48 protein-coding genes and 1 tRNA gene are annotated in these 57,604 nt (G+C 64.5%); 21 read left to right on the top strand and 28 right to left on the bottom strand.

The features are described 5' to 3' along the window. The 3 genes from ABWY06_RS03600 to ABWY06_RS03590 all read right to left on the bottom strand — a co-directional run. On the bottom strand, positions 1 to 5,026 hold a 5,026-nt coding region (locus ABWY06_RS03600), incomplete at its 3' end, for a non-ribosomal peptide synthetase (protein ID WP_353924198.1). Positions 5,027 to 5,107: 81 nt separating this feature from the next. Further along, positions 5,108 to 6,484, bottom strand: a complete 1,377-nt coding sequence (locus tag ABWY06_RS03595) for an MFS transporter (protein ID WP_353924197.1) — start codon at positions 6,482 to 6,484, stop codon at positions 5,108 to 5,110. A 978-nt stretch (positions 6,485 to 7,462) separates the two neighbouring features. Further along, positions 7,463 to 8,353 (bottom strand): LysR substrate-binding domain-containing protein, encoded by an 891-nt coding sequence (locus ABWY06_RS03590; protein ID WP_353924196.1) that lies wholly within the window; start codon positions 8,351 to 8,353, stop codon positions 7,463 to 7,465. Between the two features lie 329 nt (positions 8,354 to 8,682). Between ABWY06_RS03590 and ABWY06_RS03585 the strand changes: the two genes are divergently transcribed. From ABWY06_RS03585 to ABWY06_RS03570, 4 genes are all read left to right on the top strand, one after another. Next, positions 8,683 to 9,552 carry a pirin family protein gene (locus ABWY06_RS03585; RefSeq protein ID WP_353924195.1) on the top strand — a complete coding sequence of 290 codons (870 nt, stop codon included), beginning with the start codon at positions 8,683 to 8,685 and terminating at the stop codon, positions 9,550 to 9,552. A 368-nt stretch (positions 9,553 to 9,920) separates the two neighbouring features. Beyond that, a complete protein-coding gene (ycaC, locus tag ABWY06_RS03580; protein ID WP_353924194.1) occupies positions 9,921 to 10,547 on the top strand; it encodes an isochorismate family cysteine hydrolase YcaC in 627 nt (208 codons plus the stop codon). 356 nt (positions 10,548 to 10,903) lie between these two features. Then, positions 10,904 to 12,706 (top strand): monovalent cation:proton antiporter-2 (CPA2) family protein, encoded by a 1,803-nt coding sequence (locus ABWY06_RS03575; RefSeq protein WP_353924193.1) that lies wholly within the window; start codon positions 10,904 to 10,906, stop codon positions 12,704 to 12,706. Positions 12,707 to 12,806: 100 nt separating this feature from the next. Continuing rightward, positions 12,807 to 13,682, top strand: a complete 876-nt coding sequence (locus ABWY06_RS03570) for a BrxR family helix-turn-helix transcriptional regulator (RefSeq protein WP_353924192.1) — start codon at positions 12,807 to 12,809, stop codon at positions 13,680 to 13,682. Positions 13,683 to 13,904: 222 nt separating this feature from the next. Here ABWY06_RS03570 and ABWY06_RS03565 read toward each other — a convergent pair whose 3' ends face one another. Further along, a complete protein-coding gene (locus tag ABWY06_RS03565) occupies positions 13,905 to 14,207 on the bottom strand; it encodes a cupin domain-containing protein (protein ID WP_353924191.1) in 303 nt (100 codons plus the stop codon). Positions 14,208 to 14,449: 242 nt separating this feature from the next. Then, positions 14,450 to 15,271, bottom strand: coding sequence for an acyl-CoA thioesterase (locus ABWY06_RS03560; RefSeq protein WP_353924190.1), 822 nt, complete (start codon positions 15,269 to 15,271; stop codon positions 14,450 to 14,452). 362 nt (positions 15,272 to 15,633) lie between these two features. Here ABWY06_RS03560 and ABWY06_RS03555 point away from each other — a divergent pair, with 362 nt between their 5' ends. After that, entirely contained in the window at positions 15,634 to 16,134 is a 501-nt protein-coding gene (locus ABWY06_RS03555; RefSeq protein ID WP_353924189.1) for a hypothetical protein, read from the top strand. Positions 16,135 to 16,197: 63 nt separating this feature from the next. Here ABWY06_RS03555 and ABWY06_RS03550 read toward each other — a convergent pair whose 3' ends face one another. The 3 genes from ABWY06_RS03550 to argC all read right to left on the bottom strand — a co-directional run bounded on the left by ABWY06_RS03550 (position 16,198) and on the right by argC (position 18,663). Next, positions 16,198 to 16,788: a helix-turn-helix domain-containing protein gene (locus ABWY06_RS03550; protein WP_502948143.1), complete on the bottom strand. Its 591-nt coding sequence runs from the start codon at positions 16,786 to 16,788 to the stop codon at positions 16,198 to 16,200. A 53-nt stretch (positions 16,789 to 16,841) separates the two neighbouring features. After that, on the bottom strand, positions 16,842 to 17,003 hold the full coding sequence (locus ABWY06_RS03545; RefSeq protein WP_353924188.1) for a hypothetical protein: 162 nt from the start codon (positions 17,001 to 17,003) through the stop codon (positions 16,842 to 16,844). Positions 17,004 to 17,751: 748 nt separating this feature from the next. Continuing rightward, complete coding sequence (argC, locus tag ABWY06_RS03540; protein ID WP_353924187.1) at positions 17,752 to 18,663, bottom strand: N-acetyl-gamma-glutamyl-phosphate reductase; 912 nt, start codon at positions 18,661 to 18,663, stop codon at positions 17,752 to 17,754. Between the two features lie 101 nt (positions 18,664 to 18,764). On the opposite strand from argC, the gene ABWY06_RS03535 reads away from it, so the two are divergent. From ABWY06_RS03535 to ABWY06_RS03485, 11 genes are all read left to right on the top strand, one after another. Then, positions 18,765 to 19,652 (top strand): LysR family transcriptional regulator, encoded by an 888-nt coding sequence (locus ABWY06_RS03535; protein ID WP_353924186.1) that lies wholly within the window; start codon positions 18,765 to 18,767, stop codon positions 19,650 to 19,652. 333 nt (positions 19,653 to 19,985) lie between these two features. Further along, entirely contained in the window at positions 19,986 to 20,312 is a 327-nt protein-coding gene (locus ABWY06_RS03530; RefSeq protein WP_353924185.1) for a TetR/AcrR family transcriptional regulator, read from the top strand. 98 nt (positions 20,313 to 20,410) lie between these two features. Continuing rightward, positions 20,411 to 21,412 carry an NADP-dependent oxidoreductase gene (locus tag ABWY06_RS03525; RefSeq protein WP_353924184.1) on the top strand — a complete coding sequence of 334 codons (1,002 nt, stop codon included), beginning with the start codon at positions 20,411 to 20,413 and terminating at the stop codon, positions 21,410 to 21,412. Positions 21,413 to 21,680: 268 nt separating this feature from the next. Further along, the gene (locus ABWY06_RS03520) at positions 21,681 to 22,112 is read left to right on the top strand and encodes a GNAT family acetyltransferase (RefSeq protein WP_353924183.1); all 432 of its coding nucleotides are present in this window, start codon (positions 21,681 to 21,683) and stop codon (positions 22,110 to 22,112) included. Positions 22,113 to 22,579: 467 nt separating this feature from the next. Further along, a complete protein-coding gene (locus tag ABWY06_RS03515) occupies positions 22,580 to 23,404 on the top strand; it encodes a DNA/RNA non-specific endonuclease (RefSeq protein ID WP_353924182.1) in 825 nt (274 codons plus the stop codon). Between the two features lie 259 nt (positions 23,405 to 23,663). Continuing rightward, positions 23,664 to 24,197 (top strand): sigma-70 family RNA polymerase sigma factor, encoded by a 534-nt coding sequence (locus ABWY06_RS03510; protein WP_353924181.1) that lies wholly within the window; start codon positions 23,664 to 23,666, stop codon positions 24,195 to 24,197. Next, positions 24,194 to 25,138 carry a FecR domain-containing protein gene (locus ABWY06_RS03505; RefSeq protein ID WP_353924180.1) on the top strand — a complete coding sequence of 315 codons (945 nt, stop codon included), beginning with the start codon at positions 24,194 to 24,196 and terminating at the stop codon, positions 25,136 to 25,138. The genes ABWY06_RS03510 and ABWY06_RS03505 overlap by 4 nt, the downstream gene beginning before the upstream one ends. A gap of 102 nt (positions 25,139 to 25,240) precedes the next feature. After that, positions 25,241 to 27,673: a TonB-dependent siderophore receptor gene (locus ABWY06_RS03500; protein WP_353924179.1), complete on the top strand. Its 2,433-nt coding sequence runs from the start codon at positions 25,241 to 25,243 to the stop codon at positions 27,671 to 27,673. Then, on the top strand, positions 27,667 to 29,223 hold the full coding sequence (gene fes, locus ABWY06_RS03495; protein ID WP_353924178.1) for an enterochelin esterase: 1,557 nt from the start codon (positions 27,667 to 27,669) through the stop codon (positions 29,221 to 29,223). The genes ABWY06_RS03500 and fes overlap by 7 nt, the downstream gene beginning before the upstream one ends. Positions 29,224 to 29,830: 607 nt before the next feature. Continuing rightward, on the top strand, positions 29,831 to 30,289 hold the full coding sequence (locus ABWY06_RS03490) for a hypothetical protein (RefSeq protein WP_353924177.1): 459 nt from the start codon (positions 29,831 to 29,833) through the stop codon (positions 30,287 to 30,289). Positions 30,290 to 30,297: 8 nt separating this feature from the next. Continuing rightward, a complete protein-coding gene (locus tag ABWY06_RS03485) occupies positions 30,298 to 30,675 on the top strand; it encodes an MAPEG family protein (protein WP_353924176.1) in 378 nt (125 codons plus the stop codon). Between the two features lie 128 nt (positions 30,676 to 30,803). Here ABWY06_RS03485 and ABWY06_RS03480 read toward each other — a convergent pair whose 3' ends face one another. Genes ABWY06_RS03480 through ABWY06_RS03455 form a run of 6 tightly spaced genes read right to left on the bottom strand, consistent with a single transcriptional unit; the run spans position 30,804 to position 36,248 of the window. Then, the gene (locus ABWY06_RS03480) at positions 30,804 to 32,759 is read right to left on the bottom strand and encodes a response regulator (RefSeq protein ID WP_353924175.1); all 1,956 of its coding nucleotides are present in this window, start codon (positions 32,757 to 32,759) and stop codon (positions 30,804 to 30,806) included. After that, positions 32,749 to 33,624 carry a sensor histidine kinase gene (locus ABWY06_RS03475; protein ID WP_353924174.1) on the bottom strand — a complete coding sequence of 292 codons (876 nt, stop codon included), beginning with the start codon at positions 33,622 to 33,624 and terminating at the stop codon, positions 32,749 to 32,751. Before ABWY06_RS03475 ends, ABWY06_RS03480 begins: the two co-directional genes overlap by 11 nt. Beyond that, positions 33,617 to 34,639, bottom strand: a complete 1,023-nt coding sequence (locus ABWY06_RS03470; RefSeq protein ID WP_353924173.1) for an ATP-binding protein — start codon at positions 34,637 to 34,639, stop codon at positions 33,617 to 33,619. The genes ABWY06_RS03475 and ABWY06_RS03470 overlap by 8 nt, the downstream gene beginning before the upstream one ends. Then, on the bottom strand, positions 34,630 to 35,034 hold the full coding sequence (locus tag ABWY06_RS03465; RefSeq protein ID WP_353924172.1) for an anti-sigma regulatory factor: 405 nt from the start codon (positions 35,032 to 35,034) through the stop codon (positions 34,630 to 34,632). The genes ABWY06_RS03470 and ABWY06_RS03465 overlap by 10 nt, the downstream gene beginning before the upstream one ends. Continuing rightward, the gene (locus tag ABWY06_RS03460) at positions 35,031 to 35,393 is read right to left on the bottom strand and encodes an STAS domain-containing protein (protein ID WP_353924171.1); all 363 of its coding nucleotides are present in this window, start codon (positions 35,391 to 35,393) and stop codon (positions 35,031 to 35,033) included. Before ABWY06_RS03460 ends, ABWY06_RS03465 begins: the two co-directional genes overlap by 4 nt. A gap of 3 nt (positions 35,394 to 35,396) precedes the next feature. After that, on the bottom strand, positions 35,397 to 36,248 hold the full coding sequence (locus ABWY06_RS03455) for an STAS domain-containing protein (protein ID WP_353924170.1): 852 nt from the start codon (positions 36,246 to 36,248) through the stop codon (positions 35,397 to 35,399). Positions 36,249 to 36,677: 429 nt separating this feature from the next. On the opposite strand from ABWY06_RS03455, the gene ABWY06_RS03450 reads away from it, so the two are divergent. From ABWY06_RS03450 to ABWY06_RS03430, 5 genes are all read left to right on the top strand, one after another. Continuing rightward, entirely contained in the window at positions 36,678 to 36,998 is a 321-nt protein-coding gene (locus tag ABWY06_RS03450; RefSeq protein ID WP_353924169.1) for a cupin domain-containing protein, read from the top strand. 294 nt (positions 36,999 to 37,292) lie between these two features. Further along, complete coding sequence (locus ABWY06_RS03445) at positions 37,293 to 38,162, top strand: c-type cytochrome (protein WP_353924168.1); 870 nt, start codon at positions 37,293 to 37,295, stop codon at positions 38,160 to 38,162. Between the two features lie 45 nt (positions 38,163 to 38,207). Then, positions 38,208 to 39,578 carry a cbb3-type cytochrome c oxidase subunit I gene (locus ABWY06_RS03440; protein WP_353924167.1) on the top strand — a complete coding sequence of 457 codons (1,371 nt, stop codon included), beginning with the start codon at positions 38,208 to 38,210 and terminating at the stop codon, positions 39,576 to 39,578. A gap of 20 nt (positions 39,579 to 39,598) precedes the next feature. Further along, positions 39,599 to 40,402 (top strand): CbbQ/NirQ/NorQ/GpvN family protein, encoded by an 804-nt coding sequence (locus ABWY06_RS03435; protein WP_502948142.1) that lies wholly within the window; start codon positions 39,599 to 39,601, stop codon positions 40,400 to 40,402. Positions 40,403 to 40,435: 33 nt separating this feature from the next. Next, a complete protein-coding gene (locus tag ABWY06_RS03430; protein WP_353924165.1) occupies positions 40,436 to 42,475 on the top strand; it encodes a nitric oxide reductase activation protein NorD in 2,040 nt (679 codons plus the stop codon). A gap of 485 nt (positions 42,476 to 42,960) precedes the next feature. Here the strand turns inward: ABWY06_RS03430 and ABWY06_RS03425 are convergent, their stop codons facing one another. From ABWY06_RS03425 to infC, 14 genes are all read right to left on the bottom strand, one after another. Continuing rightward, entirely contained in the window at positions 42,961 to 44,043 is a 1,083-nt protein-coding gene (locus ABWY06_RS03425; protein ID WP_353924164.1) for an endonuclease NucS domain-containing protein, read from the bottom strand. A 43-nt stretch (positions 44,044 to 44,086) separates the two neighbouring features. Then, on the bottom strand, positions 44,087 to 46,375 hold the full coding sequence (locus ABWY06_RS03420) for a restriction endonuclease subunit S (protein ID WP_353924163.1): 2,289 nt from the start codon (positions 46,373 to 46,375) through the stop codon (positions 44,087 to 44,089). Further along, entirely contained in the window at positions 46,372 to 47,841 is a 1,470-nt protein-coding gene (locus ABWY06_RS03415) for a type I restriction-modification system subunit M (protein ID WP_353924162.1), read from the bottom strand. The genes ABWY06_RS03420 and ABWY06_RS03415 overlap by 4 nt, the downstream gene beginning before the upstream one ends. 11 nt (positions 47,842 to 47,852) lie before the next feature. Continuing rightward, positions 47,853 to 48,578 carry a nucleotidyl transferase AbiEii/AbiGii toxin family protein gene (locus ABWY06_RS03410; RefSeq protein WP_353924161.1) on the bottom strand — a complete coding sequence of 242 codons (726 nt, stop codon included), beginning with the start codon at positions 48,576 to 48,578 and terminating at the stop codon, positions 47,853 to 47,855. Further along, positions 48,568 to 49,128: a MarR family transcriptional regulator gene (locus ABWY06_RS03405; RefSeq protein WP_353924160.1), complete on the bottom strand. Its 561-nt coding sequence runs from the start codon at positions 49,126 to 49,128 to the stop codon at positions 48,568 to 48,570. Before ABWY06_RS03405 ends, ABWY06_RS03410 begins: the two co-directional genes overlap by 11 nt. A gap of 76 nt (positions 49,129 to 49,204) precedes the next feature. Continuing rightward, positions 49,205 to 51,583: an EcoAI/FtnUII family type I restriction enzme subunit R gene (hsdR, locus tag ABWY06_RS03400; protein ID WP_353924159.1), complete on the bottom strand. Its 2,379-nt coding sequence runs from the start codon at positions 51,581 to 51,583 to the stop codon at positions 49,205 to 49,207. Positions 51,584 to 52,455: 872 nt separating this feature from the next. Beyond that, positions 52,456 to 52,532: transfer RNA gene (locus ABWY06_RS03395), tRNA-Pro, on the bottom strand. A 94-nt stretch (positions 52,533 to 52,626) separates the two neighbouring features. Further along, positions 52,627 to 52,983, bottom strand: coding sequence for a MerR family transcriptional regulator (locus ABWY06_RS03390; RefSeq protein WP_353924158.1), 357 nt, complete (start codon positions 52,981 to 52,983; stop codon positions 52,627 to 52,629). After that, positions 52,964 to 53,266 carry an integration host factor subunit alpha gene (gene ihfA, locus ABWY06_RS03385; protein ID WP_003243414.1) on the bottom strand — a complete coding sequence of 101 codons (303 nt, stop codon included), beginning with the start codon at positions 53,264 to 53,266 and terminating at the stop codon, positions 52,964 to 52,966. The genes ABWY06_RS03390 and ihfA overlap by 20 nt, the downstream gene beginning before the upstream one ends. 3 nt (positions 53,267 to 53,269) lie before the next feature. Next, positions 53,270 to 55,648, bottom strand: coding sequence for a phenylalanine--tRNA ligase subunit beta (pheT, locus tag ABWY06_RS03380; RefSeq protein ID WP_353924157.1), 2,379 nt, complete (start codon positions 55,646 to 55,648; stop codon positions 53,270 to 53,272). A 32-nt stretch (positions 55,649 to 55,680) separates the two neighbouring features. Further along, the gene (pheS, locus tag ABWY06_RS03375; protein WP_353924156.1) at positions 55,681 to 56,697 is read right to left on the bottom strand and encodes a phenylalanine--tRNA ligase subunit alpha; all 1,017 of its coding nucleotides are present in this window, start codon (positions 56,695 to 56,697) and stop codon (positions 55,681 to 55,683) included. A gap of 96 nt (positions 56,698 to 56,793) precedes the next feature. Next, positions 56,794 to 57,150: a 50S ribosomal protein L20 gene (rplT, locus tag ABWY06_RS03370; protein WP_353924155.1), complete on the bottom strand. Its 357-nt coding sequence runs from the start codon at positions 57,148 to 57,150 to the stop codon at positions 56,794 to 56,796. A 29-nt stretch (positions 57,151 to 57,179) separates the two neighbouring features. Further along, positions 57,180 to 57,374 carry a 50S ribosomal protein L35 gene (gene rpmI, locus ABWY06_RS03365; protein ID WP_353924154.1) on the bottom strand — a complete coding sequence of 65 codons (195 nt, stop codon included), beginning with the start codon at positions 57,372 to 57,374 and terminating at the stop codon, positions 57,180 to 57,182. Positions 57,375 to 57,434: 60 nt separating this feature from the next. Then, positions 57,435 to 57,604 (bottom strand): translation initiation factor IF-3 (gene infC, locus ABWY06_RS03360; protein ID WP_353924199.1); only part of this gene is annotated, 170 nt, incomplete at its 5' end.

Raw genomic sequence — 57,604 nt, 5'->3', positions numbered from 1 at the left:
TCTGCGGCCGCAGCCGCGACACCAGTGCCTGCTGGGTCAGCAGCACCGGTGCCTGGCTGTCGCCGAGCAGCTGGGCCAGGCGCTCGTCCGGGTAGGCCGGGTCCAGCGGCACATAGGCGCCGCCGGCCTTGAGGGTGGCCAGCAAGGCCACCACCAGCTCCAGGCTGCGGGTCAGGCAAACCGCCACCGGTTGATCGGGACCGACGCCCAGGGCAACCAGCTGGCGCGCCAGCTGGTTGGCGCGGGCATTGAGCTGGGCGTAGCTCAGGCAAGCGCCGTGCAGCTCGACGGCGGTGCGCGCCGGGTGCGCGGCGACCTGGCGTTCGACCGCCTGGTGCACCAGCGGCGGCAGCGAACGGGCCTGTTCACGGGCATTGAAATCGTGCAGCAGCCGTTGACGTTCCCCGGCCGGCAATACGCTCACTTGCTGCAGCGGCGTGTCCGGCGCCTGTTCCAGGGCCTGCACCAGGCCCTCCAGCGCCTGCTGGGTAAAGGCCAGGATACGTGCCGCCGACACCGACTGGTGAATCTCGGCGGTGAGGATGAAATCCGCGCCGAGATCATCGACATACAGGCTGAAGGGGTAATTGGTCAGGTCACGCCCACCCAGGTAATGGATACCCTCGATCAGCTGGCGCTCCTCGCTGGCCGGTGCCTGGCTGTGGCGGTAATTGAGCAAGGCGCTAAACAGCGGCGTGCCGGCCGGCAGCCCGCTGCAGCGCTGGGCCAGGGTCAGTGGCGCCTGTTCATGGCGTAACAGCGCCAGCAGTGCCTGGTGGCAGTGCTGCAGTGCTAGCTGGACATCCAGCTCGCCCAGCCGCACGCGCAGTGGCAGCGTGTTGATAAACATGCCCATGGCCCGATCGATGCCGGCGCCGCCCTGCAGGCGGCCGAACAGCACCGTGCCAAACACCAGGTCGGTATGCCCCGTGCACTGGGCCAGCACCTGGGCCCAGGCCAGGTGGAACAGGCTGGCGGGACTGACGCCACAGCGCCTGGCCTGATCGCGCAGACGCCGCGCCAGTTCGGCCGGCAGGGTCGCGCGGGCTTGGCGCACCTGGGAGCCGTCGCCCTGCACGTCGAGCAGGCCAAAGGGCGCGGTCGGCTCCTGCAGATCGCCGAGCGCGGCGCGGAAGTATGCCTCGTGGGCGGCTTCAGCCAGCCCCTGGCGGGCGCGGGCGACGAAGCTGCGAAAGGCTACCGGCTCGGCCAATTCGGCCTCACGACCTTGCAGCACCAGCAGCACTTCCTGCAGCACCAGTTCGGTGGTGCTGTGGTCCAGCGTCAGGTGGTGGTGCAGGAGGTGCAGCAGCCAGCGCTGACCCGCCTCGTCGAAGGCGGCGAAAGCCTGCAGCATGGGCGCGCGACGAATATCCAGGCGCACCCGGCGCGCATCGGCGTGGCGCTCCAGCTGGGCCTGGACCGGCCCCGCGGCCGGGTCCAGCGCCAGCGTCTGCAGGTCCAGCCGGGCCTGCCGCCAGACCACCTGCACCGGCTCGTCCAGGCCCTCCCAGAGCACGGCGGTGCGCAGGATATCGTGGCGCGCGATGACCCGGTTGAGCGCCTCGACAAAACGTTCGAGCAGCGCTCGGCTGTCGAAGCGCAGGGCCGCCGGCAGCACGTAGGCATCGCCTTCGGTTTGCAGCAGGTAATGGAAAAGGATGCCCTGTTGCAGCGGCGCCAGGGGGTAGATGTCCTGGATCGCGGGCATGCCGCCCGGTACCGCGCCGGCGATCAGCTGCAGCTGCGCAGCCGTCAGCTGAACCAGCGGCAACATCGCCGGCACTATGGCCTGGCAGCCCGGCGGGATGCCGTTGGCCGGCACCTCCGCGGGTTCGCCCGCCTCCGCCTGGGCCAGCGCCATGGCCCGCGCCTGGGCGGCCAGGGTCGGTTCGGCGAACAGGCTGCGGATGTCCGCCTGCAGTCCCTGCTGATGCAGGCGTTCCATCAGTTGCACCGCCAGTATCGAGTGGCCGCCCAGCTCGAAGAAATTATCATCCCGGCCGACCCGTTCGACCCCCAGTTGCTGTGCCCAGAGCCGCGCCAGGGTCTGTTCCAGCGCGCCCTCGGGCGCCTGGTAAAGGCGCTGTACCAGGGCCTGCTGGTCCGGTACCGGCAGGGCCTGGCGGTCGAGTTTGCCGTTGGTCGTCAGCGGCAGGGCCGGCAACACCGCATAGGCGGCGGGCACCATATGTTCCGGCAGCACCGCGGACAGCGCCGCGCGCAGCTCGGCCGGCACAAGTTCGTCGCCCGGCTGCGCCACCAGGTAAGCCACCAGGCGCGGTTGACCGGGATCGTCCTCGCGGGCGATCACCACGGCCTCGCGCACCCCGTCCAGGCGCGCCAGCTGCGCCTCGATCTCGCCCAGCTCGATGCGAAAGCCGCGCAATTTCACCTGGCTGTCGTTGCGCCCCAGGTACTCCAGGTCGCCGTCCTGGCGCCAGCGCGCCAGGTCGCCGCTGCGGTACAGCCGGGCTCCCGGCACGGCACTGAACGGGTCGTCGCGAAAGCGTTCGGCGCTGAGAGCCGGCAGGCCCTGGTAACCGCGCGCCACCCCCGCGCCGCCGACATGCAGCTCGCCGGTCATGCCGATCGGCACCGGCCGGCCCAGTGGGTCCAGCACGTACAGCTGCAGGTCGGGAATACGCACACCGATGGGGCTGGGTCCGACCCGCTCGGCATCGGCCGGCACCAGCGGCCGGTAGGTCACGTGCACCGTGGTCTCGGTGATGCCGTACATGTTCACCAGGCGCGTGGCCTGGTTGTGCGCCTGGGCGTACCAGGGTTTCAGGTGGCCCAGGGTCAATGCCTCGCCCCCGAAGATCACCAGGCGCAGGCGATGGCGGCGCGCGGCGGCCTGGTCGGCGGCGATAAATTGGCGAAAGGCGCTGGGGGTCTGGTTCAGCACCGTCACGCCTTGCTCGCAGACCAGCCGGTGGAAGGCGTGAGGCCCAAGGCGCGTCGCCTGCGGCACTATCACCAGCTTGCCGCCATGGATCAAGGCGCCCCACAGTTCCCAGACCGAAAAATCGAAGGCGAAGGAATGGAACAGGGTCCAGACGTCCTGATGGTCGAACTGGAAGCAGGCCTGGGTGGCGCTGAACAACCGCGCCAGCTGGCGGTGCTCGACCATCACACCCTTGGGCGTGCCGGTGGACCCCGAGGTGTAGATCACGTAGGCCAGGTGCGCCTGGTCCAGCCCGCCGTCATCCAGGTTCGTCGCGAACTCATCGGACCAGGGCGATTGCACCCAGGGCAACGCGTCCAGCACTACCCGCGCGCACGCTGGCGGCGCGGCCAGGTGCGGGTCCAGGGCGAGCTGCGACACCAGCACCCGCGGCCTGCTGTCGTGCAGCAGGTGCTGCAGACGTTCGCGCGGATAGAGCGGGTCCAGCGGTACATAGCCAGCGCCGGCCTTCAGCGTGGCGAGTAGCGCCAGCACCATGGCCGGGCCGCGTTCCAGGCAGATCGCCACGCGATCGTCGGGGCGCACGCCCAGGCCGCGCAAGTGCCGGGCCAACTGGTTGGCCTGCTGATTGAGCATCGCGTAGCTCAGCCGCTGGCCCTGGTATTCCAGGGCAATGGCCAGCGGGCGCAGCGCCACCTGGTCCTCGAACAGCCGATGCACGGGCGGCGTCGCGGCCGCTTCGAGTCGAGGCCGGTTGAAGTCCTGCAGCACCCGCTGGCGCTCCAGCGAGTCCATCAGCGGCAGGTCCTGCACGGGCGTCTGCGGTGCCTCCAGCGCCGCCAGGGTCAGTTGCGCGATGCGCCGCACATGGTCCGCCATCGCCTCCGGGTCGAGGACCTGCGGGTCGTAATTGAATTCGATGCGCACCGGCTGGTGCTGCTCGTGGTCGCGCACGTAGATCGCCAGTGGCTGGCGTTCGTAGCCGTTGTGCAAGGGGAACACCGCGGTACGCACGCCGTCCTCGAACAGCAGGTCGCCGGGGAAGCCCTCGACCGACAGCGACACCTCGAACAGGCCACGCCGGTCGCTGGCTCCGCCCAGCAGGTGGCGATGGATCTCGGCCAGGGGGAAACGCTGGTGGCGATAGCAACGCTTGAGCTCGGCGGCGACCGCCTTGACCGTCAACGCGAACGAACGCCGGGGCTCGATCTGGATGCCCACCGGTACCGCGGCGGAGAACATGCCGACGGTACGCCGCTGCAGCGCGCCGGTGCGGTTATGCACCGGGGTGCCGATCACCAGCTCCTCGCTGCGGTTGAAAAACCGCGAAAAATAGATCGCCAGCACCGCCAGCAGCAAGGACGTGGAGGAGCCGCCCAGCTCCGCGGCCACCTGGTTCAAACGGGTATAATCGCCGCGTTCGAGTTCCCACACCTGCTGGCCGAACCGCCGCTCGCCGCGCCCGCGCTTTTCCGCGCCGTCCTCGAACAGCGGCGCGGGCAGCCCGTGGAAACGCTCGAACCAGAAGTCGCGGTCCTGGCCGTAACGCCAGGAGGCGCTGTACTCGGCGTCCCGCGCCAGGAAGTCGCGGTACTGCGCCGGCTCGGGCGGATCCCCGGCCAGCGACTCGCCGCGCTTCAAGCGGTTGTAGGCCTGCACGATAAGCTGGCCGATCAGCGAGACCGTCATGCCGTCGGCGACCAGGTGGTGAAACACGGCCAGCCAGTAGCCACGCTGCGGGGCGACCTGCAGCCAATGCATGGCCCAGAGGCGCTCGCCCTGCAGGGCAAAGGGGGTGCCGAAGGCCTGGCGCATCTGCGCCCAGGCAGCGGCCTCGGGGTCGGGGTCTGCGGAAAAGTCCAGCTGCTGCAGCACCGCCAGGGCCGACCCGGAGAACGTCTGACCGCAGCCGCTGGGATGGCCGTGCAGCTGGATGCGCAAGGCTTCGTGGCGCTCGACCACCTGGACGATGGCGGCCTCGAGGCAATCGAGGTCCAGGGGTCCGTCCACCTGCACCGCGCTGCCGATGTTGTAACACGGCAGGTCCGGCGCGAGCAGTTGATCCAACCACACCGCCTGCTGGGGGGAACTCAATGGAAAAACGACTTCGCTACTCATGACTGTGAACCGTCCGTGGTGATAAGCGAGAAGAAGGAAGGCGGTCGCCAGGGCCGCCGATTCGGTTGGCTGAGGAGCGGGTCAGGCCTCCGCCCGCTCGGGCACCAGCAGGTCCAACTGGCGCAGACGCGGGCTGGCCAGCGCCGCCAAGGTCAGCAGCAAGCCGACAGCGCCGCTGAGGAAAAACAACAAGCCGATGCCGCGGCCCTTGCCGGTGCCGAACCAGCTGCCAACCGAGGCGCTCAGGGCGCCGCCCTCGAGCAGGGCCGGTTCGAGCACCTGGTCGGCCAGGTAGCCGCCGGCCAGCAGCACCAGGCACATGACCAGCAGGTTCGAGGCACCCAGCAGGGCGAAGACACTGCCCTGGTGCTCCAGCGGTGCCTTGCGCATCCACAGGGCGCAGGAACAGGCGACCGAGGTGCTGCCGCCTAACAGGCAGGCGAAGGCCGCCAGGCACCAGATCAGGGTCGAAGTGGTCAGCCCGGCGACCAGCACGGCCGCGCACTGCAGCACGTCGAACAGCAACACCCAGCGCATCAGCCGACGACGGATCAGGCGCGTCGCCACCAGCATCGAGCCGGCGAGGCCGCCGACGATACCGACCGACATCACCAGGCCGAGCACATCGGTGGAATGGGTCGATAGCACCAGGGGGGTGAGCAAGGTGGTGGCCAGCACCATCAGGCACTGCACCAGCGCGCCATAGAGCAGCAACAGCTGCATCAGTGGCTGCTCGCGCAGGTAGCTCCAGGCACCGGAGAAGCTGCTGCGCGCCCCGTTCCAGAACGAGTCCGCGGGGGTCGCCAGCGCTCCGCCCCGGGCCGTCCCGCCGGCGCGGTTCAGCGCGCTGAACACCAGCAAGGCGCCGGCCGTCAACAGGCACAGCTGCACCGCCAGCACCGACTGCAGGCCAAAATGCCCCATCAGAAAGCCCGATGCCGCGGGCGCGCCAACCTGCACGATGGCGCGCGAGACACCGGTCAGGCCGCCGACCTGGGTGAAACGTTCCTTGGGCACGAAACTGCTGATGGCCACACGAATGGCCGGCCGACGCACGGCCGCCAGCGCCGCCGAAAGCGCCGCATAGAGGTACAGGGCCTCGACGCCCAGGCGCTCGCCGAGCAGACCCAGGACCACGGCGAAGGTGCACAGGATGGCCGCGACGTCGCAGCCCAGCACCACCCAACGGCGGTCATGGCGATCGGCGAAGGCGCCGGCAAAGGGGGTCATCAGCATGCCCGCGGCCGCGGCCGCCAGCACCGAGAAGCTATAGTCCTGGGACGAACCGGTCTGGGCGAAAATCCACACGCCGATGGCGAAACTGGCCAGGGTAGTGCCCAGATCGAAGGCGGTCTCGCTCAGCCAGAGCAACGCGAAGGACAGCCTGGCAACGGCCGGGGAGACGCGGGGGGAAACATTCGACGAGGGGAGCGCAGGCTCCACTGCCACTTCGTGCATAACTCAACCGTCCCTGGTTATATATCCACGCGACCCCTCGTGGATCGCACTGTTTATGCTTATGAGAAACGCCCACCGAACCACCAACAAGACGCAACTTACCCAGCCCGCCCACACCATCAAGTGCGTGCCTCCACCTCTCGGACATTAACGATCAAGCAGCCGTGGGCCGCGCCAAGACGCGCAACTTGACGCTGAGCAAGGTGACAATTAACGATCAATTATCGATTATCCCAGAGGAACGATACGGGCAGTTCAACAACTTTGAACGATTAACTCTGCCGCCAACTTGGACTCAAAGGGTATAGCAGAGCTCGACGCGGTTACAATCAACAATCCACCCAACACTTATAACGTTTACTCATTAGAATGGCACCAAAAAGGTGCAAGCAGTTATGCCTCAGAACTGCCTATCTAGAGCTATCGCCAGCCTACGGACGGCCACAGCGCAGTGAACCTCCTATGCAATTGATTGATTTAACTGGAGCTTCGCCCATGATTGGAAAATCGTTCACTTTTCGGGCAGCGTCAACCGACCGCGCACTGCCGACAGGCATAATGGCCCTGATCGAAAGTTCCTCAGACGCTCATGTTTTTTCATCGAAAATAATCAGGCCCCCGCTACAAAATCAAAAATATCGAATTTAGTATTTCGTCGGACAAAATAGCCAGTGGCTATAATTTCTCCGGATATACCACACAGCAAACCACGAACATGGACTGACGCAACTTCCGCCTGACTTATAAGTTATGACCCTTATCGGATTTCCAGTCATGGCCACCCAAGTGTCCTTGCGGCACTCGCCGGATTACCCGGGAATGACAATGGCAGTGGCACATTTGCCCTGCCCCCAACGTGGAGAGTCAACGCGGCGCTATTGTGGATAGAGTTGCGCCCGTTATGTATGCGCGAGGGCAGGCTGCGCCTCCTACGCCAAGCGCTGCCGCGCAGTGCGTCAGGTGCAAAACCGCCAGGGCCTAGATCCCGATATGCTCGGCGAGGAAATCGATCAGGGCGCGCACCGAGGGCAGCACCCCGCGGCGCGAAGGGAAGACCGCGTGCACGATACCGGTCTGCGGCACCCAGTGCGGCAGGATCTCCAGCAGGCGTCCGTGCTGCAGGTCCTGGTCGACCACCATATGCGGCAACTGCACCACCCCGACCCCTTGCAGGGCCGCCAGGCGTAAACCCGTCATGTCGTCGGTAACCAATCGCGGTCGATGCACCACCTCGGCGGTGGCGCCATCCGGCCCCTGCAACCGCCAGAGGTGATCGCAGTCCGGCCCCCAATCAAGGCTGGGCAAGGCTCCCAGGTCGGCGGGCCGCAGCGGCAGTCCGTGCTGCGCCACCAAGAGCGGGCTGGCGACCAGCCGTTGCGGGCTCTCGACCAGGGTGCGCATCACCAACTCGGAGTTGTCCAATGGTGGAAACCGCACCCGCAGCGCCAGGTCCAGGCCCTCGGCGATCACATCGACGCGGCGGTTGGTGGCCTCCAGTTGGACCTGTACCCGCGGGTTTTCGAGCATAAAACGTCCTAGCAGGTCGCCCACCCGGTAGTGCAGCAACGTGGTCGGGCAACTCATGCGCACCAGGCCCTGGGGCTCCGAGCGGGCGTGCTCGATCACTTCCTGGGCCGACCGGGCTTCCACCAGCATGGCCAGGCAGTGCCGATGGTAGGCCTGGCCGGTGTCGGTGACCGAAAAATGCCGTGTCGAGCGCTGCAGCAAACGCACCCCCAGGCGCTCCTCGAGCAACGCAATACGCCTGCTCAGCTTGGACTTGGGAATGTTCAGCGCCCTGCCCGCCGCGGCAAAACCGCGGTGCTCGACCACTTGGGCAAAGTAATAAAGGTCGTTGAGATCGTCCATCCATGTTCTCCGGGTAGAACGCCAAGCATACTTATCCGCGCCCCGCGAACCCAGTCCAAGATGGCCGATGGAGACCGCAGAGGCACCCGCGGCTGTTGCCAAAGGGATTAAGGCGCCATCAATAGGCCCGATCTAGAGCCAACCAACAAAAACACCGGGCGCAGGCGAAGGCGTGCCGCGGCGGGCTCGGCCAGTGCCGGGCGGTTGCATCCCCAGCGCGAGCTACCGCCTCTATCGTTCCCAAAATAGAACGCTGCAAGCCATTTTTCCTGGCTACCGCCCCGCCGGTCGCGACCCTACCCTGCGTCCATACAGTCAGGAAGCAGGTCATGAAAAACATTCTCGGCATCTACAGCAACCCCAACTCGCACTGGGTCGGCGACGGTTTCCCGGTGCGCTCGCTGTTCTCCTACGACAGTCTGGGCCAGCACATCAGCCCCTTTCTGTTGCTCGACTACGCCGGTCCTCATGCGTTCGCCCCCGCGCCGCGGCCGCGCGGCGTCGGCCAGCACCCGCACCGGGGCTTCGAAACCGTGACCCTGGTCTACCAGGGTGAACTGGAGCACCGGGACTCCACCGGCAGCGGTGGCCGTATCGGCCCAGGCGACGTGCAGTGGATGACCGCCGCCTCGGGCATCCTGCATGAGGAATTCCATTCCGATGAGTTCACCCGCACCGGCGGTACCCTGGAAATGCTGCAGCTGTGGGTCAATTTGCCAGCGAAGGCCAAGCGCGCCGCGCCCGGCTATCAGACCCTGCTCGCCGTTGACATTCCCGTGGTGCCACTCGCCGGCGGCGCGGGCAGCCTGCGGGTGATAGCCGGGAAGTTTGCCGGCCACTACGGCCCGGCGCGGACCTTTACGCCGATGGATGTCTGGGACCTGCGCCTCAGGGCCGGCAAGCACCTGACCCTGGACCTCGAGCCGGGACGCAGCACGGCGCTGGTGGTGCTGCGCGGCAGCGTGCGGGTCAACGGCAAACAGCTGCTCGGCGAGGCGCAACTGGCCCTGTTCGACCGCGCCGGCCGCGAGGTGCTGCTGGAGGCGAGCCACGAGGCACAGCTGGTGCTGCTCAGCGGCGACCCCATCGAGGAGCCGATTGTCGGCTACGGGCCGTTCGTGATGAACAGCCAGGCGGAAATCGAGCAGGCCATAAGCGATTTCCAGGCGGGCACGTTTGGCCAGATGGCCCCTGACTGAGCGCACCTGGGGGCGTCGACACGGGCACCCACTTTTCCCCTGGCCGCCTCCTGCCCAGATACCAGAAATTATAGTTTATTCATAAATAACAAACACTTGCTGTATCTGTGCAGGACCAGACCCAGGCAACAACCTAAACCCGACGCTCGCCGCCCCTGAGCCACCGGCCAGCGCTGAGCAGCTTGGCAAGCGCAACAGCCACGCGATGGCCTGCGGGCCCGACGCTAATGGCCCAACTGGCGCTGGCGCGCAGACAAAATGCTGCCAGGCGCTGTCGGGCCCCGGGCGCAATGCGCGGCAAGCTGCCATTCCCCATCCCCGCCCGACCACCCCCGGGGTGGCGGGCATTTAGCAACCAGGAGTCACCCATGAGTATTCCCTACAAGCGTATCGACCAGTCCCAGGCAGCCGTGCTGCTGGTGGACCACCAAACCGGCCTGCTGTCCCTGGTGCGCGACAGCGACCCGGACAAGTTCAAGAACAATGTGCTGGCGCTGGCCGACCTCGCCAAATACTTCAAGCTGCCCACCATACTGACCACCAGCTTCGAGAACGGCCCCAACGGCCCGCTGATGCCGGAATTGAAGAAAACCTTCCCGGAAGCGCCCTACATCGCCCGCCCGGGCCAGATCAATGCCTGGGACAACGCCGATTTCGTCGAGGCGATCAAGGCCACCGGCCGCAAGCAACTGATCATCGCCGGCATCGTCACCGAAGTCTGCGTGGCCTTCCCGGCACTGTCGGCGATCGAGGCCGGCTTCGATGTCTTTGTCGTCACCGACGCCTCCGGCACCTTCAATGAAGTGACCCGCGACGCCGCCTGGAGCCGCATGGCAGCAGCCGGCGTGCAGATGCTGAGCTGGTTCGGTCTGGCCTGTGAGCTGCACCGCGACTGGCGCAACGATGTCGAAGGCCTGGGCACCCTGTTCGCCAACCATATCCCGGATTACGCCAACCTGATGACCGGCTACGCGGCCCTGACCGCCAACCGCTAAGCACATTCCGCCGCGACCGCGGTCGCGGCGGGATCGAACCGACGCCGGGCGCCCGTACCCCGGCAACAGGGGAGCGCCATCCGACTCGGCTCGAGCCTTCGCCAACGGTCTGCCGCAACCTGCAGCCCATTCGCGCCGGCAGCCCGGCAAGCGCCCTTCCCGGCCCGCTGCCTGGACGCGGCAGCCGACAACCAATCAGCCGCCAATGGCCGACGGAAATCCCATAAAATATGGCAAAACCGCCGACCTGCCAGCGTCGACCGGCACCGTCCACGACTACCCGCCGCGCGTTCCCGGCCGCGGCGGACTAGCGCGTGCCTGCCTCGATCATCCCTTATCGCCACAAGGAAAACCCCATGCCCCATGAAGGCAACCTGCTGCAGGCCACCCTGGTCTTTTTAGTGGCGACGGTGCTGATCGTGCCGTTGGCCAAGCGTCTGCAACTGGGCGCGGTGCTGGGTTACCTGCTGGCCGGGGTGCTGATCGGGCCTTCGGTGCTGGGCCTGATCGACGAACCGCAGAGCGTCAGCCTGCTGTCGGAAATGGGCGTGGTGCTGCTGTTGTTTATCATCGGCCTGGAACTGTCGCCCCGGCGCCTGTGGGTGATGCGCAAAGCGGTATTCGGTGTCGGCCTGGCCCAGGTGCTGGTGACCGCGCTGGTGTTCGGCGCCATCGCCTGGCAGGGCTTTGACCAGCCGCTGAACAGCGCCGTGGTGCTGGGCTTTGGCCTGGCGCTGTCGTCCACCGCCTTGGGGCTGCAGGGCCTGGCCGAACGCAAGGAACTGGGCAGCCCCCACGGGCGCCTGGCCTTCGCCATCCTGCTGTTCCAGGACATCGCCGCCATCCCGCTGATCGCCATGGTGCCGCTGCTCAGCGGGGGCCTGGCGGGGGCGGAGAGCAGCGGCGTGAGCCAGTGGCTGCGGGTGCTGGGCAGCATCGCCCTGGTGGTGATCGGCGGACGCTACCTGCTGCGTCCGGTGTTTCGCATCGTCGCCAAGACTGGCCTGAGCGAAGTCTCCACCGCCACCGCCCTGCTGGTGGTGATCGGTACCGCCTGGCTGATGGAACAGGCCGGGGTATCGATGGCGCTGGGCGCGTTCCTGGCCGGGTTGCTGCTGGCCGACTCCGAATACCGCCACGAGCTGGAAGCGCAGATCGAGCCGTTCAAAGGGCTGCTGCTCGGCCTGTTTTTTATCAGCGTGGGCATGAGCGCCGATATCGGCCTGCTGCTGAGGGAGCCGCTGGCCGTGCTGGCGCTGACCGCGTTGCTGATCCTGCTCAAGCTGCCGCTGCTGTACGGGATCGCCCGCCTGGCCGGCGGCCTGGGTCGGCAAAGCGCGCTGCGCCTGGGCATGGTGCTGGCGGCCGGCGGCGAGTTCGCCTTCGTGCTGTTCGGCATGGCCCGCACCCAGGGGCTGTTCAGCGCCCACCTGCATGCGCAGCTGGTGCTGACCATTACCCTGTCGATGGCGTTGACCCCGTTGCTGGTCCTGCTGCTCTCGCGCCTGCGTAAACCGGCCCCGGTCGCGCCAGTGGTGCCGCCCGAGTACCGCGACATCGACAGCGACGCCCCCCGCGTGGTGCTGGTGGGCATGGGCCGCATGGGCCAGATAGTCGCCCGGGTCCTGCGCGCGCAGCAGGTGCCGTTCGTGGCGCTGGACACGGCGGTGGAGTCCATCGAATTCTCCCGCAGCCTCGGGCATATGCCGAGCTTCTACGGCGACGCCATGCGTCCGGAGATCCTGCGCGCCGCCAAGGCCGAGGCCGCCGAATACTTCATCATTGCCACCGACGATCCCGAGGCCAACCTCAAGACCACCGAGCTGGTGCGGCAGCTGTACCCGCAGATGAAGATCATCGCCCGCGCCCGCAACCGCCAGCACGTGCACCGCCTGCTCGACCTGGAGGCCTTGCCGGTGCGCGAGACCTTCCACTCCAGCCTGGAAATGAGCCGCCTGGTACTGCTCGGCCTGGGCCTCAGCGAAGAACAGGCCAGCGCGCGGATCCGCCGCTTCCAGCGTCATGACGAGGAGGCACTGCAGGCCCAGCACCTGGTCTACGACGATGCCGCCGCCCTGCTGCAAAGCGCCCGGGAAGCCCGCGCCGAGCTGGAGACCCTGTTCGAAGCCGACCGCATCGAAGAGCAGGCGCTGAAATAAGGCCCGTGGGCGCGGCCCCGTTCGCCTTGTTGCTGACCGCCGAGATATGTAGTCTCAATGGACATATCCATCGAGTTTACGTGCACCGGCAGGAGAGGCGATGAAACGCAAACAGGCGATTGAATCCGTACGCTGGGATTTGGCATTGCGCTATCGCCTGATCGAAACGGTGGCCTGGTGGGAGGGCCGCCTGACCACCAATCACTTGACCCAGAGTTTCGGCATCAGTCGCCAGCAGGCGTCCAAGGACATCAACTCCTATATCACCGAGCATGCGCCGAATAACCTGGAGTATGACAAGCACCTCAAGGGCTACGTCCCGAGCAAGGCCTTCACCCCGCTGTTTATCGACGACAGCGCCAGCGCCTACCTGCACCTGCTTAACCAAAGCCACGAACGCGCCCCGCATGTCGAAGGCCTGGCGCTGGCCTACGCCCACACCGAGGTGCTGCAGGTGCCGGACCGCTCGGTGCTTCCCGAGATCCTGCGGCCAATCCTGAAAGCCTGCCGCGAGAACCTGCGCCTGGAGTGTGACTATGTGTCCTTCACCACCCCCGCGCCGGAGGGGCGCCTGATCGCGCCGCACACCCTGGTCTACACCGGCATGCGCTGGCATGTGCGCGCCTACTGCGAAAAAAATCGCGACTATCGGGATTTCGTACTCAGTCGCTTCCGCGGCGATCCCCAATTGCAGGACGGCGACGCCGCCCAGGGCCGTGAGGCAGACCACGGCTGGAACACGGCGGTGCAGGTGATCATCGCCCCCGATCCACGCTTGAGCGCCGAGCAGCGGGCCATTATCGAGACCGATTACGGCATGCGTGACGGCCAATTGCGGGTCGAGAGCCGCGGCGCGCTGGTGCAGTACGTGCTGCAACGCTTCCAGATCGACGCGACCAAGGTGCATGCCAAGGCCAGCGCTCAGCAGATTGTGGTGGCCAACCTGGAGGCGCTGCAGCCCTGGCTGTACCGCTGAGGACATACGGTGCGACGCGTGGCGAGCGAGGATGATCGTTCCCACGCTCCGCGTGGGAATGCCGCCTGGGACGCTCCGCGTCCCGCCAGCGGGCAGGCCACGCGCTGCCCAGGGTCGCCGTAGGATGGGTCGGGCCGCGCAGGTGGAGCGCAGTGATACCCTTCGCCCAGGTTGCCCTATGGATCGCTCCATGGCCTCACGCGGGGATGCGCGCCCCCTGGCTTACTCTTGGCTGTCGAAGATCACCAAGGTCCCCTGGCTACCAGGCAATACCGCGTGGACAACGCCAGCTTCGGCCAGGTACAGCTGTCCTTGCGCCACACGTATGACCTCGTCTCCGACACCCAGCATCAGCTGCCCCGAGATGACCAACAGCCCCTCGTTATAGTCATGCACCTCCGCCGCCGAGGGCATTTCATCCATGCGCAACACTTTGATGTTCGAGTCACCCACCCGCCCGACCACACGAGACATCCACGCATCCGGTAATGCCTGGGACATCGAATCAAGACTCAACAACGCCATGCAACACTCCCTATCTGAGACCGCATCCACCCACCGCCAGGCATTGGCCCAGGGTGGTTGACTCTTTGATTCTTCACTCCTTCGCGCCGCATGCCCGCGCCAAGGCATGGATCGTTCCCACGCTCCGCGTGGGAATGACGCCCGCGACACTCCGCGTTGCGTTTTTGATCGTTCCCACGCTCCGCGTGGGAATGCCACCCGCGACACTCCGCGTTGCGTCTTTCTTATACCCGCGCCCGGCCCTAGCCCTTGAAATACACCAATTGCTGGGTGGTGGCCAACAGCTCGCCGGTGGCGCTCCAGAGCTCGGCGCTTTGATCGAAGTAACCGCGGAAGTACTTGAACCCGCGGGCGACCCCGAGGATCGAATCCTGCCCCACCTTCGCCAGCGCCTGCGCGTCGGCATGAAAGTAGGTGGTCATGGAGACGGTGCCGGCTGGCATCATCTGCTGGCGGCGGATAAACACCCGCGGAAAGAAACAATCGCTGAGGGCCATCAACGACAGGAAATCCAGCGGCCGCTCGGGTTTGTCCCGTACCCACAGCTGCGTGGTCGAGTCCCCTTCCTCCAGGGGCGTGCCACGCGGCGCGAAACCGCCCTGGATCACGCGCAAGTCATACTGCTTGACCCATCCGGGGTAACCCGCGGTGGCCAGGGGCTCGACCGCGCTGGCGGCCGGCACCACGGGCATCTGGATATCGGCACCCGACCAGCTGTCCTGACGCAACGCCAGCATGACGGTCGCCGTGGTGGCGATCTTGCCCTGCTGGGTCAAGGTCAGGGTCCAATGCTGGGTGGAACGGCTGGTACGGGCGACCTGGGCCTGCACCTCGAACACCTGGTCGCCGATCGGCGCCGTGAAGTTCACCGTCATGGCGACCGGATCGCCTTGCCGCTCGGGATGCGACAGCACGGCATTGAGCAGGGTCGCCGCGATCGCCCCGCCAAAGGGCCCCACCATATTGGCGTAAGCGCTGGAAATATGGCCGGTGAAAGCGCCGCCTTCCTGGGGTTGCAGCGCGATGGCCGCGTCGAAGGGGTGCTGGACTGGGGTCGTGGACATGGTTCGGGACTGCCTGTGTCGAGAAATGATGCGCCGGGCATTTGAGCAAACCGACCCGCGAGGCGCAACCGCGGCGCCTGACAACGGCCATTGCGCCGCTTAGAACGTTTATTTCAGCAAGTTATTTGCATAGACCGCAATTACATATCCATAACCGGCCAATCGACAATGCCACGATCAGCCTGTCCGCCCTGACGGACAATCTGTTGTCGCAACGGACAGGCCTGCCGAATCCCTGTCGCTTTCCATGCCAGGGCGTGCAGCGCCGCTGCTGGACCCCCACCTTGCCTGGCCCCGCTCAATCCTTAGAATCCGCCCCAACAGCTTCACACCCAACTCTCGAAACCTCAGGGGATACACCAATGATGAACGCCATGCAGATGCCAATGCCGATGACCACCCATATGCCGATGATGGGCATGTCGATGATGATGGCCACCATGAGCTGCGAAATGCTCGAAGACGGCATGCTGTGCAAAATGATGCCGGCCGCCGGCATGGACATGGGCATGTTCAAGAACAGCGCCGACATGATGCAGATGATGATGAACTGCGGCATGCCGATGATGATGCACTGCGGCAACATGAGCATGCTGTGCATGTCCCAGACGAGCATGGCGATGCCGATGATGAGCAGCATGATGCCCATGCCGATGATGGGCATGCCGATGCCTTCGATGAAGTGCGTCATGGAGTGCACGGTCCAGACCGACGGCATGCTGTGTAAAATCATGCCGATGGCCGGCATGAACATGGACATGATGAAAAGCTGCTGCACGCTGATGATGAAAATGATGAACGACTGCAGCATGCCGATGATGATGAGCTGCAACGGCATGCCGCTGATGTGCTGCACCTGCTGATCGGTTAGCGCCTGACAAAAAGCCCGGCCGGCTTATCCCGCCGGGCTTTTTTGTGCCCGGCGTTCAGTCGAGGCGCTCGGGATAGGTCACCACCAGGTAGGCTACCGCCTCGCTGTCGGAGGGGTTGCGGTAGCGATGGGGTTGATCGGCGTAGAACAGGATGGAGTCGCCGGTTGACAGCAGGTAACGCTCCTCGTTGACGCTGATCTCCAGTACGCCCTGGGCTACCACCAGGTTTTCCTGCACGCCGGGACCGTGGCCCTGGGACTCGTCTTCACCAAGGGGGCTCAGGCGCAGTTCGTAGAATTCCGATTGGCGCGCCACGTCGAAGGGAAACAGCGCGCGACTGACCGAGACGCCATTGGCACTGACCAGGCGCCGGCTCCTGCTGGCGGGCAGCACCGCCACGCCCTCGAAGGCGCGGTGCTCGAGAAACGCCGCAACCGATACCTTGAGGCCCTTGGCGATTTTGCACAGCACCTTGATCGACGGCACGCTGCGGCCAGACTCGATCTGCGCGAGCATCGCCCGACTGACGCCGCACAGGCGGGCCAGGGCGTCGAGAGACAGGTGGCGCTTGCCACGCAGGCGTTGCAGGTTCTGCGCGACATGCTCGCAGATCGGGTCTTCATCCTGGGAATCCAACGGGCCCAGCTCGAGCACCGCCTCATTCGCGGTCTCCAGGAACCGCGAGAACTCCCCCGCGCTCACGCGTGACGGGTCTCGGTCGAGGGGGCCAGCTGCGCCCACTGCGCCGCTTGCAGGCCAAGGTTGCGCGCATACATTTCCCACATGATCCGAGCCAGCTGCTGCGCGTGTTTGCGCTTGCGGAAGGTGGTGAAGTCGATAACGTTGTCGATGGGTTTCATGGACGCTTCACTGTCGTAATCAATGGACGGGATGGGCTAAGCGTACGCCGGTATTTTTATAACAATAAATACCAATAAATAATTTATTAATTCTTTTCGGATATATACAGCATACCGAGGCCGTCGGCCGTCGGCTGTCGGGTTGTCGCAGGGCGGAGCGCCGAGGCCGCCCTACGTCGTTGATCGTTCCCACGCTCTGCGTGGGAATGCCCCCTGGGACGCTCCGCGTCCCGCCATCGGCTGACCCGGACGCTCGTAGGCTGGGTTGAGCGCAGCGATACCCATCGCAGAACGTCAGCGGGCTGTCGCTGAACAACGCGCCTCGGCCGCCCTACGGATCGCTCCGGGACGGATGCTGGGGCGTGGCGCGGCGAGGAGGCAACACCCCGTCAGCAGGCCGAGTACAGGTGTGGCGCAGGGGGACGAGCCGCAAGGAGGCGGCGAGAGGCTTAAAGGGCCAGGGATGGCCCTTGTAAGCCGGCCCCCGGTGACGCACCGGAGCGAAGGACGTCTGGCGCAGCCAGACCCGGATACCGGGCGCGCTTTCTCTTGGGTTACGTTCTCTTTGCGCGAGCAAAGAGAACGTGACTCGCCGTCAGGGCGAAACCAATCGCTTCAGGAAACCCGCGATACGTGGCAGCCTGGCGTTGGGTAGCTCGAAGGATGGGTTGAGCGCAGCGATACCCATCGCAGAAATGCCGGCGAGCTGTCGCGAAACAGCGCGCCGAGGCCGCCCTACGGATCACTTTTAGGCCAGCATCAGGTCCAGGTTCTGCACCGCGGCACCGGCCGCGCCCTTGCCCAGGTTATCGAGCACGGCCGCCAGCAGGACCTGACCGTGGTCGGGGTGGCCATGTACCGACAGACGCAGCCCATCGGTGCCATTGAGCGCCTGCGGGTCCAACTCGGCCATCTGGGGTTGCAACGGTGCGACCTGGACATGGCGGGCGTCCTGGTAGGCTTCGACCAGACAGCCGTGCAAACGGGCCGCGTCGACCCCCTTGGCCAGCCGCCCCAGGTGCAGCGCGACGGTCAGCACTATGCCCTGCCGGTAGGCGCCATAGGCCGGCACGAAGACCGGGCGTTCGAGCAAGCCGGCGTGTTGCTGGATTTCCGGCACATGCTTGTGGGTCAGCGCCAACCCATAGAGGCGCAAGGCCGGTTGGGCGTCGGAGTTTTCGTAGCCCTCTACCACGCTGCGCCCGCCACCCGAATAGCCGGACACCGCATGGATGGCCAAGGGGTAATCCGCCGGAACCAGGCCGGCGGCGATCAGCGGGCGCAGCAAGGCGATGGCCCCGGTCGGGTAGCAACCCGGGTTGCTGACCCGCCGCGCCTGGGCGATCCGCCCGGCCTGGCCGGGGTTCAGTTCGGCGAGGCCATAGACCCAGTCCGGATGGGTGCGGTGGGCGGAGCTGGCGTCGATGACCCGCACAGCCGGGTTGCGGATGCTGGCCACCGCATCCCGTGCGGCGTCGTCCGGCAGGCACAGCAGGGCAATGTCCGCACTGTTGATCGCCTCGGCGCGCAACCGGGCGTCCTTACGCGATTCAGCGGGCAACGCGAACAGCCGCACGTCCCGCCGCCCGCCCAGGCGCGCATGGATCTGCAGGCCGGTGGTGCCCTGGTCGCCGTCGATAAATACAAGGGGTTGGCTCATTTGGCAGATGCTCAAGGGATCGAAGAGGCCCCTAGCATTCCAATTCACTGACTAAAAGAAAATTTGAATAGAATGACGCTCTAGATCAGAAAATCTGAACGATGCGCGAACTCAACCTCGATCGCCTGCGCACCCTGGTCACCATCGCCGACCTCGGTTCCTTTGCGGCCGCCGCCCGGGCGCTGCACCTGTCGCCGCCCACCATCAGCCTGCATGTCGCCGACCTGGAGGCACGGATCGGCGCGCCCTTGCTGACCCGCACCCGCAGCCAGGTGCAGCCGACGCCCATAGGCGCGACCCTGCTGGAGCGCGCCCGGCGCTTGCTGGCCGACGCCGACCTGGCCCTGGAAGAGGTGCAACGCCAGGTGCTGGGCCTGACGGGCCGCGTACGGCTGGGCGCATCGACCGGGGCACTGGCCTTTCTGCTGCCCCAGGTGCTGGATAACCTGCGTAGCGCGCACCCGGGCCTGGACGTGCAGGCGCAGGTGTTGACCTCCGGCGAGTCCATCACGCGTCTGGCCGCCGGCACCCTGGACATCGGCCTGGTCGCGCTGCCCCAGGTCGCCCCGCCCGGCTTGCGGGTCAGCCCCTGGCGCCGCGATCCGATCCTGGCCTTCGTGCCCACGGCCTGGGACGCTCCCGAGCCCCTTGGCTCCGATTGGCTGGCGCAGCGACCCCTGATCCTCAACGAGCCCAGCACCCAGCTGTCGAAGGTGACCGGCGAGTGGTTCGCCGCCGCCGGCCATGCGCCTCGGCCGCGCATCCAGGTCAACTTCAACGACGCGATCAAAAGCCTGGTAGCCGCCGGTTATGGCGCCGCCTTGTTGCCCCATGAAAGCGGCTCGCCGCCGCCCGACCCGCGAATCACCCTGCGCAGCCTGTCGCCGGCGCTGTGGCGGCCCCTGGGCATCGCCCACCGCCAAGGTGCCCTGGAACCGGCCACCGAGCACGTCCTGGCCGCGCTGTTCGCCCTGGCGCTGGAACACTGAGCGTTTCGTCTTATCCCTGTCCGCCCTTTCGACCTCGGCCTCGAACATCGCCCGCAAGGCTGCAAACCCGCGCAAGCGCGTTTCGTAGGGCGGCCTCGGCGCGCCGCTCCGCGTTAGCTCGCCGGGGTTATACGATGGGTATCGCTGCGCTCAACCTGCGCGGCCCGACCCATCCTACGGTGCCAGGTGGCCTGCCCGGTGGCGGGACGCGGAGCGTCCCAGGCGACATTCCCACGCGGAGCGTGGGAACGATCCAACGATCCAAGGCCAGGTGAAGCCGCCGCGCGGCATTCACACGCGGACGGGCGCCGCGATGACCACAGCACCCGCGAAATGCCCCCGTTCAAGCGTGCCCACCACAGGTCGCAACGAGCAAACCACAGATTGCCGAGCGCGCCGAACCCTATATATGATGACTATCATGGAAACAATCAAACACACCCGACCCGGCCTCAAGCAAGCCACGAGCGCATCCTGGACGTTGTCATTGACGCCATCCGCCGCACTGGCTACGGCGGTACCGGTGTCGCCAAGATCCTGCGGGAGACGGGTCTGACCCCTGGCGGCGTCTACGCGCACTTCGCCTGCCGCGAGGCGCTGCTGGCCGAGGCCGCCGTGCTCGACCGCGGCATTCGCCAGAACCTCGGACGCGAAGATTAAGGGTGCGGTCGCCGCGCCAGGCCAATACCCGCTCCAGCACTGCTCGCCCCCAGGCGTTTCCTGAACGCAGCCCATTCAGCATAAACAGGTCCAACACAATGAAAGCTTTTGCGATCCAGGGGTACGGCAAACAGGTGACGCTGCAGGCGGTGGAGATAGCGGAGCCGACGCTGGGCGAACACGAGGTCATGGTCCGCATACAGGCCGCCGGCGTGAACCCCCTGGACGCCAAGATCCGCGACGGAGAATTCAAGCTGCTGCTGCCCTACCCCATGCCGCTGATCCTCGGTCACGACCTGGCCGGCGTGGTGACCCGGGTGGGCGCCCAGGCACGGCGCTTCAAGGTGGGCGACCAGGTCTATGGGCGGGCGGACGACGGCCGTATCGGCACCTTTGCCGAGTTTATCGCGGTCAAGGAGGACTCCCTGGCGCTCAAGCCGGCAACGCTGGGCATGCCAGAGGCGGCATCCATCCCGCTGGTGGGTTTGACCGCCTGGCAGGCGCTGGTGGAAAAGGCCCAGCTGAAAAAAGGCCAGAAAGTCCTGATCCATGCCGGCGCTGGAGGCGTCGGCACCTTTGCCATCCAACTGGCCAAACACCTGGGCGCCACCGTCGCGACCACCACCAGCGCGGCCAATATCGGCCTGATGAAAAGCCTCGGGGCCGACATCGTCATCGACTACCAGAAAGACGCGTTCGAAAAAACCCTGCGCGATTACGACCTGGTGCTCAACAGCCTGGGCGGCGACACCCTGAAAAAATCCCTGGCCGTGCTCAAGCCCGGCGGCCTGCTGATCTCGATATCCGGCCCGCCCGACCTGGAGTTCGCCAAGCGCGCGAAGTTGTCCGGGTTTTTCCAACTGGTCATGCGCTTGTTGAGCTTAGGCATCCGCAGAAAAGCCAAACCCCATGGGGTCAATTACTCATTCCTGTTTATGCGCGCCAGCGGCGACCAATTGCGCCAGATCGCCGCGCTGATCGAGGCCGGGGTGATACGCCCGGTGCTGGACAAGGTCTTCCCCTTCCAGGCGACCCCACAGGCCCTGGCCTATGTGGAAACGGGACGAGCCAAGGGCAAGGTGGTGATCGAGGTCCAGTGACGCGCGGTGGCTGGCATTCATCCTGGGGAACAAGCCCTTTGTCATCCGCCCGCAAACCGCCCGCTGGCATGCACCCTCGCAGGATGGGTTGAGCGCAGCGATACCCATCAGGCGTAACCATCGATGGGTTACGCGGCGGTCGACAGGGTCGGTGCTCGGCGGTTCACCGGTTGCGCCGCTAACCCATCCTACGCCGCGCCTGCCATGCCGGGCTGGACAGCCCTGGCGCCCATCGCTAGCCTCGACCCTCCCATTCCAGAGCCCTGCCATGCACGTGATTGCCACCTATTCCGACGCTCACCATCGCCAAGGCGTGACTGCTCTCTGGGGCAGTGCATTCGGCGAACAAACCGGTCATAACACCCCGAGCCTGTCCATCGACAAAAAGCGCGCCATGGAAGACGGGCTGTTTTTCGTCGCATTGGCGGGCACCGGGGTGATTGGCACCGTGCTCGCCGGTTACGACGGCCATCGCGGCTGGCTGTACTCGGTGGCCGTTCACCCCGCGCACCGCAACCAGGGCGTGGGGGGCGCCTTGATACGGCACGCCGAAGCGGCCTTGAGCACCAAGGGTTGCATGAAAATCAACCTACAAATCCTCGCGACCAATGAAAGCGTCACGGCGTTCTACGCCGCCCTGGGTTATGTGATCGAACCCCGGATCAGCATGGGGAAGAAAATCGAGGCGAATATCGACTAACCCCACTCGGCCCCCGGTGGCCCGGCTCGATGCGCACGTAGGGCGGCCTCGTCGCGTCGTTCAATCGTAGGATGGGTTGAGCGCAGCGATACCCATCAGGTACGTGAATAACATCCACCACCATACCCTCCGGTGGATGGACAAGCCGCCATCCACCCTACCAATACCAACCGTCATGGCACCCTCGTAGGATGGGTCGAGCGCAGCGATACCCATCAATCTTCACCATCGTTGGGTCAGATGGCGGTCGATACTGCCGGCGCTCAGCGGCTCAGCGGCTGCGCCATTAACCCATCCTACTAAGCTAAGGCTCGAAGCGGGCCAGGACGGCCAGGCAACCCTTTTGGGGTGCTTTTGTGGACAGGGATTGTCACCATAAATCGTTGATCGAATCAGCGAAACGTCTCCTATGCAACGGCAAGCGGATCGCCCGGAACCCGGTATTTGGTTCTTCCGAGACCCGGGCCTTGGCCCGCAGCGCGGGCGCGGCACTCGACCGGCCACTCGGTACAGCTCGAGCCGGTAGCGGCATCCTGCTGACGGCCTTGCTCTTCGCCGCCTGCACGCCTTACAGGGCCCCCTCGGTAGCGCTGGGCGGCGCACTCACCGAGATCCGCTACCGCCAGTTCACCCTGTGGTACGACTGCGTACGCGGCGAACCGCAGCGTTTTGAATATCACCTGGACTACGACAAGGGCCACCTGAAACGGCTGGACACCTACCGCCTCGACCCCGCGTTCCCGGCCGGTTGCCGACAGCAGCGCTCGACGCAGCGCTACAACGCCGTGCACCCGGGTTTCGATGTCGGCCATCTGGTCCCGGCCAACCAGATGGACAACGATCCGGTCGCCTTACGGGAAGCCAACCAGATGCCCAACCTGGTGCCGCAATACGCCGGTTACAACCGCCGCACCTGGTACGCCACCGAACTGGTTGCCGAATGCTATCGGGACCTCCGCCCCCTGGAGGTGATCGGCGGGGTTGTCTATGGCAACCACGGGCGGGACCTTGCCAATGATTTTTTCCTCGACTCCCACGGCCTGCGCACCCCCGAGGCGTTCTGGAAAGTGCTGCTGAGCCACGATGCCCTTGGCGGCAAAGCCAGCGTAATCGCCTGGTACATTCCCCACGGCGAAGGGCTGGGGGATCGCCTGGACCCTTATCTGCTTAGCGTGCGGGCCCTGGAAAAACGCCTTGGCCCCGGTACGCCGCGTATCCGGATCCCCGAGGGGCTAAAAGACATCCGCCCCGCCACGGGCTGGCCCCTGCCCCGAGGGTGCGAGCGGCAATGATGCTGTGTTTTGCACAGACCAAAGCCGCGCACAGATCGGCAGTCCGCAATGACCAGGCCGATGGGCCGGAACTCATCCTGGCGCTTAAAAGCGCCCCACGTCGGGTATCGCCCCACCACCAACGCGTATCGAACGCGGTTGACCTAGGCAGCTCGCACAGCAGGCTGCTCACCGCCATTTCCGCACCTGGAATCCATTGCCGTGGTCGTGGCTAAAACGCTACCATTGATAATGATTCTTATATGCATAAGTGAATGCCGTGCCGCCCGCCTCCTCGCTCGATACCCGCAACCACACCGTCGGCTCGCTCTATAACCACCACCACGGCTGGCTGCAGGGCTGGCTGACGTCGCGTCTGGGCAATGCCTGCGAGGCGGCGGACCTGGCGCAGGACACCTTCGTGCGCGTGCTGCTGGCGGTCGGCCGCCGCGAGCAGGCGCTGCGCCTGGAGCTGCTGCAAACGCCGCGGGCCTACCTGACCACGGTCGCCAAGCGCGTGTTGCTCAACCACTACCGCCGCCAATCACTGGAGCGTGCCTGGTTGCAGGCCCTGGCCCTGCTGCCGCAGGCCGAGGCCCCGGGGCCGGAGCAACAGCAGCTGATGCTCGAGGCGCTGGCCGAGATCGACGCCCTGCTCGACGGCCTCAACGCCCGGGTGCGCGAGGCCTTTCTGCTGGCCCAGCTGGAAGGCCTGGGCTACGCCGAGATCGCCCAGCGCCTGGGCGTCTGCGAGCGCAGCATCAAGCGCTATGTGGCCCAGGGCCTGGCCCACTGCATGCTGGCGCTGGCATGAGCACGGGGCTCGATCCCGAGGTGATCCACCAGGCCGCCCAGTGGTTCGTGCAGCTGCAGTCAGCCGATACCAGCGGCCACGAACAGGAGGCCTGCGCCCGCTGGCGGGCCAGCCACGCCGACCACGAGGCGGCCTGGCAGCGGGCCCTGCATATCTGCCAGCGGCTCGGCCAGCTGCCGGCCGGCCCGGGCATGGCCGCCCTCGGGAGGCGCCAGCGGGTCAACCGCCGCGACCTGCTCAAGACCCTGATGCTCGCCGGCGTCGCCCTGCCACTGGGCTGGACCAGCTATCGCGGCGCCAGCGCCCAGGGCTGGTTGGCCGACTACCGCACGGCGCACGGCCAGCGCCGCACCGTCGCGCTGGCCGACGGCTCGCAGCTGCAGCTGAACGGCGCCAGCGCGCTCGACTTGGCCTACTCCAGCGACTGCCGCCAGCTGCACCTGCTGCAGGGCCAGGCCCTGCTGGACCTGGTGGCGCAGGCGCAGCCCTTCCTGGTGCGTACCGAGCACGGCTGCGTGGGCGGCCAGGCGGCACGCTTCGATATCCGCCTGGACGGCGACGCCACCCGCGTGGCGGTACTGCAAGGCCAGCTGCAGCTGCGCCTGCGCGACAGCACCCAGCCGCCGCTGCAGCTGCAGGCCGGCCAGCAGGTGCGCTTCGACGGCGGGGCAAGCGGCCCGGTCCAGGCCCTGCAGGGCCAGCCGGAGGCCTGGACCCGCGGCGTGCTGCAACTGCAAGACGGGCGCCTGGACGAATTCGCCGCGGCGTTGCAGCGCTACCGGCGCGGCTACGTCACCTGCGCCGCCGAAGTGGCGGGCCTGCGCCTGTCCGGCACCTTCCAGCTGGACAACAGCACGCCGGTGCTGGACAGCCTGGCCCAGGTGCTGCCGGTACGGGTGGTCTATCGCACGCGTTACTGGGTGGCGATCCTGCCGGCCTGAGCAAAGGATAAAAAAATAAAAAAACCTACGGCCGGCTGTCCCCTTTGGCCGGCTCGCGTGTCAAGGCAGCAGAACCCCTGCCAACCCATCACGAGTCGAATCATGTTCTCACGTCATTTCCGCCCGGCCGCCCGCCTGCGCCCCAGCGTCCGCACCGTGCGCCACGGTCTGCTAAGCCTGTTGTTGAGCGCCGCCCCCTTCGCGGTCAACGCCGTGCAGGCCGCCGAGCGCGCCAGCGCCAGCCGCAGCTACAGTGTCGCCCCGGGTAGCCTGGGCAGCGCCCTGGCCAGCTTCGCCGAACAGGCCGGCGTCAGCCTCGCCCTGCCCCCCGAGCTGGCCGCCGGCAAGTACAGCGCCGGCCTGCAAGGCCAATGGCCGGTGGCCGAGGGCCTGCAACGCCTGCTCCAGAGCTCGGGCCTGGAAGCGCTACCCAGCGGCGACGCGGTCTATGTGATCCGGCCGCAGCCGGACAGCGGCGCCGCGGTGCAGCTCAACAGTGTCACCGTGGTCGGCCGCGAGCAGAGCGCCACCGGCCCGATCGAGGGCTACCTGGCCGAACGCAGCGTTGCCGGCACCAAGACCGACACGGCGCTGATCAGGACGCCGCAGTCCGTCTCCGTGGTCACCCGCGACCAGATGGACGACCAAGCGGTCACCAACCTGACCCAGGCCCTGCGCTACAGCGGCGGCACCTTCGCCGACTACCGCGGTTCCTCGCACCGGGTCGACGAGGTCTATGTGCGCGGCTTCGGTTACGCACCCACCTTCCTCGACGGCCTGAGCACCGGCGGCGAGTCCTACACCCAGGTCGACCCCTGGTTCCTCGAGCGGATCGAGTTGATCCACGGCCCGGCCTCGGTGCTTTACGGCCAGGCCAACCCGGGCGGCCTGCTGGCCCTGACCAGCAAGCGCCCCTCGGCCGCGGCGCAGAACCGCGTGCAGCTCGGCGTTGGCAGCGACTCCCAGCGCCGCGGCGGCTTCGACCTCAATGGCCAGCTGGACGAACAGGGCACCCTGCTCTATCGCCTCAACGGCCTGCTGTCCCAGGGCCAGGCCGAAGTGGACCATATCGACGAAGAGCGCCAGGCTTTCGCCCCTTCGCTGACCTGGCAGCCCACCGAGGACACCAGCCTGACCCTGCTGGCCTATTACCAGAACGACCCCGAGGCCGGTTACCGCAACTTCTGGCCCACCGACGGCGTGGCCAACGCCGGCCCGCACGGGCGCATCTCGCGGCACCTGGATATCGGCGACCCGGATTTCTACCAGTCCGAGCGCGAGCAGTCGTCCCTCGGCTACCTGTTCGAGCACCGCTTCAACGACCAGCTGACCTTCCGCCAGAACCTGCGTTACCTGAAGGAAGAAGGCCACTACAAGCAGCTGACTTTCCTGTTTATGAGCGACGACCGTACCCTGCAACGCATCCCGGCGGACAGCCGTGAGGAGCTGGAGCAGGTGGTGCTGGATAACCAGCTGCAGTTCGACTTCGCCACCGGCGCGCTGAGCCACAGCCTGCTGAGCGGCCTCGACTACAAGCGCAGCCATCGCGACGCGCGCGACGACCGCGACTTCGGCTATGCCGGCAAGTACCCGCTGGATGCCTACGCCCCCCGTTATGGGGTGACGGTAGGCCCGCTCACGCCGAACTCCGACACCCGTCAGCGAGCCGATCAGCTGGGCCTGTACCTGCAGGACCAGATCGAGTTCGGCAATTGGAACCTGCTACTCGGGGGCCGCCAGGACCGCGCACGCACCCGCACCGACGACCAACTGGCCGACACCCGCACGTCCCTCGGCGACGACCAGTTCACCGGCCGCGCCGGCCTGCTCTACGCCTTCGACAGCGGCTTCTCGCCCTATATCAGCTACAGCACTTCCTTCGAGCCGGTGCTGAGCACGCCCGCACCGGGTGAGCCGGCCTTCGAGCCGACCACCGGCGAGCAGGCGGAGATCGGCCTGAAGTACCAACCGCCGGGCAGCGAGGCGATGTTCAGCCTGGCCCTGTTCGACCTGACCCAGGAAAACGTGGTGACCTACGACAGCGGCTTCTTCGCCAGCCAGACCGGCGCCATCCGCACCCGCGGCGTCGAGCTGGAAGCTCGTGGCAACCTGACCGACAACCTGGAACTGGTGGCCGCCTACACCCACCTGGACCCGGAAGTGACCAAGACCACCCGCCCCGGCGTGGAAGGCAAGGCGCCGCCGCGTACCCCGGAGAACCTGGCCAGCCTGTGGGCCACCTACCAATTCGCCGACGACCTGTTGCCCGGGCTCTCCGCCGGTGCCGGCGTGCGCTATATCGGCTCCAGCTACGGCGACCAGTACAACGGCTACCAGGTCGACTCGGTGGTGCTGCTCGACGCCATGCTCGGCTACGAGCTCGGCCGCCTGGCCACGGACCTGGACGGCGCGTCCGTGCAGCTCAACGCCAGCAACCTGTCGGACAAGGTCTATGCCGCGTCCTGCGCCGCAGCGGACACCTGCTTCTACGGCGCCAGCCGCACCCTCACCGCCAGCGTCAACTACGCATGGTAAGCCGGCTGCCGCTGCTGGCCGGCCTGCTGCTCGGCCTGGGCCTTGGCGCCCAGGCCGGGGACGCAGTACGCGACTACCAAGGCCAACTGGACGGACAAGGCGCCCATGCGCTGCACCTGCGCTTCGCCCAGGGCGACTACCTGAGCGGCGAGCTGCCCGGCGCCGCGGTGCAGCTCGACCTGCAGGACGCCAACGGTCGGCACCTGCGCCGCCTGGTGGCCGGCGAGGCGGGACACCGGGCCTTCCAGTTGGTGCTGCCGCACAGCGCCGACTACCGCCTGCGCCTGCAGGGCGCGGCGGGGGCCGCGTACCGCCTGCAGCTGTCGGCGGTCACCCCGCTGGCCGCGCAACGCTCGCCGACACCGGCGCTGGACAGCCCACGGCTGCGCGCCCTGCAGGCGGAGCTGGCAGCGGGCGGCGACAGCGCGGCCTTCTGGGAGCAGGTGCGCGCCGCCGGCACGCCGCTGATCGAGCCACTGGACGAACGCGACGCCTGGGTGACCTTTCTCTGGCGCGGGGCCGAGCGCAACGTGCGGCTGTTCGGCGGCCCCGGCTACGACCATGCCGAACTCGCCCGCCTGGGGAACTCGGATATCTGGTTCGTGACCTTCCGCCTGCCCCGCGAGACGCGGCTGTCGTACCAGCTGGCGCCAGACGTGCCGGAGCTGAATGCCGACCCCGGCACACGGCGGCGGGCCATTCTCGCCACCGCCCAGGCCGACCCGTTCAACCCCCAGGCCTACCCGGCCAAGGGGCTGGACGGTTTCCAGTACGACTCGCTACTGGAGCTGGATCGGGCGCCGCCGCAGCCATGGAATGACAAGCACGTCGAGGTGCCAAGCGGCAGCGTCGAGCGCCACGTGTTCGACAGCCGCCTGCTCGGCAACCGCCGCACGGTGTACCTCTACCGGCCGCACGGCTATCGCCCCGGCGCGGCGGACAACCACCTGCTCTACCTGTTCGACGCCGAGGCCTACCTGGGCAAGGTGCCGACGCCGACCCTGCTCGACAACCTGATCGCCGCCGGACGCCTGCCGCCCATGGCCGCGGTGCTGATCGACAACCCGAGCATGGCGACCCGGGGCGTCGAGTTGCCACCCAACCCGGCGTTCGCCCGTTTCCTGGCCGAGGAGCTGCAACCCTGGGTGGCCGCCCAGGGGCTGAGCGTGCCGGCGGCACGCACTGTAATCGCCGGCTCCAGCTACGGCGGCCTGGCTGCCAGCTACGCGGCGCTCCAGCACCCGCGGCTGTTCGGCAACGTGCTCAGCCAGTCCGGTTCCTACTGGTGGGCGCCCGCAGGCCAAGAGCCACAATGGCTGACCCGCGCGTTCGTCGGCGCCCCCCGCCTGCCCGTGCGTTTCTACCTGGAGGCCGGGCTGTTCGAGGCGGGCAACGGCCAGTTGGGCATCCTCGAGACCAACCGCCACCTGCGCGACGTACTGCAGGCCAAGGGGTACCAGGTGCACCACCGCGAATGGGCCAGCGGCCACGACTACCTGAACTGGCGCGGCACCCTGGCCGAGGGTTTGCTCGCCCTGTTCGGCCGATAACGCATTGTCCACCGTTTGAACCTGATCGCCAGCAGGTTGTGCAGCGCTTCGGCGCCAGCGCAGGCGCGTTTCTCGTAGGGTGGCGTTCGCCGCGCGCAAAGCTGTTCCGACAAACCCCAGCGTGGCCGTCGCGTGGCGTAACCCACGCGGACGGGCGGGCGGATGCCGGGAAAAGCGCTAGGGTCGGTGGAAACTAGCCACACGCGCCGCCTTGCCGCAAAAAAGGGCTCCAGACCAGGCGCGGGCCACTGTCCGTTGTAGGGCGGCAGCGCCCGCGAATCCTGGCGAAATCGCCCCCCTGCACAGGCTTGACCCAACGCTGTATTCAGCAGGCCCGGCGGGGCTGAAAAGCGGATAAATGCCCGGGATTCTCCCGCCCTACCAAGGCGCCCCTGCTCGTAGGCACGGGCCGAAGCCCAAGGGCCATTGACACTGGCACATGGTGTCTACAGGCCCTAGGCAGCCTGAGCCCGGCACGGAATGCGACTGATCCTGGGCGCGCATGGCAATAGCAGGCCAACGTCGGGCAGTGACTTTTTATTCGCCACCCCGTAGCGTGGAGGCCGCGCGCGGCTGGAGCTGCGTACCCGCCCCCACAGGAAGCCCCATGGACCCCTACCAAACACCCGAAACCGACCTGCAAACGACCACCACCCGGCCCTTCAAGCCCATCAGCGGCCTGCTGCTGGGGCTGTGCATCTACCTGATACTGGGCCAACTGCTCAGCGTGGTGCTGACCTACGGCTATGGCCTGGCGTTGGGCCTGGATATCACCAATGTCACCTTTATGACCGCGCTGGCCGGCCATCCGTTCTACCTGGCCTTGGACCTGGTGCTCAGTTCGGCGCTGCTGTTCTATGCCGGCCGGGTAATCGGCAAGCGCACCCCCGGCCAGGAACTGCGCTACGCCGCCGTGCTCACCGCGATTCTCCTGGTACTCAACCTGCTTATGTTTTACTACACAGACACTTTTAGCGTTTACCCGGTTTGGTACAGCACGCTGATCATACTGATCACCCTGACCATGATCCCCTTGGGCGCCCGTAACAGCGCCCCCCGACCCTGAGTGAACCTATGCCCTACAGCCTCCATACCGCCGCGCTGCTGTCCCTGCTGCTGATCGGCCTGTCGCTCAACGTGTCACGCCTGCGCCTGCGCCACCGGGTCAGCTTCGGCGACGGCGGCAACCCGGCGCTGACCGCCGCGATCCGCGCCCATGGCAATACGCTCGAGCAGTCGCTGCTGTTTATCGTGCTGCTGTACCTGCTGGAGGCCGCCACCCAGGCGGGCGAGCCCTGGCTGATGGGCGTGACGGTCACCTTTGTCGGCGCACGCCTGCTGTATTGCGTCGGCATCCTGGGCCGCCAACGCCTGCTGCGGCAGATCGCCCATGGCCTGACCTTGCTGGTGTTGCTGGCGACGACCCTGGGGTTGTGGCTGGCGGGCCGCTGACCGTTGAGAGCAGACGGGCGGCCGTCGGCGCCCGTCCCTGGACCTGAAGGGCGCGCGTCGGTGCAGGACCAGCCGCGCCCGGGCCAACTGCCGGAGGCTTTATCCCCCCGGCGCACCCTCAGCACAGCTCAATGTGGGCCCGGGGCGCCATCGAGCATCTTTCTGACGCTCGCCAAAAACTCATTGAGGTCGAAGGGCTTGACGATCATGTCCATGCCCTCCGCCAGGAAATGCTGGCGGTTCACGGCGTTCTCGGCATAACCCGTCATAAACAGCACCGGCAGGCTGGGACGCCATACCCGCGCCTGGGTGGCCAGCTCTCGGCCGTTCATATGTGGCATGCCGACATCGGTCAACAGCAGCGCGATGGAGTGATCCTCCTCGAGCAAGCGCAACGCCGCATGTATATCGGCGACCTGGGTACAGCGATACCCGGCGTCGACCAGCACCTCATCCACCAGCAGGCGTACCGAGTCAGTGTCCTCGACCACCAGGATATGCTCGCCCAGGCCCTGCAGCGCCTGCGGCTCCAGGGACGGCGCCAAGACGGCCTGATGATCGCCCGCCGGCAACATCAGGGTCACTTCCGTGCCATGTCCGACCATGCTGCGGATACGCACGTCACCGCCGGACTGTCGGGCAAAACCATAGATGGTCGACAGGCCAAGCCCCGTGCCCTGGCCGATGGCTTTGGTGGTGAAGAAGGGGTCGAAGACCTTGTCGATCACCTCGTGTTCGATACCCACGCCGTCATCGCGCACCATCAGCGCGACGTACGCGCCATCGGCCAGCTTCGGATTGCCGTGGGAATAGGCTTCGAAGGTGGAAATCCAGATATTGCCGCCGTTGGGCAAGGCATCCCGCGCATTGATCACCAGGTTGAGCAAGGCGCTTTCCAGCTGACCGGCGTCAACCAGCGCCACGGCGTTCTTGGAGGTCAAGGCCAGGTTCAGGGCAATGCGCTTGCCGATGGTGCGGCTGAGCAGATCTTCCAGTGAACGAACACGCAGGTTGATGTCGACCGATCGCGCATCCAAGGGCTGTTGCCGGGCGAACGCCAGCAGGCGATGGGTCAGCGCGCCCGCGCTTTTGGCCGAGGACAGCGCCGCCTCCGCGTACCTCAGCACTTTTTCCGGGTGATTGCTTTCGGTTCGTTTCTTGATCAGTTCCAGACCCGTCACTATCCCGGTCAGCAGGTTATTGAAGTCGTGGGCGATACCGCCGGTGAGCTTGCCGATGGCGTCCATCTTCTGCGCCTGCAGCAACTGGGCTTCGGTGCGCGCCCGTTCAGCCACTTCGTGGGCCAGTTGGCTGTTGACACTGTCCAGGCGTTGCAGGTGCGACTGCTCGCGCCGTCGGTGCTCGGTGACATCCTCGACAAACACCAGGCTGAGGCCCGGCGTGCGGTAGGGCGAGATCTGCCACTCGGTTTCACGCACCTCGCCTTTGACCCGCATGCTCAGGGTGCCCTTCCAGCGCTCGCCGGCCGTCAACACCGCGCGCAGGCCGGCTATCACCCCCTCCTGATCCTCGGCAAAGCAACGCCCGAGGTCGCTATGGGCCACATCCTGGACAATCAGCTGGGCAAAGGCCTGATTGCACTCATGCACCTTCAGCTCGCCATCGATGACCGCGATGGGCGCCGAGACATTGACGAAAATTTCCCGAAAGCGGTTTTCGCTGTCGCGCAGGGCGTGCTCGGTGTCCCTTACCCGCAACAACGTTCTGATCGTCGCCAGCAAGACGTCGGGGTCCACCGGGTGCACCAGGTAGGCGTCCGCCCCGGCCTCCAGGCCGGTGATGATGTCGCCGGTCTGGATCGAGGCGGCGGACACATGGACCACCGGCAGCAGCGCCGTGCGCGGGTCGGCGCGCAGCTGACGAACGATGTCGAAGCCGCTCATGTCGGGCAGGTTGACGTCGAGGATCAATGCATCCGGCAGGGCGGCAGCGATCATGTCCAGGCCGTCGTTGCCGGTGCCGGCCTCCTCCACGATATAACCGTGGCGTTCCATGCGCCGACGCAATGCGTAGCGGGTCGCCGCATTGTCATCGACGATCAGCAGCCGGATGTCACGCTTCATCGTCACTCTCCACAGCGACCGCCAACGGGATGATCACGAAAAATGTCGAACCCACGCCAGGCGTGCTGTTCAAGCCGACACTGCCGCCGAGCAGTTGCGCAAAGCGTTTGCACAGCGCCAGGCCCAGGCCGGTTCCGCGCAGGCGCTTCTGCAACGGCGAGTCGATCTGGGAGAAATCCTCGAACAGCGTACCGTGCAAATGTTCGGGGATGCCAATGCCGCTGTCGCTGACGGAAAAGCGGATTTCGTTGGCGTTTTCCAGGGTCGCGCAGACCCGCACCTCACCCTGCTGGGTAAACTTCAACGAGTTGGAAATAAAGTTGCGCAGGATCTGCCCAAGCTTTTTGTCGTCGGTGTACAGCCGGGGCAAGCCCAGCGGCTCCTCGAAAATCAGGTCCACCGTCGACGAGTCGACAATGGGCCTGAACATGCCACGCAGGGCGGAAAACAGGTCGAACATATCGAACCAGGCCGGCGAGATACTGATGCGCCCCGCCTCGATCTTCGCCAAGTCCAGCAGGTCGTCCACCATGTCGCTCAACTCACGGGTGGCCGTGGTGATGAACGCCACCTGCTTGTGCTGTTCGGGGCTCAACGGACCGTCCAGCTCGTCGCGCAGCAGGCTGGCGATGCTCAGGATCGAGCTCAGTGGCGTGCGGAACTCATGGCTCATATAGGACAGAAAGCGGCTTTTCAGATCGGACGCCTCCCGCAACTGATCCGCCTGGGTATCCAGCTCGGCATACAGCGCCAACACACCCTGGTTGGTTTCATCGAGTTCAGCCCGCAGGGCCACAGCCTCGTCCCGCAATCGCTGCAGTTCCGCCGCCGTCGCAGCGGGGTCGAGGTCAAGGTTTTCAGCCATCGAGGGCCTCCAGGGCAATCACCAGAACAGTTACATCGTCACGGCCGCGGCAGAAATCCCGCTGCAACACGGCGGCCACAACCGCAGGGTGACGAAACATCAGACCTGGATAATCACGAAGATTCCAGCGCGATTGCAGTCCGTCGCTGAACAGGATCAGCAACTGTCCCGTGCACTCGGGGTAGTCGAACACCTGGGTGGTCCGGTACTGCAGCCCGACTATGCCGGGGTGTGAGGCCAGGCCGCGGGTTTTTTCATCGCCGATCAGCGTGGCGCCGATGTTGCCGATACCGACGAACCGCAACGCCCCGCTGCCGGCATCGTACTGGGCCAGGGCCAGGGCACCGCCGCGGGTACCCTTCATGGCGTGGTGAATGTCATCCAGGGCTAACAGCGGGCTGGCAAAAGGGTCGCGGTAGAACACCTGGGCACCGGCAAGCGAGGCGCTCTCGGCCTCCACGCCGTGGCCGAGGCCGTCGATGACCAGGGCACTGACCGAACGCTCCCGGATCGCCAGCGCCCACAGGTCGCCGCAGGCGGGGTCATGGTGCAGCGAGTGCTGGCTCACCCCGAAACGCACATCGCGAAAGGCCGAGGCGCGCGGATAGAAGCGCGTCAACAGCACGGTGCCGCGGCTGTCGGTGTAGATGTCGAAGACGTCCGCCTGACGCTGGATCGAACCCAGGCCAATGCCTTTGGTGCCCTGGGTGGAGTAGCCGTCGAGCTGGCAGGCCTGGAGATCGAAGCCTGGCCCGCGATCGATGGCGATCACCTCCACCCCTTGCACCTCATTGCCCGCGGCCGGCAGCGCCCTGAGGTGCAGCTCACCACGGCCCGCGTGCTTGAGCAGGTTGCTGGCCAGCTCGGTGGTGACCAACGCCACCCGGCCGGCTTCGCTGGCATTGAAGCCCTGGGCCTCCGCCAGTTTCTGCGCGGCCCGGCGTGCATGGCCCACCTGGCTGATGTCTTCGATGGGCTCCACACGCGTCAGGCTGCTGCGCAGTATCAGGTCCATTTGGTGATCGTCACTCGAGTGCCCGCGCCCGCGGACGTTTCCAGCTCGAAATCGTCCACCAGCCGTTTGGCCCCCGTAAGCCCCAAGCCCAAGCCCCCGCCCGAGGTCCAGCCATCGGTCATGGCCAGCTTGAGGTCCGGGATGCCCGGACCCTCGTCGCGAAAGGTCAGGCGAAGCCCGGTGCGCGCGGCCTCGTCGACAATGCACCAGTCCATGTCCCCGCCACCGCCGTAGACCATGGTGTTGCGGGCCAGCTCACTGACCGCGGTCACCAGCTTGGTCAGGTCTATCAGCCGCATGCCGCACTCCTGCGCCAGCTTGCGCGCCAGCTGGCGGGCCAGCACCACGTCCTGCTCGATCTGAATCGATTGGGTGCCGCTGCTGCGCACGCTCATTGCGCGGACGCCCGCTCACGCAACAGCCGCATGCCCCGCTCGACGTTCAACGCGGTGCTGACGCCGGGCAGGTTCATGCCCAGCTCGACCAGGGTAATCGCCACCGCGGGCTGCATGCCGACCAGCACGGTTTCCGCGTCCATGATGCGTGACAGCCCGGAGATCATGCCGATCATTCGACCGATAAAGGAGTCGACCATGTCCAGCGCCGAGATGTCGATCAGCACGCCGCGCGCCGAGGTTTTGCTGATGCGTTCGGACAGGTCGTCCTGCAGCGTCAGGGCCAGTTGGTCGTGCATGTCCACCTGGATGGTGACCAGCAGGAAATCGCCCATCTGCAATATGGGAATACGTTCCATGGCCTATACCGCCTTGGTAACGGTCACGCCCAGACGCCGCAACGCCAACGCCAGGGCATCGGCGAGGTTGGCCTTGGTGACCACGCCTTGCAGGTCCAGGCCCAGGTGCACGATGGTCTGGGCAATTTGCGGACGCACGCCGCTGATGATGCAGTCGGCGCCCATCAGGCGAATCGCCGTGACGGTCTTCAACAGGTGCTGTGCCACCAGGGTGTCCACGGTGGGCACCCCGGTGATGTCGATAATGGCGATTTCGGAGCCGGTGTCGACGATGCGTTGCAACAACGACTCCATCACCACCTGGGTGCGCTGGGAGTCGAGGGTGCCGATCATCGGCAGGGCCAGGACCCCGTCCCACAGCTTGACCACCGGCGTCGACAGCTCCAGCAACTCTTCCTGCTGGCGCTTGATGACCGCCTCGCGGGATTTCTGGAAGGTGCGCACGGTGTGCAGGCCCAGGCTGTCCAGCAACTGGGACAACACCCACAGCTGTTCGGCCAACAAGGCCGGCTCTTCCACGTAGAGGCGCTGCAACAGCGCGAACAGCGGGCCCTTCAGGGAGAAAATAAAATTGGCGGTCTGCTGCGAGTCCTGGCCGGCCAGGGCACGACTTTGCGACAGTTTTTCGAGAAAGAATCGGGTTTCATCCCATTCCGCGCCGACGATATTCAGCGCGACGCCCTTCTCCAGCACCGCCGTCAGCATGGAGAGGAAATCGTTGGCCTGCTGCTTCAGGTCATCGGCCTTGAGATTGCGGGTGGCACCGCTCGCCTCCAGATCGCTCAGCCAATGGGTGATCAACGTTTCCCGCGATTGCCCCAAGGCTTGAAGGGTGCGTTGTTGTAGTACTGCCATGTGCATATGCTCCTGAAAAGGGGGTCATTCAAACGGTCGCAACAGGACTCGAAACCTGCACAGACTACAGAGAAAATCGCCACGGGGCACCAAACCCATAGGCCCCGCCGATGCCCCGGTGGCGCGGCGGACAGGTCAATGGCGGGCGAAGCATGGGTGCCGGTAGCGGGCCATCAGCGTTGGAGTGAGTTGGCCGGCCTCGGTTCACTTTGCTTGACGGGGCCAGCAGCGGAGGGCCGGGGCACCGCCAGGTCGGGCGAGGCGACTGTACGGCTCACCGAACAGCTGCCGGCAATTGAAACACGCCGCGGGCTGACCGGCTGGAAGCCGCCCCCCCCGTTCGACGCATCGCCGTTGCTGAGCTACCCTCCTGGTTCGCGCACCGATGGCTGACACCCTATGGCTTTGCACCATGCCCAATCAGGCGAAGTGGTTAGCCTCCTCGCGCATCCGCTGGCCTCGACGCTGCAGTCCCAGGCCATCGTCAGTACCGCCGAACTCGAGGTCATGCGCCTGTGCCTGCCCGCCGGCAAGCATATCCCAGCCCATGCCGTGGCGGGCGCCATCACCCTGATCTGCCTGCAGGGCGAGATCGAAGTCCAGGCGCAAGGTGCCTGGCAGCCCATGGGCCCCAATGACCACCTCTACCTGGCCGGGCATGTCGAGCATGCGCTACGGGCGCTGACCGATGCCGTGGTGCTGGTCACTGTCCAGCGCAAGAGCGCCGCAAAGCGCGGTACCGAACCCTAGCCCTGACAGGCCGGCCAGGCCGCGCGGGCAAGGCCGGGGTCGCACACGACGCTAGCTGTGGCAAGCGAGCACGGCGCGCCTGCTGTTAACGCCGCATCCGCCACGCCGGCCGCTGTTCAACCGCCTGCGCGCAACGCCCCAGGGCGTCAGCCACCCAGAAGGAGCACTGCCTTGGTGACATTCTTCAGAGTTCTCAGTTTTGTGGTACTGGCACTCATGGCCGCCGCCATCCTCTACGCCGGCATCATGGGTACCGTCCATTGGGCCGGTATCGGCGTCTGACCGGAGCCCACGATGAACAAACGACAAACCCGCTCGTTCGCCATTATCGCCACCGGCGTCGCCGCCCTGGTGTTTCTCGGGATGACGATCGACAGCCACCGCCAGTTTCCCACGCTGACCAACGCCGACAAGATCACCCCGGCCGTGACGCGCGGCAAGGATGTCTGGCACGCCAACAACTGCATCAACTGCCATACCCTGTTCGGAGAAGGCGCCTACTACGCGCCCGACTTGACCAAGATCTCCCAGCTGCGCGGCGCGCCCTACCTCAAGGCGTTTCTGAAGGCGCCCGAGCGTTTCTACGACGAACAGCGTCACCGCCGACTGATGCCCAACCCCAACCTCCAGGACCAGGAGATCGACGACCTGATCGCCTTCTTCGACTGGGTGGCCAACGTCGATAACCAGGGCTGGCCGCCGCGGCCGATCCTGGTCACCGGCTCGTCGATTCCCGGCACCAACCTGACCATCGCCCAGCAGAATGTGTCCGGCCCGGACCCGACCACCGAGCAGACGCCGCCCGGGGCACGGCCTGTCACCGCCAGCGCGGACCCCATCGCGCTCGGCGAGGCGCTGTTCCGTTCGGCGGTCCCCGCCTGCAATGCCTGTCACTCCATTGCCCCCGGGGTCAACCTGGCCGGCCCCACCCAGGCCGGCCTGGTCGCCCGGGCGCAGCAGACCCTTGACTCACCGGCCTACCAGGGCAAGGCCGAGACAGTCGAAGCCTTTATCCGCGAGTCGATCGTCTCGCCCAGCGCCTGGTTGCATCCCGGCGAGATGTATTCCGCGGGCGGCGTTTCGTTTATGCCCACCAGTTACGGCGAGTCGCTGACAGACGAGCAGGTCGAGCAACTGGTTCAGTACCTGGCCACCTTCAAATGATCGCGGTGCCCAGGGATCGCAGCACGGACATGCAGGGGTTCACTCATGCGCTATAAATCACAATCGGTCGCCTACTGGTACTTCGCCGTGGCGATGGTGCTGTTCGGGCTGCAGCTGGTGTTCGGCCTGCTCTCGGCCACCAAGTACCTGGGACCGGACCCACTGCTGCACATCCTGCCGTTCGATGTCACCAAGGTGATCCACACCAACCTGCTGATCGTCTGGGTGCTCACCGGCTTTATGGGCGCCACCTACTGGATGGTGCCCGACGAGTCGCGCACCGAGCTGCACAGTACCCGGCTGGCCTATATCCAGCTCGGCTTGTGGACCCTGATGGGGGTCACCGCGGTGATCGGCTACCTGTTTGGCTATGGCACCGGCAACAAGCTGCTGGAGCAGCCCCTGCCGCACAAGATCGCCATCGTGATCTGCATGCTGATCTTTATCTACAACATCGGCATGACCATCAAAAAATCCGGGCGTTTCACCACCACCGAAGGCGTGCTGCTGCTGGGCCTGGTCAGTTCCGCCGTGCTGTTTTTCCCGGCCCTGCTGCACTACGAGAACTACACGGTTTCCATCTTCTACCGCTGGTGGACCATTCACCTGTGGGTCGAAGGGGTGTGGATGATGATCATGGGGGCCTTCCTCGCCTACCTGCTGATCCGCCTCTCCGGCGCCGACCGCGAGGTGATGGAAAAGTGGCTGTATGTGATAGTCGGCCTGGTGTTTATCGCCGGCATCCTCGGCACCGCGCACCACTACTACTGGGTCGGCGTGCCCCATTACTGGCTGCCGATCGGCGGCTTCTTCAGCGCGCTCGAGCCCCTGGCAATCGTCGGCAGGGCGATGTACGCCTACAGCGCCATGCGCCGCTCGGGCATGGCTCACCCCAACGCCCTGGCGCTGCACTGGACGCTGGGCAGCACCATCTTCACCCTGTTCGGTGCCGGCCTGCTGGGGTTGGCCCATACCTGGCCGAGCGTCAACAAGTGGACCCATGGCACCTTGATCACCGCCATGCACGGGCATGCGGCCTTCTATGGCGCTTACGCCATGATCGTGCTCGCGATGATCACCTACGCCCTGCCCTCGCTCACCGACAAGCGCCCCGAGCAGGGCAACAGCCTGGGCTACTGGGCGTTCTGGCTGCAGCTGACCGGCATGTTCGGCATGACCCTGTCCTTCGCCACGGCGGGCATCGGCCAGGTTTACCTGGAACGGATCATGGGCATGGGCTATCTGGATGTGCAGCTGAAGATCCAGGTCCACTTCATCATGCTGATCTCCACCGCCAGTCTGTTTTCCATCGGCGTGGGCTTGTTTATCTACGACTTTTTCCGCTACCGGCCGCGTTTTGAAATCACCGAACACGACCCGCTGCCGAGCGCCGCGCCCGCGGCCAAGGGCGCCTGAGGATGGGCATGGAGCACAGCGTGACCCACCCGACGGCGTGCCCGTCAGGCGACGGGCCCTGGTACCAGCCCGCCGGCAACGAGATCGCCCTGTTCGAGCAGTGCCATCGCCGCGGCCTGGCGGTCATGCTCAAGGGCCCGACCGGCTGCGGCAAGACACGCCTGGTGGAGCATATGGCGTGGCGCCTCGGCCGCCCGCTGATCACCATCGCCTGCCATGACGACCTGGCGGCCAGCGACCTGATCGGCCGCTTCCTGATTCGCCACGACGGCACCGTCTGGCAGGACGGGCCGCTGACCCGTGCGGTGCGCGAAGGCGCCATCTGCTACCTGGACGAAATCGTCGAGGCCCGCCAGGACACGGTGGTGGTGCTGCATGCCTTGACCGATCACCGGCGCATGCTGCCGATCGACAAGACCGGCGAAACGCTGCGCGCCGCCCCGGGCTTTCAGCTGGTGGTGTCCTACAACCCCGGCTACCAGCGCATGCTCAAGGACCTCAAGCCCAGCACCCGCCAGCGCTTTGTGGCCCTGGACCTGGACTTTCCCGCGGCGGAGCACGAGGCGCTGATCGTGCAGCGTGAAAGCGGCGTGGAGCCGGCCATGGCCCGCGGCCTGGTCAGCCTCGCCGGGCGCATCCGCCAGCTGCGCGACCGTGGCCTGGCGGAGGTGCCCAGCACGCGACTATTGATCGCCGCCGCCAGCCTGATGCTCAGCGGCATCCCGGTGCGCCAGGCCTGCCAGGCGGCCATTGTCTCGCCGCTGTCCGACGAACCCACCCTGGTCAGTGCCTTGCGCGACCTGGTGGAAGCGACCTTTGTGTGAGTCGGCCGCGGGCAGGCACTGAGTCGATGGACCATGGCTGAAGCCGAAGAACTGGTCAGCGACGCCGCGCGCCACGCCACTGTCTTCGCGCAGCGGCTGTGGCGCCGCTACCACCCGCTGGCCAAGGGCCCGGTCACCGTGACCCTGGCCGACATGGCCCCGCGCCTGGACCTGCTGATCACCGCCGTGACCGGCAGCAGTTGGCCGATCCGGATCGCCCAGCCACCGGCCCAGCCGACCCTGCTGGCGCGGTGCTTTCGGCGCACCCAGCATCCCTGGCTATGCCAGGCCATTGCGGCCACGGACGGCCAACGCCTGTGGCTGCCGGCGGACTCGGGCATCCAGGACCTCGGCCGCGGCAGCGAGCGCTACCGGGTCATGGCCCTGCAACAGGCCCTGCGCGCGCAGCGCGGCAGCGCCGACGCCCTGGGCGCGCCGCTACCCGCGCTGCTGGCCGATGCCTACCTGCTGCTGGAAGCCTGGGCGGTGGACGCGCTGCTGATCCGGCAACTGCCGGGCCTGAGCGCGGCGCTGGAGCGCTTGCGCCAGGACGCACTGCGGCAGCGGCCGCCGCTCGCGGCGTTTTCGCCCATGCGCCAGCGCCTCGAAGGGCTGCTGCGCTGCTTGCTCGCCAGCCCGGGCACGCACAGGCCCGACGCTTTGCCCCTTAGCGAGTCGCCCGAACACTCCCTGCAGCTGGCCGAATCCGTGCTGGCAAGCCTCGGCCTGTCGGCGCTCGACCGTTCGCTTGGCAACGCGCCCCTGCTGCGGGACGGCTGGACGGGCACCCTCCTTGCGCCAGCGGACAAGCACGCCACCCTGCTGGAAACCGCCGCGTCCCCCCACCAGCCCGACCCGGCCAATGCGCCACGGCCGCGCAGCGCCCGGCTGGCGCGGCGACCCGAGATTCGCCAGGAGACGGAAGATGAAGATAAACACGACGACGGCCTTTTTATGGTGCAGGCCGATGAGCCCCACCCGCACGCCGAAGACCCCTTGGGGCTGACCCGGCCGGTCGACCAGGACGAGCAGACCAGCGCCGACGAATACGCCGACCTGCTCGCCGAGCTGCCCGAGGCACGCCTGGTCGCGACGCCGGGTACGCCCAAGGAAGTGCTGAACTCCGATGACCCGCCCGACGCCAACACCGCCCAGCAGCTCAAGCGCGCCAAGGCCGACGGCCAGGGCTTGCAGTACCCGGAATGGGACTGGCGCGGCGGCCACTACCGGCACCCCGGCGCCACCGTGCGGCTGCTGCCCAACCTGCCCGGCGCCCAGCACTGGGTGGACAAGACCCTCGAAGAGCACCGCCCGCTGCTGGCGCAGATCAAGCAGCGCTTTGAGCTGCTGCGGGCCCGCCGGGTCACGCGCCGCCGGCAGCTGGAGGGCGATGAAGTCGACCTGCAAGCCTATGTCGACAGCTACGCCGACTACCGGGCCGGCGGCTCGCTGGCAGAGGGGCTCTACCAGAGTCGCCGCCGCGCCGAGCGGGACCTGGCCATTACCCTGCTGATCGACGTCAGCGGCTCCACTGACGGCTGGGTCGCGGCTAACCGCAGGGTCATCGATGTGGAGCGCGAGGCGCTGCTGTTGGTGTGCGTTGCCCTCGAAGGGCTGGGCGAGCCCTACGCCGTGCAGGCCTTCTCCGGCGAAGGGCCGGACGCGGTGATAGTGCGTACCCTGAAACGGTTCGACGAGGCCTTCAGCAACGAGGTGGCGCTGCGCATCAGTGCCCTGGAGCCCGAGCACTACACCCGCGCCGGCGCGGCGATCCGCCATGCCAGCAGCGGGCTTTTGCAGCAGGCCGCCCGCCATCGGCTGCTACTGCTGCTGTCGGACGGCAAGCCAAACGACCAGGATGAGTACGAGGGCCGCTACGGCGTGGAAGATATGCGCCAGGCCGTCACCGAGGCCACCCTGCAGGGCATCTCGACCTTCTGCCTGACCATCGACCGCCAGGCCGCCCACTACCTGCCCCAGGTGTTCGGCGCCGGGCACTACGCGCTGCTGAGCAAACCCGAACGGCTGCCGACGGTACTGCTGGAATGGTTGAAACGCCTGGTATCCACTTGAGGATCGCTGAAGCGGTGTACCGGGGTTGAGCATGCTTTTATCCAGGCACGTGAGGGCTATGGCACGCTCAATCCCCGCTGCTCGCCGGTTGCCATTGGCCGCGTGCCTCTGATGGCGGCTGGTTAAGCAAGGGGGCGAATACGCTGCCGTCTCCCCCAGCATCACTCGACCACCAGCAATCGGCTCTTGCACACGCTGATTGATCTGTCTCAGAGCACGAAAGTCGGGACACCAACCGTTAACCATCGGTAAATATATCTATACCAACAGATAACAACATCTATCCGCCAGGTCGTTGCCGGGCAAATATCGAAGCCGAGGCGACTCGGATCGTTCCCATGCTCCGCGTGGGAATGCAGCTGGCGCCACTACGCGTCGCGAGCCCCGCCAGTCGGTACCTTAGGAGCCCGTTACCTGCTGCCGGGTGCCTGAGCCAGGGGTGTGCGCTGAAGCTATTTGCGAAGCGATTGAGTAACCAAGACGGATCAATCAACCCCAAAGCGCTCTTTAAGCCGTTCCACCGTCCAACGCCATTTCGGGGTGGTTGGGCGGCAAATGGTGTTCTGGTTGCCGAACAGACCGACCTCTTTTACGGCCTGCTCTAACGGCAGGCTGTAGAGCCATTCAACCGCCACGAAATACTCGCAACGCTCAGGGTCGTTGATAAATTCGCGGTGATAACTGCCGCCTTGGGCCAGCTCCAAGACGGGTATCTCTCGGCCTTGATAGGCCACAAAGAATTCCGCTGCTGGGGAGGCATAACCAGTGACCTTCGCCACACCGACATAACCCTGCTGCGGCACATTGACCCAAACGCGGTCGCCCGGAGACAGCATTTTCAGGCTGTTGCTGTACCAAGTCCCGCCGCCGCCACAGATAAAACCCAGCTCCCGGGCGTCGCTCCAGGAGCGCGCGCTGCTATGGCCAAAGGAGCAGTAGTACTCGCCGTTCCAAGGCTCGCTCGGCGCGCCTGGTTTGCTGGTGCCAGTGAGCTGCGGCGCATCGATGGGATCGACCAACCAGGTGCGACTGATTAAAGGCTGCTCCCCCAAATGGAAGACCTGAAAGCACAGTACATTGATGGCGATATCGCGCTCGTTTAAATAAGCGACGATACGTTCGCTGCTGGCATCCAGTTCGGCCGCCACTATCACGATCTGATGACTCTGATTGAGCTCTTCGACGTTCAGTGGCTGGCCAAATCGCGCACGAAAATCAGCAGCCAGATCGCCCGTTGGCTTAAAGCGTTGATAGATAGCGGCGATATCTTCAGCCGCCAGGTGCTCTACCCAGGAGGCATAATCCAATGCCTGCGCCACCACCTCACGTGGGGTGCGGTTGCGTTTGAGTTCAACCAGCACCAGCGAAGCATCCGGCGCCATGGCCAGCAGGTCGATGCGCCCGCCATGGTTTGTACTCTCTTGTCGACCGATCAGCATCCAGTCATCTGACAGCAATGCCGGGGCGGCGACAATCATCTCCTCCAGCAATTGCTCACTGGCGAGCTGAGCCGGTCTGAGCGGCGCAGGCTGCACACCCACGGTCCAAATCTGAGTTTTGATGGGCATGCGGTCCTCTACTGCTAGCAGTGCTACGAAAAAGGAGTTTTGCTTAATGAAGACCAGGTAGGGTTTGCAGGCCGCCCAGAGTAGGTTTGCCGAAGCCCGTGGGCGTCAGCAGGTTGGTTTTCTTCATTTCGGCGAGTTCCGCGAGCCAATCGCTCTGACTAAAACGCAGCTTGGTGTCGTTCCAGGCGTACATTACCTCCGCCACTATCGCCTCGTCGGAAACGGCTTTGCCCTCCAGCAGGAAGTCGTTCCAGGCGGCATACAGGGTCACAACCCTTTCGCAGCGATCGGTATCCCAGCCGCGCATCAGCTCGATCACCTGCTGAATGCTGGCGCGCTCATCGCTCGACCAGGTGCTTTCATACGCCTGCCGATGCTGCCCCGCTGCAGATAAGGGCCGATAGGCATAACCAACCGTCTCGCGCTCGATGCGCTCATACCACTGGCGGTTTTGCAGCTCGCCTTCGACCTGGTTCATCAGCTGGCGATCATGGGGCCCGGCAGCGTCGCGCAGGTAGTCTCCTTGAATGGCGGATATCTTGGCCGCGTACTCGGCCAGATAAATCACTTTTTGCAGCTTGCGCTGGCCGAACGTCTTTAGGCCGTGAAGCTGATGGGTAATTTCGGCGGCAAGCAGGGTGCGCGCGGCTTTCCGATCCGTGGCTACTGGAACCTCTTTGCGATCCTCGACCAGGGCGCGCTCGACCAGGGTGCTGGCCAGCTGTTCGTTAAGCTGGCGGGCCTGGGTTAGGCAGGTTTTCAATTGGTCGCAGAGGGCCATTAGCTGATCGACTTTGGCGACGATACGGTTTTGTTCGGCCACTGGTGGAACCGAGACCATCATGTTCTTCATGATTGTTCCATTTACGTTGGCCTGCCCACACTGCTGCTTTAAATGTGGGTTTATCTGGCTCTCACGAAAGCCTGGAGCATTCATCGATATATTGAGATATGCCGGAGAAAACAGATTCTTCAGGCAGCGGATACGAATCAGGTAGGACGCAAAGGTAAACTCACCCGCAGGGCCCAAAAACAGCCCAGTCTTGCCGACCAACTCAGCGCTGTTTGTTCTGTTGTAGAGCAGGTCTTCTGGCTCAAGGTAAAGCTCTGGCAAACCCTCTGTTGCTTTGCTGACTTTCATTTGTCCGTCGAGTACAACTTGGCCGCTCTGAATATCCCCCATTTTCAGAACAGGCACGCCGTCTTGTAGATCAGAGGTTTTCTCAGATAGGCCATATTCTGTGTTGAGTGCTAACTCTCCGAGTTTTGACCAAGCCCAATTGTTTGGTATCCCAAATGGCAGCTCTGCTTCGGTGATTTCCGCCAGCGGCTTCTGCTTCTTGAGCTTGCCTTCGGCTACCAGTCGCGCCTTTTCATCGGCAATGCGTTTGAGTAGTTCACCAGCCGGCTCATCGCTGGGGTCTTGCGGCACCAGTTTGCCTATCACGGCCAGTTGAAGCAGGGTTTGTTTGAGGGCATTGATGCTGGGTTCGGTGGTGAACAGGGTGTGGAAGTGTTCGGCCAGGCGTTGCCAGTTGGCGGCAAAGTCGGTCGCGTCGCTGGCTTGGGTAAGGCTGTCGAGCAGGGCTTGCACCAGTTGGGCGTGGGCGCCTTCGGCGTCGGCCTGCTGGGCTTCCAGGCGGTCGCACAAGGCCATCAGTTTGTCGACTTTGGAGACGATGCGCGACTGCTCGCCCTTGGGAGGCAACGCAAAGAAAGCATCATTCAAAACTTTGAAGTGCCGTGCATATCCTCTGCCTTCTAGCTTTAAACCAACTAGATGCCACCAGAAGAACTTCTCATCTAGCAGAACTGGCCTGAGAATTTTGACGCCATCAGCCCCAGCGACAAAATCAAAGTCGACGTATTTCCGTTCAGTCGTGTGATCACCAAACACAACAACTGGGCCAGGGAGGCGAATCAATAGAGCTTCGTCGTCTGTGTAGCCAGAAACAAACTTTTTCCCTTGGTCGACGACAGGAAAAATTCCTTCCTCACTAATCTGAGAGGACAGCAATTTATTCCCGCTGACCGAGACCGAGTAATAGATTTCTGGAAGCCTTACCCACGCCCAGCTATCTGGCAGATCGTATGGTTTTTCTTCCTCAGCAATCGCTGCCATCGGCTTCTGCTTTTTGATCTCACCCTTTTCCACCAGTCGCGCCTTTTCCGCCGCAATCCGCTTCAGCAACTCACTGGCCGGTTCATCATTCGGATCTTGCGCCACCAACTTCCCGCGCACTGCCAATTCCAGAATTAGCTCACGCAGTTTTTTAACGCCATTGGGTGCACCGGCCAGCAGCGGCAGGTTGTCGGTGAGCAACGCCGTCATACCTGGCGCTCCAGGGCTTCGGTCAGAACCGCTTTCAGTTGGTCGCGTAGGTCGCCGATCTCGCCTTGCAGGCTGTCGTAGTTGCGCAGCAACTCGTCCGGGTCGTGGCTGACCTGCTCGCCGATATGCGGATTTTTGCAGTCGAGGTTGTAATTGCGCGCCTTGAGTTCGTCGGCGCTGACCTTCCAGGCGAACTCGCCTTCGACGCGGGCGGCAAAGCCGTCCTCGGCACTGCCCCACCAGGCTTGCTCGACCTCGAACTCCTCGACACGCATGGGCCGGGTCTTGCTGTAGTTTTTCACCCCCACCGGGTACTGATGCTCATAGAACCAGGTTTCTCGGGTCGGGCTGCCCTTGGTGAAAAACAGCAAATTGGTCTTGATCCCGGTATAGGGCGCAAATACGCCATTGGGCAGGCGAACGATGGTGTGCAGATTGCACTCGGTCAGCAGCTTTTCCTTGATCCGACTTTTGATGCCTTCACCAAACAGAAAACCGTCGGGCAGCACCACGGCGGCGCGGCCGCCGTCTTTGAGCAGCTGCATGATCAGCACCAGAAACAGGTCAGCGGTCTCGCGGGTGCGGAAGGCGGCCGGAAAGTGGGTTTCGATGCCGTCTTCTTCCATGCCGCCAAACGGTGGGTTGGCGACTATGCAGTGCACCCGTTCACTCGGGCCCCAGCTGATCAGCGGTTTGCTCAGGGTATTGTCGTGGCGAATCTGGCTGGGCACCTCGATGCCGTGCAGGATCATATTGGTGGTGGCCAGCAGGTGCGGCAGCGGTTTTTTCTCCACGCCGAAGATGCTGGCTTGCAGAGTGCGTTCGTCCTCGGCGGTTCTTACATAACGGCTGCGCTTGTGCTCGATGGCGCAGGTGAGAAAGCCGCCCGTGCCACAGGCCGGGTCCAGCACCTTCTCATCCAACTGCGGGTCAACCATGCGCACCATAAATTCGGTGACCGGGCGCGGGGTGTAAAACTCGCCGGCGTTACCGGCGTTCTGCAAATCGCGCAGCAGTTGTTCGTAGAGATTGCCGAACTCATGGCGTTCCTGGGCTTTATTGAAGTCCACGCCTTGCTGAATCTTGTTGACCACTTGGCGCAGCAATTGGCCGGACTTCATATAGTTGTAGGCGTCCTCGAACACGCCGCGCACCACGAAGGCCGATGGTGTGCTGCTGTACTCGTGCAGGTTCTGCAGCTGCGGGAACAGGTTGTTGTCGATAAAGCCCTTGAGGTCGTCACCGGTCATGCCTTCCGGGTTGGCGGCCCAGGTGCGCCAGCGGCAGCTCTCGGGAATCGGCGAGCGGTAGTTGTCATCCATCAGCTCCCATTCCAGCTCACGGTCATCGAAGATCTTCAGGAACAGTAGCCAGACCAGCTGGCCAATGCGCTGGGCGTCGCCATCGACGCCAACGTCTTTGCGCATGATGTCCTGGATGGATTTGATGGTTGAGCTGATGGACATGCTGATTTCCGTTACTGGGCTGCTGGAAGCGCGGTGATGGCTTCCAGGCGCTGAAAAATGAGTTCTTCCCGTGCCGGCTGCTGGCGGGCGGCGGATTGCACGGCGTAGGCGAAGTCGCGGTGGGCGAGCAACGCGCTGATGGCTTGGGCGATGTAGTAACACAGGGCCGGCTCGGCCTGGGCCAGTTCGGCATGCAGGCTGTCGCGCCCGTCCACCACGGCCAGGATATCCTCGATATCGCGGCTAACCAGCGGATCGTTGCGTCCGCGGCCGCGATAGGCTTCCAGCTTGGTGGCGAGAAAATAGCTGGGCGTGACGACGCGGATCAGGGTACCGGAAGGCAGTGCATGATCGGTTGCGCATTGCAGAGCATCACGGTACCAGCGATTGGTGAAATTGAGAATGGCTTCATCGTCGGGCATAAAATCGACCAGCAAATCACGGCCAATCAATGCGTTGGGCAGACGCATGCGGCAGATGACGTCGTCCTCGGGGGACTCGCGAAAACCGCGCTGGCGCAGTTCGGTAAGCAAGCGTTGCCATTTGCCGTAACCGAGGACATGGACGATGACGTCGACATCTTCGGTGAAGCGCACCGCTTCGCGAGCAAAGGCATCGGTGATCAGCAGCGCGGTGGTGCAGCCGCCGACAAAGGCGACCTGACGCAGCAATTCCGGCCCCAGTGCATCGGCCACGGTTTGCAGCATCTGCTCCTGGATACGCCATTCAGCAACCATCGGATTCGCCTCGCAGCCGTTGCTCCAGCAGGGTTCTGGCCAGGCTGGCTTCACGCTCATTGCCCAGGCGAATGGCGTCCACCAGTGCGAGCATGGCGTAAAGCGCCTTATCCTGGCGCGCCGCGCCGGGCACGCTTTTGAACAACGGCTCCACCGCCTGCCCCATGTCGTTACCCAGGGCATCTTCCCAGACATGAATATGCTCACCGCCCGACAGCAGCTTGCCGGCCAGCACCGGCGCGGCGTGAGCGGTGGCCAGGCCGCGCACGATCGGGCCGGGGCGAACCGGGAAAACGTACTTCAAGCCGTGGCCGAGAAACTCGTTGAGGGCGCGAGTATTGGTGCGCGGTATGCCGCTGCCCCGCTCCAGCTTGGCCAGGCCGGCGGCAATGCAGCGATTGAGCGCATTGCTGACTTCGGATTTGCTGATGCCGGTGGACTGTTCGAGCGCACGCATGGAGAAATGCTCCGCAGCCTGCTCGGTCGAGTGCGGCTGGTTTTCCAGGCTGGCGAGCTTGAGCAGTAGCAGAATGTCTTGGCCTTTCATCATGAAATGTCTTCTCCGTCCACTGTCTATGGACAAAGGACAGTCTGCTGGGAGGGCCTGGTTGCTGTCAACGCGCCTGTCAGGCGCTTATTTCGCCGCTGTAGAGCTGATTTTCCAACTCATGGATGGCCTTGCTGTAACCGGCCTTGCCGCCAAAGGCCTTGACCAGCTCGATAGGCGCACCAATCTGGCTGAAGGGGTCGAGCTGAAGGATCTTGATGTCCTCGATATGCTCGACGCCGGTATCTGCATATTTATCCAGCAGCGCTTCCAGTACCTGGCGTGCCGCGCCGGAATATTTGGCGAAGTAGTTGCGCTTTTTCACCTGCTCGGCGCGCTCACGGCGGCTCAGCGCCGGCTGGTCGAAGGCGATATGGCAAACGAGGTCAAATGGATCCAGTACCTTACCCTGCTTTTTTTCTACTTCCTCGGCTAACGCTTCCCACATCACGCCTTGGGCGGCCATTTCTTCAATAATCACTTTCTTCTGCTCGGCATCACTCCAACGGCGCAGGAAATCATCCAGCGAGGCGAAGTGCTTTTGCACGCAGGCGCGTGTGTAGTCGTGCAGCGACTCAGTGATCAGTCGACCGTCCGGTCCGTAATACTGCACACGCTCGGCAATCACATACACGGGCAGGTTGTCGATGATGTATCGGGTACGTTTACTGCCGCTCGCTGTGTCATCTACCTCGTCACCTCCGGGCAACCAGCCATCGCCATCAATGATGCCGTCCTCATCCTCAAGGGGGCTGTCTGGCGGCACGGGTGAGTCTTCACCTTCCGGGGCATAGATCACCACCGGCTCACCATCGAAGGCCGGGTCGGCAAACAGTTCGGTGGCTTTTTTGAAGTCCATGATGGTGAACCAGTATTTGCCGAAGTCCTCGTTGATGCGGGTGCCGCGACCAATGATTTGCTTGAACTCGGTCATGGACTTGATGTGCTGGTCGAGTACGATCAGCTTGCAGGTCTGGGCATCGACGCCGGTGGTCATCAGCTTGCTGGTGGTGGCAATGACTGGGTAACGCTCTTCCGGGTTGATGAAATTGAACAGCTCGGCCTTGCCTTCCTGCTCATCGCCGGTGATGCGCATGATGTACTTGCGGTTTTCCTTGATCCGTTCAGGGTTGAGGTTGACCAGGGCCTGACGCATGCGTTCGGCATGGTTGATGTCGTCGCAAAATATGATGGTCTTCTGAAATGGATCGGTGGCCTTAAGAAATTCGGTGACCTTTTTCGCCACCAGCTCGGTGCGCGCCTCGATCACCAGAGTGCGATCCATGTCATTGAGGTTGTAGATACGGTCTTCGATTAGCTCGCCATTTTTGTCGAGCATGCCCTTTGGCGGTCGCCAGCCCTGCACGTCCTTATCGAAGTCAATGCGCACCACCTTATAGGGCGCGAGAAAACCATCTTCGATGCCTTGCTTGAGGCTGTAGCTGTACACCGGCTCACCAAAGTAAGTGATGCTGGAAACCTCCTTGGTTTCCTTCGGCGTAGCGGTGAGACCGACATGGGTGGCATTGGAGAAGTAGGCAAGAATCTCGCGCCACGCCGAATCCTCTGCAGCACTGCCGCGGTGGCATTCGTCGATTACGATCAGGTCGAAGAAGTCGCGGGAAAACTGCTTATAAACGTTCATCTCGTCTTCGTTACCGGTCACGGCCTGATAGAGCGACAGGTAGATCTCGTAGGACGTGTCGATCTGGCGTTTGGCGATTTTGGTCATCGCCTGGCCGAACGGCTTGAAGTCGCCGGTTTTGGTCTGGTCGACCAGAATATTGCGGTCGGCGAGGAAGAGGATGCGTTTCTTCTGCTTCGACTTCCACAGCCGCCAGATGATCTGAAAAGCGGTATAGGTCTTGCCGGTGCCGGTGGCCATGACCAGCAGGATGCGCGATTGACCCTTGGCCACCGCTTCGACGGTTCGGTTGATGGCATTGGTCTGGTAATAACGCGGCATGCGTCCGGAGCCATCATCGTAATAGGGTGATTCGACCTTTTGCCGAGCCACCCCTTCCAAACCCTTCCACTGGCAGTAACGCTGCCACAGCTCATTGGGGCTGGGAAACTGATCGAGACCGAGTTCGGTTTCTACCTGGCCTCCTGTGCCGCTGCGGTCATGGAACAAAAAACCATCACCATTGCTGGAAAACACGAAGGGTACATCCAGTGCCTCAGCATAACCTAGGGCTTGCTGCATGCCGGAGCCGAGCGAATGTTTGTTGTCCTTCGCCTCGATCACGGCGATAGGCAGGTTGGGCTGGTGATAGAGGATGAAATCAGCACGACGGGATTCGCCCCGGGTATGCAACTTGCCGCGGACGATGATACGGCCCTTGGTAAAGCTGACCTCCTCACGGACCTGCTTGTGCATATCCCAGCCCGCTTGCTGGACGGCTGGGGCGATGTACTTGCTGCAGATGTCCCGCTCGGAAAGCGACTTCTTGTCCATTAACCCCATTCCTTAACGACAGCCATGTGATGACGTCCCTGCCTGACTGATTAACACAAGCCATATTTGGCCCAACGTTAGAGGCCGCCAGTCCCTACCGGCATCCTAAGGGAGGCAATTGGCAGGTACTCAAAAAAACATTTTGCAGCGCAACGCCCCGTACTAGAGAGGCCCAGCCGCTCGGAGGCCTAGCCTGCGATTCCCATCACAGTATCCACCTCGACCACGTGGGTAAAGGCTAATAGCCAGCGTACACGGTTATATTTTGCGTGCAGGGTCAGGTTTTGCTGATTTGTAAGGGCTCGGCATACTGCAGCCGCCTCCAAAAACCGTCGCCCTTCGTCATCCCTGAAAAGCGCGCTTCAATCGCCTGCTTTTGTCCGCTGCCAGTGCAGCAATAAATCCGTGATATCCAGTCGACCCTGTGCACAATTCCAGCTGGGCCAGCCAGCGTTCAGGCTGGTGCCAACAATGAGCTGACGCGGAGCGTCATAGAAAGCGTGCCCACGCGGGAGCGTTGGCACGATCGATCGGATTGCGGCGCTGTCGATGGGTATCGCTGCGCTCACCGCCATCCTACGGGGACGAGGGCGAGAACGAGGACGCGGGCGATTTGGGTGGGGGCGGTGGGCTCGTCCGGGATCGGCGGTTGCGGCGAGGCGGCATGGCCTGGGTGGGCGGTTGGGGCGGGCGTGGTGGGCGCGCCGAGGCCACCCTACGTGGTTTGGCGCGGCGCGGCGGGTCAGCACGCTTGGCGTGGGGCCGTTATGGGAATCACGAAGTGGCGGCAGGCGTGACGCTGGCAGGGCAGGTAAATCACACGCGCATGAAAAAGCCCGTTCATTGCTGAACGGGCTTGATCATCGAATAAATGGTCGGGACGGAGTGATTTGAACACTCGACCCCTTGCACCCCATGCAAGTGCGCTACCGAGCTGCGCTACGCCCCGACTAGGCGTGAATCTACTTCCGGTTGTGGCCGAAAGTGCAGCGACTATACATTAAGCTTTTGATATGTGGAAGGTTTTTTTCAAAAGCTGGCAGTTATTTTCGCAACACCAGGAGCACGTCTTCCAGCTCGGCAATCATCTGCCGGATCAGCTGCTTGTACTGGGTGGTGTCGTCCTTGGCTTCGTCCCCCGACAGGCGCAGGCGCGCCCCGCCGATGGTAAAGCCCTGCTCATACAGCAGCGCGCGGATCTGGCGGATCATCAGCACGTCTTGCCGCTGATAATAACGCCGGTTGCCGCGTCGCTTGACCGGGTTGAGCTGCGGAAATTCCTGTTCCCAGTAACGCAAGACGTGCGGCTTCACCGCACAGAGTTCGCTGACCTCACCGATGGTGAAATAGCGTTTACCAGGTATCGCCGGCAGTTCGTCGTTATGACTTGGTTCCAGCATATGCCTCGACTCTGGCCTTGAGTTTCTGCCCTGGACGAAAGGTGACCACACGGCGCGCCGTGATCGGGATCTCTTCACCGGTTTTCGGGTTGCGTCCGGGCCGCTGGCGCTTGTCGCGCAGGTCGAAGTTGCCGAAACCGGACAATTTGACCTGCTCGTTGAGCTCCAACGCCTGGCGGATTTCCTCGAAAAACAGCTCCACCAGCTCCTTGGCTTCCCGCTTGTTCAGGCCGAGCTCCTCATAGAGTCGCTCAGCCATTTCAGCTTTCGTCAGGGCCCCCATACGCTACATCCTTAACGTGGCGTTGAACCTTTCTTCCAGTGTAATGAGGATGTTTTTAGTAATACTGGCCACCTCATCGTCATTAAGAGTGCGTGATGGATGCTGCCAGGTCAAGCCGACGGCCAAGCTTTTTCTATGCGGATCAATACCTTTACCGTGATACACGTCAAAGAGTCTGAGGTCCGTGAGGTTTTCCCCCGCCGCTTCGCGAATCGCCTGCAGGATCGGCTCGGCCGGCGCGTCGCGGTCCGCCAGCAGCGCCAGGTCGCGGCGCACCTCGGGAAAGCGCGACAGTTCGCTGAACGTCGGCAAACGTCCCGGCATCACCTCGCCCAGCACCAGCTCGAAGAGGAACAGCGGCTGGTCCAGGCCCAGGCTGTTGGCCAGCTCCGGATGCAGCGCGCCGGCGAAACCGACCAGCCGCCCTTCCCGCTCGATACGCGCGGTCTGGCCCGGGTGCAGCGCCGGGTGTTCGCCGGGCACGAAGGTGAACGCCTGCAGGGCGCCGGCGAAACCCAGCAGGGCCTCGACATCGGCCTTCAGGTCATAGAAATCCACCGCATCGCGGCCCTGGGCCCAGCCCTCGGGCAGGCGGCTGCCGCAGATCACGCCGGCGAGCATGGCTTCCTGCTTCAGGCCTTCGAGCTGGCCGACAAAGCGCAGGCCGCTTTCGAACAGGCGCACGCGGGTCTGCTGGCGGTTGAGGTTGTACTGCACCGCCTTGACCAGGCCCGGCCACAGGGACGCGCGCATGGCGGCCATGTCGGCGGAGATCGGGTTGGCCAGCAGCAACGGCGCGGTGCCGGGGCTGAACAGCTCGAACCACTTGGGATCGATAAAGCTGTAGGTAATGGCTTCCTGGTAACCGCGGGCCACCAGCAGCCGGCGCAACGCGCCCAGCTCGGCACGCGCCTCACTCTTGGGCTGCGGCGCCAGCCGCGCCTGGGGGTAGCGCACGGGCAGGCGGTTGTAGCCATAGAGGCGGCCCAGCTCTTCGATCAGGTCGACTTCAATGCTGATGTCGAAGCGATGGCTGGGCACGCTGACGCGCCACTGCCCGGCGCCCTCGGCGGTCACGCCCAGGCCCAGGGCACTGAGCAGGCGCTCGACTTCGGCGCCGTCCAGGGCCAGGCCGAGCATCTGCTCGATACGCGCGGCGCGCAGGGTCACCGGGGCCACGCTGGGCAGGTGTTCCTGGCTGACCACTTCGCTGATCGGGCCCGGCTCGCCGCCGACGATCGACAGCAGCAGGCCGGTGGCGCGCTCCATCGCTTCGCGGGCCAGCTGCCAGTCGACGCCGCGCTCGAAGCGGTGCGAGGAGTCGGTGTGCAGGCCATAGGAGCGGGCCTTGCCGGCCACCGCGATGGTGTCGAAGAAGGCGCTTTCGAGGAACAGGTCGCGGGTTTCGCTGCTGACGCCGCTGGCCTGGCCGCCCATCACGCCGGCGATGGCCAGGGCGCGTTGCTGGTCGGCGATCACCAGGGTGTCGGCGCGCAGGGCCACTTCCTGGCCACCGAGCAATACCAGTTTCTCTTCCGGCTGCGCCATGCGCACCTGGATGCCGCCCTTGAGCTGCGCCAGGTCGAAGGCGTGCATGGGCTGGCCCAGTTCGAGCATCACGTAGTTGGTGATATCGACCACCGCGTCGATGCTGCGCACGTCGGCGCGGCGCAGGCGCTCGACCATCCACAGCGGCGTCGGCTGGCTCAGATCGACATTGCGCACCACGCGGCCGAGGTAACGCGGGCAGGCCTGGGGCGCCGAGACGTCGACCGGGAAGGTCTGCTCGTGCACCGCCGCCACCGCGTCGACCACCGGACGGGTCACCGGCGCGGCGTAGAGCGCGCCCACTTCACGGGCCAGGCCCGCCAGGGACAGGCAGTCGCCACGGTTGGGGGTCAGGTCGACTTCGATGCTGACGTCGTCCAGCTCCAGGTACTGGCGGATGTCCTGGCCCACCGGCGCGTCGGCCGGCAGTTCCATCAGGCCATCGTTGTCGTCGCTGATCTGCAGCTCGGAGGCCGAGCAGAGCATGCCGTTGGACTCGACGCCGCGCAGCTTGGCTTTCTTGATCTTGAAGTCGCCCGGCAGCTCGGCGCCGATCTGGGCGAAGGGTATCTTCAGGCCCGGGCGCACGTTCGGCGCGCCGCAGACCACCTGGAAACTGTCCTTGCCGTCGCTGACCTGGCACACGCGCAGCTTGTCGGCATCGGGGTGCTGCTCGGTGCTCAGCACCTCGCCCACGATGACGCCGCTAAATTGGCCGGCGGCCGGGGTGACGCTGTCGACTTCCAGGCCGGCCATGGACAGGCGCGCCACCAGGTCGTCACGGGAGACTTGCGGGCTGACCCAGCCACGCAACCACTGTTCACTGAATTTCATCCTGCTGTTCTCCTAGAATTCGGGGTGCGGGCCTAGCGAAATTGCGCGAGGAATCGCAGGTCGTTGTCGAAGAACAGCCGTAAATCGTTGACGCCGTAACGCAGCATCGCCAGGCGCTCGACGCCCATGCCGAAGGCAAAACCCTGGAACTGCTCGGGGTCTATGCCGGACATGCGCAGCACGTTGGGGTGCACCATGCCGCAGCCCATCACTTCCAGCCAGCCGGTCTGCTTGCACACGCGACAACCCTTGCCGCTGCACATCACGCACTGCATGTCGACTTCGGCCGAGGGCTCGGTGAAGGGGAAGAAGGACGGACGGAAACGCACGCCCAGGTCCTGCTCGAAGAACACCCGCAGGAACTCCTCGATGGTGCCCTTGAGGTCGGCGAAGCTGATGTCCTGGTCGACCAGCAGGCCTTCGACCTGGTGGAACATCGGTGAGTGGGTGATATCCGAATCGCAGCGGTAAACGCGGCCCGGGCAGACGATGCGAATCGGCGGCTGCTGGGTTTCCATGGTGCGCACCTGCACCGGCGAGGTGTGGGTGCGCAGCAACATGTTGGCGTTGAAATAGAAGGTGTCGTGCATCGCCCGCGCCGGGTGGTGTCCGGGGATGTTCAACGCCTCGAAATTATGGTGATCGTCCTCGACCTCGGGGCCTTCGGCGATGCCGTAGCCAATCCGGGTGAAGAATTGTTCGATCCGTTCCAGGGTGCGGGTCACCGGGTGCAGGCCACCGGAGGTCTGGCCACGGCCCGGCAGGCTGATGTCCAGGCGTTCGGCCGCCAGCTTGGCGCTCAGCGCCGCGCTTTCCAGCATGTGCTTACGGCCGTTGAGGGCCTCTTGCACGCTTTCCTTGGCCGCGTTGATCAAGGCGCCGGCCTGGGGCCGCTCCTCGGCGGTAAGGTGGCCCAGGGTCTTCATCACCTGGGTCAACTCACCCTTCTTGCCAAGGTAATGCACGCGCAGCTGCTCCAGGGCAGCGACGTCGTCGGTGTGTTGCACGGCCGCCAGCGCTTGCGCGACCAGCGTATCCAGGTTTTCCATTATTTAGACTCCAGATACGAAATAGGGGAAGAGCTGTAAGGCTCTTCCCCTATTAGTAGCATTTAGCACCGGGCGAACCCGGTGACTGTCGGGGACTTAAGCCAGTTCGGCTTTCGCTTTCTCGACAATCGCAGCAAACGCCGCTTTTTCGTTCACTGCCAGGTCAGCCAGCACCTTGCGGTCGATCTCGATCGAAGCTTTCTTCAAGCCAGCGATAAAGCGGCTGTAGGACAAGCCGTTGACACGAGCGCCTGCGTTGATACGGGCGATCCACAGGGCGCGGAACTGACGTTTTTTCTGGCGGCGGTCACGGTAGGCGTATTGGCCTGCCTTGATCACTGCCTGCTTGGCAACGCGGAACACGCGCGAGCGTGCACCATAGTAGCCTTTGGCGAGTTTCAGAATTTTCTTGTGACGACGACGAGCGACGACACCACGCTTAACACGAGCCATGAGTAACTTCCTCTAAACCTTGACCGAAATTAACGAACGCGCAGCATGCGCTCTACTTTACGTACGTCTGACGGATGCACCATGGTGCTGCCGCGCAGTTGACGCTTACGCTTGGTAGACATTTTGGTCAGGATGTGGCTCTTGAAAGCGTGCTTGTGCTTGAAGCCATTGGCCGTTTTCAAGAAGCGCTTCGCAGCGCCACTTTTGGTTTTCATCTTTGGCATGTTCGGATACTCCGCATTCAGTTGATAAACATAACCGCAAGGCCTGCCGTGCCCTGGTGGTTATTTCTTCTTTTTCGGGGCGATGACCATGATCAGTTGGCGTCCTTCCATCTTAGGATGCTGTTCGACCGAACCGTACTCGAGCAAGTCACCTTCAACTCGCTTGAGGAGTTCCATCCCCAGCTCCTGGTGGGCCATCTCACGGCCGCGGAATCGCAAGGATACCTTGG

The sequence above is a fragment of the Pseudomonas sp. genome, from assembly GCF_040514055.1.
In the GTDB taxonomy this organism is placed as follows: domain Bacteria; phylum Pseudomonadota; class Gammaproteobacteria; order Pseudomonadales; family Pseudomonadaceae; genus Aquipseudomonas.
The sequence above is the reverse complement of the archived record's forward strand: the minus strand, read 5'-3'. Positions and strand labels throughout refer to the sequence as shown.

What these genes read in the sequence shown, in the direction of transcription:
- ABWY06_RS03475 (WP_353924174.1), bottom strand. Translation starts at nt 33,624, where the DNA reads ATGGCTGAAAACCTTGACCTCGACCCCGCTGCGACGGCGGCGGAACTG.
- ABWY06_RS03595 (WP_353924197.1), bottom strand. Translation starts at nt 6,484, where the DNA reads ATGCACGAAGTGGCAGTGGAGCCTGCGCTCCCCTCGTCGAATGTTTCC.
- ihfA (WP_003243414.1), bottom strand. Translation starts at nt 53,266, where the DNA reads ATGGGGGCCCTGACGAAAGCTGAAATGGCTGAGCGACTCTATGAGGAG.
- ABWY06_RS03410 (WP_353924161.1), bottom strand. Translation starts at nt 48,578, where the DNA reads ATGGTTGCTGAATGGCGTATCCAGGAGCAGATGCTGCAAACCGTGGCC.
- ABWY06_RS03570 (WP_353924192.1), top strand. Translation starts at nt 12,807, where the DNA reads ATGAAACGCAAACAGGCGATTGAATCCGTACGCTGGGATTTGGCATTG.
- ABWY06_RS03425 (WP_353924164.1), bottom strand. Translation starts at nt 44,043, where the DNA reads ATGCCCATCAAAACTCAGATTTGGACCGTGGGTGTGCAGCCTGCGCCG.
- ABWY06_RS03500 (WP_353924179.1), top strand. Translation starts at nt 25,241, where the DNA reads ATGTTCTCACGTCATTTCCGCCCGGCCGCCCGCCTGCGCCCCAGCGTC.
- fes (WP_353924178.1), top strand. Translation starts at nt 27,667, where the DNA reads ATGGTAAGCCGGCTGCCGCTGCTGGCCGGCCTGCTGCTCGGCCTGGGC.
- ABWY06_RS03390 (WP_353924158.1), bottom strand. Translation starts at nt 52,983, where the DNA reads ATGCTGGAACCAAGTCATAACGACGAACTGCCGGCGATACCTGGTAAA.
- ABWY06_RS03460 (WP_353924171.1), bottom strand. Translation starts at nt 35,393, where the DNA reads ATGGAACGTATTCCCATATTGCAGATGGGCGATTTCCTGCTGGTCACC.
- ABWY06_RS03505 (WP_353924180.1), top strand. Translation starts at nt 24,194, where the DNA reads ATGAGCACGGGGCTCGATCCCGAGGTGATCCACCAGGCCGCCCAGTGG.
- ABWY06_RS03415 (WP_353924162.1), bottom strand. Translation starts at nt 47,841, where the DNA reads ATGTCCATCAGCTCAACCATCAAATCCATCCAGGACATCATGCGCAAA.
- argC (WP_353924187.1), bottom strand. Translation starts at nt 18,663, where the DNA reads ATGAGCCAACCCCTTGTATTTATCGACGGCGACCAGGGCACCACCGGC.
- ABWY06_RS03535 (WP_353924186.1), top strand. Translation starts at nt 18,765, where the DNA reads ATGCGCGAACTCAACCTCGATCGCCTGCGCACCCTGGTCACCATCGCC.
- ABWY06_RS03585 (WP_353924195.1), top strand. Translation starts at nt 8,683, where the DNA reads ATGAAAAACATTCTCGGCATCTACAGCAACCCCAACTCGCACTGGGTC.
- rpmI (WP_353924154.1), bottom strand. Translation starts at nt 57,374, where the DNA reads ATGCCAAAGATGAAAACCAAAAGTGGCGCTGCGAAGCGCTTCTTGAAA.
- ABWY06_RS03430 (WP_353924165.1), top strand. Translation starts at nt 40,436, where the DNA reads ATGGCTGAAGCCGAAGAACTGGTCAGCGACGCCGCGCGCCACGCCACT.
- ABWY06_RS03440 (WP_353924167.1), top strand. Translation starts at nt 38,208, where the DNA reads ATGCGCTATAAATCACAATCGGTCGCCTACTGGTACTTCGCCGTGGCG.
- pheT (WP_353924157.1), bottom strand. Translation starts at nt 55,648, where the DNA reads ATGAAATTCAGTGAACAGTGGTTGCGTGGCTGGGTCAGCCCGCAAGTC.
- hsdR (WP_353924159.1), bottom strand. Translation starts at nt 51,583, where the DNA reads ATGGACAAGAAGTCGCTTTCCGAGCGGGACATCTGCAGCAAGTACATC.
- ABWY06_RS03470 (WP_353924173.1), bottom strand. Translation starts at nt 34,639, where the DNA reads ATGGACCTGATACTGCGCAGCAGCCTGACGCGTGTGGAGCCCATCGAA.
- rplT (WP_353924155.1), bottom strand. Translation starts at nt 57,150, where the DNA reads ATGGCTCGTGTTAAGCGTGGTGTCGTCGCTCGTCGTCGTCACAAGAAA.
- ABWY06_RS03420 (WP_353924163.1), bottom strand. Translation starts at nt 46,375, where the DNA reads ATGACGGCGTTGCTCACCGACAACCTGCCGCTGCTGGCCGGTGCACCC.
- ABWY06_RS03555 (WP_353924189.1), top strand. Translation starts at nt 15,634, where the DNA reads ATGATGAACGCCATGCAGATGCCAATGCCGATGACCACCCATATGCCG.
- ABWY06_RS03520 (WP_353924183.1), top strand. Translation starts at nt 21,681, where the DNA reads ATGCACGTGATTGCCACCTATTCCGACGCTCACCATCGCCAAGGCGTG.
- ABWY06_RS03530 (WP_353924185.1), top strand. Translation starts at nt 19,986, where the DNA reads ATGCCCCCGTTCAAGCGTGCCCACCACAGGTCGCAACGAGCAAACCAC.
- ABWY06_RS03465 (WP_353924172.1), bottom strand. Translation starts at nt 35,034, where the DNA reads ATGAGCGTGCGCAGCAGCGGCACCCAATCGATTCAGATCGAGCAGGAC.
- ABWY06_RS03480 (WP_353924175.1), bottom strand. Translation starts at nt 32,759, where the DNA reads ATGAAGCGTGACATCCGGCTGCTGATCGTCGATGACAATGCGGCGACC.
- ABWY06_RS03485 (WP_353924176.1), top strand. Translation starts at nt 30,298, where the DNA reads ATGCCCTACAGCCTCCATACCGCCGCGCTGCTGTCCCTGCTGCTGATC.
- ABWY06_RS03405 (WP_353924160.1), bottom strand. Translation starts at nt 49,128, where the DNA reads ATGATGAAAGGCCAAGACATTCTGCTACTGCTCAAGCTCGCCAGCCTG.
- ABWY06_RS03545 (WP_353924188.1), bottom strand. Translation starts at nt 17,003, where the DNA reads ATGAAACCCATCGACAACGTTATCGACTTCACCACCTTCCGCAAGCGC.
- pheS (WP_353924156.1), bottom strand. Translation starts at nt 56,697, where the DNA reads ATGGAAAACCTGGATACGCTGGTCGCGCAAGCGCTGGCGGCCGTGCAA.
- ABWY06_RS03455 (WP_353924170.1), bottom strand. Translation starts at nt 36,248, where the DNA reads ATGGCAGTACTACAACAACGCACCCTTCAAGCCTTGGGGCAATCGCGG.
- ABWY06_RS03560 (WP_353924190.1), bottom strand. Translation starts at nt 15,271, where the DNA reads ATGTCCACGACCCCAGTCCAGCACCCCTTCGACGCGGCCATCGCGCTG.
- ycaC (WP_353924194.1), top strand. Translation starts at nt 9,921, where the DNA reads ATGAGTATTCCCTACAAGCGTATCGACCAGTCCCAGGCAGCCGTGCTG.
- ABWY06_RS03525 (WP_353924184.1), top strand. Translation starts at nt 20,411, where the DNA reads ATGAAAGCTTTTGCGATCCAGGGGTACGGCAAACAGGTGACGCTGCAG.
- ABWY06_RS03490 (WP_353924177.1), top strand. Translation starts at nt 29,831, where the DNA reads ATGGACCCCTACCAAACACCCGAAACCGACCTGCAAACGACCACCACC.
- ABWY06_RS03575 (WP_353924193.1), top strand. Translation starts at nt 10,904, where the DNA reads ATGCCCCATGAAGGCAACCTGCTGCAGGCCACCCTGGTCTTTTTAGTG.
- ABWY06_RS03565 (WP_353924191.1), bottom strand. Translation starts at nt 14,207, where the DNA reads ATGGCGTTGTTGAGTCTTGATTCGATGTCCCAGGCATTACCGGATGCG.
- ABWY06_RS03445 (WP_353924168.1), top strand. Translation starts at nt 37,293, where the DNA reads ATGAACAAACGACAAACCCGCTCGTTCGCCATTATCGCCACCGGCGTC.
- ABWY06_RS03590 (WP_353924196.1), bottom strand. Translation starts at nt 8,353, where the DNA reads ATGGACGATCTCAACGACCTTTATTACTTTGCCCAAGTGGTCGAGCAC.